The organism is Desulfovibrio sp. SGI.133, from assembly GCF_050313955.1.
GTDB lineage: Bacteria > Desulfobacterota > Desulfovibrionia > Desulfovibrionales > Desulfovibrionaceae > Desulfovibrio.
Genome location: NZ_JBNPMK010000004.1, coordinates 169,808 through 215,398, shown reverse-complemented (window position 1 = coordinate 215,398; position 45,591 = coordinate 169,808). Strand labels below are relative to the sequence as shown.

At 64.9% G+C, this 45,591-nt stretch carries 41 protein-coding genes (1 of these 41 running past the window's edge); 21 read left to right on the top strand and 20 right to left on the bottom strand.

The window, feature by feature from the left end; all coding sequences use genetic code 11:
• Positions 1-459 precede the first annotated feature (459 nt).
• Positions 460-1,089 (top strand): GNAT family N-acetyltransferase, encoded by a 630-nt coding sequence (locus ACQRBR_RS07800; protein ID WP_427812707.1) that lies wholly within the window; start codon positions 460-462, stop codon positions 1,087-1,089.
• 239 nt (positions 1,090-1,328) lie between these two features.
• On the opposite strand, the gene gltX is transcribed toward ACQRBR_RS07800, so the two are convergent.
• Entirely contained in the window at positions 1,329-2,726 is a 1,398-nt protein-coding gene (gene gltX / locus ACQRBR_RS07795) for a glutamate--tRNA ligase (protein ID WP_168936469.1), read from the bottom strand.
• A 235-nt stretch (positions 2,727-2,961) separates the two neighbouring features.
• On the opposite strand from gltX, the gene argB reads away from it, so the two are divergent.
• The 3 genes from argB (at position 2,962) to ACQRBR_RS07780 (ending at position 5,246) form a co-directional block, all read left to right on the top strand.
• Positions 2,962-3,741, top strand: coding sequence for an acetylglutamate kinase (gene argB, locus ACQRBR_RS07790; RefSeq protein WP_006008566.1), 780 nt, complete (start codon positions 2,962-2,964; stop codon positions 3,739-3,741).
• Positions 3,742-3,898: 157 nt separating this feature from the next.
• Positions 3,899-4,978 carry a hypothetical protein gene (locus ACQRBR_RS07785; RefSeq protein ID WP_239463959.1) on the top strand — a complete coding sequence of 360 codons (1,080 nt, stop codon included), beginning with the start codon at positions 3,899-3,901 and terminating at the stop codon, positions 4,976-4,978.
• Position 4,979: 1 nt separating this feature from the next.
• Complete coding sequence (locus tag ACQRBR_RS07780) at positions 4,980-5,246, top strand: hypothetical protein (protein ID WP_204626595.1); 267 nt, start codon at positions 4,980-4,982, stop codon at positions 5,244-5,246.
• A gap of 75 nt (positions 5,247-5,321) precedes the next feature.
• On the opposite strand, the gene ACQRBR_RS07775 is transcribed toward ACQRBR_RS07780, so the two are convergent.
• The 7 genes from ACQRBR_RS07775 to mutY all read right to left on the bottom strand — a co-directional run bounded on the left by ACQRBR_RS07775 (position 5,322) and on the right by mutY (position 14,714).
• A complete protein-coding gene (locus ACQRBR_RS07775; protein WP_427812706.1) occupies positions 5,322-6,338 on the bottom strand; it encodes a DHH family phosphoesterase in 1,017 nt (338 codons plus the stop codon).
• On the bottom strand, positions 6,322-6,615 hold the full coding sequence (locus tag ACQRBR_RS07770) for a DUF503 domain-containing protein (RefSeq protein ID WP_040370061.1): 294 nt from the start codon (positions 6,613-6,615) through the stop codon (positions 6,322-6,324). Before ACQRBR_RS07770 ends, ACQRBR_RS07775 begins: the two co-directional genes overlap by 17 nt.
• Before the next feature lie 738 nt (positions 6,616-7,353).
• Entirely contained in the window at positions 7,354-10,488 is a 3,135-nt protein-coding gene (infB, locus tag ACQRBR_RS07765) for a translation initiation factor IF-2 (protein ID WP_303740137.1), read from the bottom strand.
• The gene (locus tag ACQRBR_RS07760) at positions 10,488-10,679 is read right to left on the bottom strand and encodes a YlxR family protein (RefSeq protein ID WP_317313593.1); all 192 of its coding nucleotides are present in this window, start codon (positions 10,677-10,679) and stop codon (positions 10,488-10,490) included. The genes infB and ACQRBR_RS07760 overlap by 1 nt, the downstream gene beginning before the upstream one ends.
• 40 nt (positions 10,680-10,719) lie before the next feature.
• A complete protein-coding gene (gene nusA / locus ACQRBR_RS07755; RefSeq protein ID WP_303879631.1) occupies positions 10,720-12,039 on the bottom strand; it encodes a transcription termination factor NusA in 1,320 nt (439 codons plus the stop codon).
• A gap of 136 nt (positions 12,040-12,175) precedes the next feature.
• On the bottom strand, positions 12,176-12,910 hold the full coding sequence (locus ACQRBR_RS07750; RefSeq protein WP_168934721.1) for a ribosome maturation factor RimP: 735 nt from the start codon (positions 12,908-12,910) through the stop codon (positions 12,176-12,178).
• Positions 12,911-13,514: 604 nt separating this feature from the next.
• Complete coding sequence (gene mutY, locus ACQRBR_RS07745; RefSeq protein WP_427812705.1) at positions 13,515-14,714, bottom strand: A/G-specific adenine glycosylase; 1,200 nt, start codon at positions 14,712-14,714, stop codon at positions 13,515-13,517.
• Between the two features lie 142 nt (positions 14,715-14,856).
• Between mutY and ACQRBR_RS07740 the strand changes: the two genes are divergently transcribed.
• Positions 14,857-15,363, top strand: a complete 507-nt coding sequence (locus tag ACQRBR_RS07740) for a peptidylprolyl isomerase (protein WP_168934720.1) — start codon at positions 14,857-14,859, stop codon at positions 15,361-15,363.
• A gap of 78 nt (positions 15,364-15,441) precedes the next feature.
• A complete protein-coding gene (locus tag ACQRBR_RS07735) occupies positions 15,442-15,984 on the top strand; it encodes a hypothetical protein (protein WP_303879635.1) in 543 nt (180 codons plus the stop codon).
• Positions 15,985-16,212: 228 nt separating this feature from the next.
• On the opposite strand, the gene ACQRBR_RS07730 is transcribed toward ACQRBR_RS07735, so the two are convergent.
• The gene (locus ACQRBR_RS07730) at positions 16,213-16,665 is read right to left on the bottom strand and encodes an MbtF (protein WP_303879637.1); all 453 of its coding nucleotides are present in this window, start codon (positions 16,663-16,665) and stop codon (positions 16,213-16,215) included.
• Between the two features lie 138 nt (positions 16,666-16,803).
• On the opposite strand from ACQRBR_RS07730, the gene ACQRBR_RS07725 reads away from it, so the two are divergent.
• The 11 genes from ACQRBR_RS07725 to ACQRBR_RS07675 all read left to right on the top strand — a co-directional run bounded on the left by ACQRBR_RS07725 (position 16,804) and on the right by ACQRBR_RS07675 (position 28,058).
• Positions 16,804-18,000, top strand: a complete 1,197-nt coding sequence (locus tag ACQRBR_RS07725; RefSeq protein WP_278882530.1) for a pyridoxal phosphate-dependent aminotransferase — start codon at positions 16,804-16,806, stop codon at positions 17,998-18,000.
• Positions 18,001-18,068: 68 nt separating this feature from the next.
• Entirely contained in the window at positions 18,069-18,455 is a 387-nt protein-coding gene (locus ACQRBR_RS07720; protein ID WP_427812704.1) for a rhodanese-like domain-containing protein, read from the top strand.
• A 47-nt stretch (positions 18,456-18,502) separates the two neighbouring features.
• Positions 18,503-19,351, top strand: a complete 849-nt coding sequence (gene aroE / locus ACQRBR_RS07715; protein WP_427812703.1) for a shikimate dehydrogenase — start codon at positions 18,503-18,505, stop codon at positions 19,349-19,351.
• 15 nt (positions 19,352-19,366) lie between these two features.
• Positions 19,367-19,816, top strand: coding sequence for a type II 3-dehydroquinate dehydratase (gene aroQ / locus ACQRBR_RS07710; protein WP_427812702.1), 450 nt, complete (start codon positions 19,367-19,369; stop codon positions 19,814-19,816).
• A 151-nt stretch (positions 19,817-19,967) separates the two neighbouring features.
• Positions 19,968-20,552 (top strand): 4Fe-4S dicluster domain-containing protein, encoded by a 585-nt coding sequence (locus tag ACQRBR_RS07705; protein WP_006008589.1) that lies wholly within the window; start codon positions 19,968-19,970, stop codon positions 20,550-20,552.
• Positions 20,549-21,469 (top strand): CoB--CoM heterodisulfide reductase iron-sulfur subunit B family protein, encoded by a 921-nt coding sequence (locus ACQRBR_RS07700; protein ID WP_006008590.1) that lies wholly within the window; start codon positions 20,549-20,551, stop codon positions 21,467-21,469. The genes ACQRBR_RS07705 and ACQRBR_RS07700 overlap by 4 nt, the downstream gene beginning before the upstream one ends.
• Positions 21,466-23,427 (top strand): CoB--CoM heterodisulfide reductase iron-sulfur subunit A family protein, encoded by a 1,962-nt coding sequence (locus tag ACQRBR_RS07695; RefSeq protein ID WP_006008592.1) that lies wholly within the window; start codon positions 21,466-21,468, stop codon positions 23,425-23,427. The genes ACQRBR_RS07700 and ACQRBR_RS07695 overlap by 4 nt, the downstream gene beginning before the upstream one ends.
• Entirely contained in the window at positions 23,415-24,863 is a 1,449-nt protein-coding gene (locus ACQRBR_RS07690; protein WP_006008594.1) for a hydrogenase iron-sulfur subunit, read from the top strand. Before ACQRBR_RS07695 ends, ACQRBR_RS07690 begins: the two co-directional genes overlap by 13 nt.
• Positions 24,860-25,912: a 4Fe-4S dicluster domain-containing protein gene (locus tag ACQRBR_RS07685; protein ID WP_168934711.1), complete on the top strand. Its 1,053-nt coding sequence runs from the start codon at positions 24,860-24,862 to the stop codon at positions 25,910-25,912. The genes ACQRBR_RS07690 and ACQRBR_RS07685 overlap by 4 nt, the downstream gene beginning before the upstream one ends.
• Before the next feature lie 442 nt (positions 25,913-26,354).
• Positions 26,355-27,215: an FAD/NAD(P)-binding protein gene (locus ACQRBR_RS07680; protein WP_050760339.1), complete on the top strand. Its 861-nt coding sequence runs from the start codon at positions 26,355-26,357 to the stop codon at positions 27,213-27,215.
• 414 nt (positions 27,216-27,629) lie between these two features.
• Positions 27,630-28,058, top strand: a complete 429-nt coding sequence (locus tag ACQRBR_RS07675) for a TOBE domain-containing protein (RefSeq protein WP_303879644.1) — start codon at positions 27,630-27,632, stop codon at positions 28,056-28,058.
• 240 nt (positions 28,059-28,298) lie between these two features.
• Here ACQRBR_RS07675 and ACQRBR_RS07670 read toward each other — a convergent pair whose 3' ends face one another.
• The gene (locus ACQRBR_RS07670) at positions 28,299-28,757 is read right to left on the bottom strand and encodes a nuclear transport factor 2 family protein (RefSeq protein ID WP_168934710.1); all 459 of its coding nucleotides are present in this window, start codon (positions 28,755-28,757) and stop codon (positions 28,299-28,301) included.
• A 179-nt stretch (positions 28,758-28,936) separates the two neighbouring features.
• Here ACQRBR_RS07670 and cysK point away from each other — a divergent pair, with 179 nt between their 5' ends.
• A complete protein-coding gene (gene cysK, locus ACQRBR_RS07665; RefSeq protein WP_006008613.1) occupies positions 28,937-29,854 on the top strand; it encodes a cysteine synthase A in 918 nt (305 codons plus the stop codon).
• A 273-nt stretch (positions 29,855-30,127) separates the two neighbouring features.
• Here cysK and mgtE read toward each other — a convergent pair whose 3' ends face one another.
• From mgtE to ACQRBR_RS07630, 7 genes are all read right to left on the bottom strand, one after another.
• Positions 30,128-31,510 carry a magnesium transporter gene (mgtE, locus tag ACQRBR_RS07660; protein ID WP_427812701.1) on the bottom strand — a complete coding sequence of 461 codons (1,383 nt, stop codon included), beginning with the start codon at positions 31,508-31,510 and terminating at the stop codon, positions 30,128-30,130.
• A 546-nt stretch (positions 31,511-32,056) separates the two neighbouring features.
• Positions 32,057-32,209, bottom strand: a complete 153-nt coding sequence (locus ACQRBR_RS07655; RefSeq protein ID WP_427812700.1) for a hypothetical protein — start codon at positions 32,207-32,209, stop codon at positions 32,057-32,059.
• A 364-nt stretch (positions 32,210-32,573) separates the two neighbouring features.
• Positions 32,574-33,215 (bottom strand): type B chloramphenicol O-acetyltransferase, encoded by a 642-nt coding sequence (gene catB, locus ACQRBR_RS07650; protein ID WP_427812699.1) that lies wholly within the window; start codon positions 33,213-33,215, stop codon positions 32,574-32,576.
• A gap of 662 nt (positions 33,216-33,877) precedes the next feature.
• Positions 33,878-34,798 (bottom strand): agmatinase, encoded by a 921-nt coding sequence (speB, locus tag ACQRBR_RS07645; RefSeq protein WP_427812698.1) that lies wholly within the window; start codon positions 34,796-34,798, stop codon positions 33,878-33,880.
• Positions 34,799-35,482: 684 nt separating this feature from the next.
• Positions 35,483-37,117: an L-lactate permease gene (locus ACQRBR_RS07640; protein ID WP_303879696.1), complete on the bottom strand. Its 1,635-nt coding sequence runs from the start codon at positions 37,115-37,117 to the stop codon at positions 35,483-35,485.
• A 299-nt stretch (positions 37,118-37,416) separates the two neighbouring features.
• Entirely contained in the window at positions 37,417-38,166 is a 750-nt protein-coding gene (locus ACQRBR_RS07635; protein ID WP_427812697.1) for a class I SAM-dependent methyltransferase, read from the bottom strand.
• A gap of 2 nt (positions 38,167-38,168) precedes the next feature.
• The gene (locus ACQRBR_RS07630; protein ID WP_006008630.1) at positions 38,169-38,690 is read right to left on the bottom strand and encodes a hypothetical protein; all 522 of its coding nucleotides are present in this window, start codon (positions 38,688-38,690) and stop codon (positions 38,169-38,171) included.
• 224 nt (positions 38,691-38,914) lie between these two features.
• Between ACQRBR_RS07630 and ACQRBR_RS07625 the strand changes: the two genes are divergently transcribed.
• From ACQRBR_RS07625 to ACQRBR_RS07615, 3 genes are read left to right on the top strand one after another with little or no spacing between them, the layout of a single operon-like run.
• The gene (locus ACQRBR_RS07625) at positions 38,915-41,272 is read left to right on the top strand and encodes an ATP-dependent helicase (protein WP_427812696.1); all 2,358 of its coding nucleotides are present in this window, start codon (positions 38,915-38,917) and stop codon (positions 41,270-41,272) included.
• 1 nt (position 41,273) lies between these two features.
• Complete coding sequence (thiL, locus tag ACQRBR_RS07620) at positions 41,274-42,323, top strand: thiamine-phosphate kinase (RefSeq protein ID WP_303879720.1); 1,050 nt, start codon at positions 41,274-41,276, stop codon at positions 42,321-42,323.
• A 2-nt stretch (positions 42,324-42,325) separates the two neighbouring features.
• Entirely contained in the window at positions 42,326-42,973 is a 648-nt protein-coding gene (locus ACQRBR_RS07615) for a class II aldolase/adducin family protein (protein WP_427812695.1), read from the top strand.
• Between the two features lie 405 nt (positions 42,974-43,378).
• Here ACQRBR_RS07615 and thiF read toward each other — a convergent pair whose 3' ends face one another.
• From thiF to ACQRBR_RS07600, 3 genes are all read right to left on the bottom strand, one after another.
• Positions 43,379-43,990, bottom strand: coding sequence for a sulfur carrier protein ThiS adenylyltransferase ThiF (thiF, locus tag ACQRBR_RS07610; protein WP_427812694.1), 612 nt, complete (start codon positions 43,988-43,990; stop codon positions 43,379-43,381).
• Between the two features lie 266 nt (positions 43,991-44,256).
• The gene (gene thiH / locus ACQRBR_RS07605; protein ID WP_303879732.1) at positions 44,257-45,381 is read right to left on the bottom strand and encodes a 2-iminoacetate synthase ThiH; all 1,125 of its coding nucleotides are present in this window, start codon (positions 45,379-45,381) and stop codon (positions 44,257-44,259) included.
• A 13-nt stretch (positions 45,382-45,394) separates the two neighbouring features.
• Positions 45,395-45,591, bottom strand: partial view of a thiazole synthase gene (locus ACQRBR_RS07600; protein ID WP_427812693.1) — the 3' end only. The gene runs 589 nt beyond the window's last position; 197 of the gene's 786 nt are visible here — the last part of the coding sequence; the start codon falls outside the window, past its right edge; it ends in the stop codon at positions 45,395-45,397.

Genomic DNA, 45,591 nt, shown 5'->3' with positions numbered 1-45,591 from the left:
AGGGGGTCTTTTTTTATCCCCGCTCCATCGGGGATTTTTTTGTTTGGGGACGGCAGGCAGACGCCTGGAGATGTGAAGACGGGAAAAGCTTGGGGGGGGGGAAACCTTTTTGGAAAAAGGTTCTCCCTCCCCGCACCCCTCCCTTCCAAAAACTTTTGCCGGTGGGGCCTGTGCGAGGATGGGAGGCCCTGCGGTGAGGCCGGATGACCGGAATTTCGTAAGGCCATACGCAGGCAATAATGGCGCTGGCAGTGAGAGCGAGGCAGGCACGGGCTTGTGGGCCGTACCGGAGCGGGCAGGTGGTGCTGCAGGCTGCCGGAGTAATGTAACGATCTTTTTTCCTGGTCCCGTGGCCCCCTGTTGGAAGATTTTCTGAAATCCTATGGACAAGCGGACAAGAACAGGGCACTTTGCCCTCCGCAAGATATTACTGATGGAGCTGGATCGATGCTGGAGATCATGACGGAACGTTGTTGCCTGCGTCCCATGACGGATGCGGATTTCCCGGCCCTGTGCCGCTACCTGCAGGATCCCGGGGTGATGTACGCCTACGGGCATGCCTTCAGTGACAGGGAAGTCTGGGACTGGCTGCGGCGCCAGCAGGCCCGCTATGTGGTGCCGGGCTATGGAGCGCTGGCCGTGGAATTGCGGGAGACGGGAGAAATGATCGGGCAGTGCGGCATCACCATGCAGGACTGTGCGGGGGTGACGGTCTGTACCGCTGCGGCTGATAGCGAAGCGGACGAATCAGGTCCGGCCGGAGAAGAGGCGGGGACTTCCACGTTGCTCAGCGAGCGTATCGATGCCACGCCCCGGACCTTGCAGGTCCCGGAAGTGGGGTATCTGCTGGCAAAGAACTACTGGCACCACGGATATGCCACAGAATCGGCCCGTGCGTGCATGGAATTCGCTTTTGACGTACTGGGTGTACCGGAAGTCTTTTCGTGCATCAGAGACGATAATACACCTTCTCTTGAGGTGGCCCGGCGCAATGGTATGGAACTGTGCGGACGCTTCAGCAAGCATTATTACGGGCAGGACATGGAGCACCTGCTCTATGTGGCCCGCAAGGCAAGCTGGAACCTGTAGTACGGGAGAGAGACCGACCCATGGCGCAGGACGGGGGATTTTTTTATAGGAGATGTCTGAGCCTTCCCGGATCGTCCCGGACTCCAGTATGCCAGGGTTCGCAGACAGGCGAATAGGGCAGGACGGCAGATAACTGTTCTGACGGAGCGGCCCGATAGATGACAAAAAAGCTGCCTCACGATGACGTGAGGCAGCTTTTTTATTTTTCAGGGTGCCCGCAAGGGGCTGTCAGAAGAGGCTTACATGCCTGCGGCGCGGCGGATGCGGGCCAGGCTGGCGTCCTTGCCCAGGAAAGCCATGATCTCGGGCAGGTGGGGGCCGCCCATGAAGCCCATGAGAGCCGTGCGCAGGGCCGGGGCCACGTCCTTGAACTTGAGGCCGTTGCCTTCGATGTAGCCGTGCAGGGCGGCTTCGAGGCTGGGAGCATCGAAGGGATCGCAGGCGGCGAAGAGTTCGGCCACGGCATTGAGGTGGGCCTTGCTGGCATCGGTCAGGTTCTTGGCGCAGGCCTTTTCGTCATAGGCCAGCTCGTCGGCGCTGACCAGCAGGGGACGGAAGGATTCGGCCAGGGCCTTGAGGTCCCCGGCACGCTCGCGGAACATGTGGCACAGGGCGGCCAGCTTGTCGTCGGCGACATCGGCGGGCAGACCGGCTTTTTCCACGAAGGGACGCACCAGCTTGGCCAGTTCGTCCAGGGGCATCTCACGCATGAAGTGGGCGTTGATCCACTCCAGCTTGGCCGGGTCGAAGGCGGCGGCAGCGGGGTTGAGGCTGGTACCGTCGAAGAATTTGATGAGTTCTTCCTGGGTGAAGATCTCCTGGTCGCCGTGGGACCAGCCCAGACGCACCAGATAGTTGACCAGGGCCTGGGGCAGCAGGCCGTCGTTTTGGTACTCGATAACGGCACGGGCGCCGTGACGCTTGGAGAGCTTCTGGCGGTCGGGGCCCAGGATCATGGGCACATGACCGAAGGTGGGCACGGGCAGGCCCAGGGCTTCGTAGATGAGGATCTGGCGGGGGGTGTTGGACACGTGGTCGTCACCGCGGATGACGTGGGTGATGCCCATTTCGTAGTCGTCCACCACCACGGCCATGTTGTAGGTGGGCATGCCGTCGGCACGACGGATGACCATGTCGTCCAGCTCGCTCACGTCCACGGCGATGCGGCCCTTGACCATGTCATCGAACACGACCTTGCCGGCCTGAGGGGCCTTGAGGCGCACGCAGCGGCCTTCGCCGGGGCCCAGGTTGCGTTCACGGCAGCAGCCGTTGTAACGGGGCTTCAGGCCCTGGGCGCGGGCTTTTTCGCGCATGGCTTCCACTTCCTCGGGGGTGCAGGAGCACCAGTAGGCGTGGCCGGTCTCCAGCAGCTTGTCCACATAGCTGTTGTACAGCTCGGTGCGCTGGGTCTGGTAGTTGAGGGGGCCGTCCCAGTCCAGTCCCAGCCAGCGCATGGAAGCCAGGATGGAGTCGGTGTACTCCTGCTTGGAGCGCAGCAGGTCGGTGTCCTCGATGCGCAGGTGGAACTCGCCGCCGAAGTGGCGGGCCAGCAGCCAGCAGAAGATGGCGGTACGCGCGCCGCCGATGTGCAGATGGCCCGTGGGGCTGGGCGCGAAACGGGTAACGACTTTATTCATGGTACTGTCCTTCATCGACGGCAGGCCGTCGAGGTGATTTTGCTGTCGGTATGCAGGGGGCGCGGAGCCTTGCCCCTGCGGCTGTAAGGCAGAGCAGGATAACCCCAATACGCCTGCCTTGCAATGGCGGGCAGCACATGGGGATCGGCGGGCATCTTGCGCCTCCCCGGCCGGGGGTGCTACAGCGGTGAGGCGGTCTTACCGCATTTTCATGCCTGTGCCTCAAGGAGAAGATATGAGCACCCAGACTGTTGTCATCAAGTACGGCGGCCATGCCATGGACAAGGACGAACTGAATGCGGCCTTTGCCGACGACATGGCTTTTCTGCAGCAGAGCATGCGCCTGGTGGTGGTGCATGGCGGCGGGCCCCAGATCAACGCCCTGCTGAACCGCCTGGCCATCGAGAGCCGTTTTGAGAAGGGCCTGCGCGTGACCGATGCCGACACCATGCAGGCCGTGGAGATGGTGCTGTGCGGCCAGGTCAACAAGACCGTGGTCAGCCGCTTCTTGCAGCACGGCGCCCGTGCCGCGGGTCTTTCCGGGCGTGATGCGGGCCTGCTGCGGGCGCGGGTGAAGGACCCTGTGCTGGGCCTGGTGGGCGATGTGGAAAAGGTCGATGCCTCCGTGCTTTCCTGCCTGCTGGACGGCGGCTTCCTGCCCGTGGTGGCGCCGGTGGCCTCCGGTCCTGAAGGCCAGGCCCTGAACATCAATGCGGACACGGCGGCCGGTGCCGTGGCCGGGGCCCTGCATGCCGACTACTTCGTGCTGATCTCCGACGTGCCCGGCGTCCTGGATGCGGACAAAAAGCTGATCCCCTCCCTGGACCGCGCCCGCATCGCCGAGCTCATCGAGGCCGGTGTCATCAACGGCGGCATGATTCCCAAGGTGCAGTCCTGTCTGCATGCCCTGGACGAAGGCTGCTCCCGGGCCCTGATCCTGGATGGCCGCCAGCCGTCCAGCCTGCGCCGTTATCTGCTGGACGGCGAACCGCTGGGAACGGTGGTCACGGCCTAGTTTTTGCGGAAGAGAGGATGCCGGGAGGGCCGTCCCTTCCCGGCGCTGCCAGTCCTTGCCGGTACCGGGGCCGGTATCCCCTGGGCGGGGAAGGCCCGGTGCCGCCATGTGCACTGTAACTTACTGAGATCCCGGCAAGGGATCATTTGGAGGAGTCATGACACAATGTGCTGCTCCCAGTGCGGCTGCCGTGGCCGCCAGACGGGCCATGAAAAAAAGTTTCCAGACGCGGGGCATCCTGACGGCTGTCTCGTCCGGCATGGTCTACGGCATGTACACGGCCTTCATGACCTACGCCATGGCCATGGGCATCTGGGCCGTCTGGTACGGCGAGAATTCCGGCCTGTCGGAATTCGCGGTCCTCTTTCTGCTGAGCGCCCTGGGCGCCGGCCTCACTGACGGCTGTGCGGCCATCTGGGCGCTCATCATGGCGGCCCTGCGCGGCAAACTGGGCGACTTCGGGCGCAGCTTCAAGACGCGTCCCGGCATGATGATGCTGGTGGCGGCGCTGTTCGGCGGCCCCTTCGCCTCCACCTGTTATGTGGTGGGCCTGCAGATGGCCGGCTCCATCGTCGTGCCCATCAGCGCCCTGTGCCCGGCCATCGGCGCCATCCTGGCCCGCTTCCTGTTCCGGCAGCCCCTGACGCCCCGCATGATGCTGGGCATCCTGATCTGTCTTTCGGCCAGCGCCCTGATCGGCTTTTCCAGCATGGGCGGCATCGAGGCGCGTCCCCACATGATGCTGGGCCTGTTCTTCGGCTTCCTGGCGGCCCTGGGCTGGGGCATCGAAGGCTGCGTGTGCGGTTACGGGGTGTCCATCATCGACTCCGAAGTGGGCATCACCATCCGTGAAGTGACCATCGGCATCTCCAACCTCATCATCCTGGTGCCCATCCTGGGCTGGATCGGCCAGACGGACGGCTTTGCCATGCTGGGCAAGGCCCTTGCCGACGTGGATTCCATGAAGTGGTTCGTGGTGGCCGGTTTCCTGTGCTACTTCAACTTCATGTGCTGGTACCGGGGCAACGCCATGTGCGGTGCGGCCCTGGGCATGGCCTGTAACGGTGCCTATTCCTTCTGGGGGCCCTTCTTCTGCTGGCTCATCCTGGGCGTCGTCTTCGGTCTGGACGGCTGGAACATGGTGCCGGTGGCCTGGGTGGGCGCCGTTCTGATGGTCGTGGGCATCTTCACCATCGCCACCAATCCCCTGGCCCTCTTCCACAGAAAGGAGCAGTAGGATGAGACCCCTGAACTTTGCCATCCTCAAGTATCTGACCACGGTGGACGAAGCCTGCCCCGAAGACATCATCGAGGCCCTCAAGGGCACCTATGGTTCCTTCCGGGCCCTTAATAAAAAAGACATCCTTTCCGCGTTGATGACGGCCGAGGTCAACGGCCTTGTCCAGGAGTCCCGCTTCGAGCTGGACGACAAGGGCGAGCTGCGCATCTATTACCGCGCTCATGAAGAAGGCGCGGCCACCATCAACCGCTACATCCCCGACTAGCGGGAGACGCAGCCATATCCGCATAAAAAAAGGGACCGCATACGCGGTCCCTTTCCATTTTTACGGCTGGCCGGATCAGCCCCGCAACATGCGGCACAGGGCCGTACGGACGGCGTCGAAGGCCTCCTCGCCTTCCATGCGCAGCGTCCCGCCCGCGGCGTTGCGGTGCCCGCCGCCACCAAACTGCACGGCCACGGAACGCACGTCCGTAGTACCCGTGGAACGCAGGCTGAGCTTGTAGACGCCGGGCGCGTCCTCCCGCAGGATGCCGGAGGCCTCCACGCCGCGCAGGCGGCGGAACTGCTCCACCAGCCCTTCCAGATCTTCCTTGAGGGCCCCGCACTGGCGCAGGTCTTCCAGACGGGCCAGCGCCAGGGCCGCGCGGCCGTCACAGCTGATCTCCACACGCTGCATGAGCCGGGCCCAGAGCGCCATGCGGGCCGGGCTCCAGTTGTTGTCGAGCTTTTCGCGCAGCTTGTGGATGTCACAGCCGCTGTCGCTGAGCAGGGCCGCCAGGCGGAAGACGGCGGCCGTGGTGCTGCCGTGCAGGAAGCCGCCGGTATCGGTCACCAGGCCGAGGGCCAGGGATTCGCCCAGCGGGCCTTCCGGGCGCAGACCGGCCGCCAGGCAGACATAGGCCGCCAGCTGTGCCGTGGCCGCGGCGGCGGGCTCGATCCAGTTGTCGACCGTCCCCATGCCGTCGCTGCCCAGATGATGGTCGATATTGACGATGGCCGTCCCGGCAAAGCGGCCTTCCAGAGCCGCGGCCAGATCGTCGCCCAGGCGGTGGGGCTCGCCGCAGTCCAGCAGGACCAGGGCCTGGGGCTCGAAGGGCAGGCGCTCAAGGCTGGTGAGCAGCGTGCAAGGCAGGGGAAGGAAGGACAGATAGTCCGGTACGCCCGAGGGGCTGTAGAGGACGAATTCCTTGCCCATAGCTTTCAGCAGCCAGCCCAGGGCGCTCATGGAGCCCAGGGCGTCGCCGTCGGGGTTCACATGGGCGGCCATCAGCACCCGGTCCAGACCGCGCAGGCTCGTCACCATGCGCGCGGCGGGCTCGCGCCAGTTTTCAGGTATCTCAGTCATCAACGGCATAGATCTCTACCTCGCTGTCGGTCATTTCTTCGGTGCAGACGGCTTCCATCATCAGCGCGCACTTGTCCATGCGGCTGCGCAAATGGCTCTCGCTGTTGGAGATGGACGTCACGGCCAGCCGCAGGCGGGTCAGGCTGTTCTCGGTGCCTGCCTCGGCGATAGCCACGTTGAAGCGGTTGCGTACCTTTTGCTTCAGACTGTTGGCCACACGGCGCTTGGCCTTGAGGTTGTCGTTGCCGTCAAGGGCAAATTCCACAGTCAGGACTGCTACGAACATGGGCATGGTATCGGGCCTCGGGAGAGGCAAGGCCGGGGGAAGAGGGACGCTTTTGGAAAAGCGTCCCCCTTCCCCCGGACCCCCATCCCCCCGTAAAACTTTTGTTCGGGTCGGTATGTCAGGTCCCCGCCGTTGCCCGGCGGGCCTGCTATCGTGCCCCTCTTCGCGAAAAGGCAGGAAAGCAGGCGTATTTTGTAAAGGATAGTGCCGCATTTGAAAAGAGCATCCGTTTTGCGACATCCGGCAGGGACAGCTACAGGAAAGGCTGGAAGGGGAAGGAAGAACAGGATGCCGGCCCTCCTGTGGTTTTCCCCCATCGGGCCATCGTGTTCATCCTTTTCAGGATGTCGCCGGGGGACCAGAGGCAGCAGAGAGGCCTGTGCGTCATGACTGCCTGCCGCAGACCTGCATAAAAGTTTTTGGGAGGATGGGGGGAGTGTGAGGGGGGGAAGGAGACCTTTTTTCAAAAAGGTCCCCTTTCCCCCTCACCTGTCCTGACAGCATCAAAAAAGGCGGCCGGAAGACCGGCCGCCTTGGCGGGGAAAAGGGGGACATTCCCCGATGGGGGTATCCGTTGCCATGACCGGGGGCAGGCCCGGCCATGACACGGGTTGTCGTTGTTACAGGGTGGCAGCTTCCTCGACGGTCTCGAAGGTTTCGATGCGCCCATCGTTGCGACGCAGGAAGCTACGAGGGGCGACGGTCCGGCAGGGGACGGGCCGCCCGGGCCACCGCGGCTTACAGGGTGGCAGCTTCCTCGACGGTCTCGAAGGCTTCGATGATGTCGCCGATCTTGACGTCGTTGAAGTTTTCCAGGCCCACGCCGCATTCGTTGCCCTTGACCACTTCGCGGGCGTCGTCCTTGAAGCGCTTGAGGGAGCTGATCTTGCCGGTGTAGACCACCACGCCGTCGCGGAGCAGGCGCACGCCGGCGTTACGGGCGATCTTGCCGTCGGCCACATAGGAACCGGCGATGATGCCGACCTTGGGCACGCTGAAGGTGTTACGGACCTCAGCCTGGCCCAGGTAGACTTCGCGCTGCACGGGAGCCAGCAGACCGGCCATGGCGCTCTTGATGTCATCCACCAGCTTGTAGATGATATCGTAGAAGCGGATATCCACGTTCTCGCGTTCGGCGATGTCCTTGATGCGCGAGGTGGGACGCACGTTGAAGCCGATGATGATGGCCTGCGAGGCGGAAGCCAGCATGATGTCGGACTCGGAGATGGCGCCGGTGCCACCGTGCACCACGTTGATGCGCACCTTTTCCGTGCTCTGCTTGTTGAGGGCCTCGGTGATGGCTTCCAGGCTGCCCTGTACGTCGGCCTTGAGCACCAGGTTGAGGGTCAGGGTCTCCTGGTCGGAGGCGCGGCGCGACAGGAAGGTTTCCAGGGTGACCTTGGATTCGCTGGCCAGATCGCGTTCGCGCTGCTTGGTGGCGCGCATTTCGGCGATGCGGCGGGCCAGCTTTTCGTCGGCCACGGCGAAGAATTCTTCACCGGCTTCGGGCACGCCTTCAAAGCCCTGCACTTCCACAGGGATGGAGGGACCGGCTTCCTTGACCTTTTTGCCCTGGTCGTTCATCAGGGCGCGCACGCGGCCGGAGAACTGGCCGCACACGAAGTTGTCGCCCTGGTGCAGGGTGCCTTCCTGGATGAGCACGGTGGCCACGGGGCCGCGGCCCTTGTCCAGCTTGGCTTCCACGATGCGGCCGTGGGCGGGCTTGTTGGGGTTGGCCTTGAGGTCCATGATCTCGGACTGCAGGGCCACCAGTTCCAGCAGGTCGTCCAGGCCCTGGCGGGTCTTGGCGGAGACCTTGGCCACGATGGTATCGCCGCCCCAGTCTTCGGGCTGCAGGCCCATCTCGGACAGTTCGCGCAGCACGCGGTCGGGATCGGCGCCGGGCTTGTCCATCTTGTTGACGGCCACCATGATGGGCACACCGGCGGCGCGCGAGTGGTTCACGGCTTCGCGGGTCTGCTCCATGACGCCGTCGTCGGCGGCCACCACCAGGATGACCAGGTCGGTGACCTGGGCGCCGCGGGCGCGCATGGCGGTGAAGGCTTCGTGACCGGGGGTGTCGAGGAAGACGATCTCGCCGCGCTTGGTCTTCACATGGTAGGCACCGATGTGCTGGGTGATGCCGCCGGCTTCGCCGCTGGTGACGTTGGACTTGCGGATGGCGTCCAGCAGCGAGGTCTTGCCGTGGTCGACGTGGCCCATGATGGTGACGACCGGAGGACGGGGCTTGAGATCTTCGGGCTTATCCTCCTGCTGGGGCAGCAGGTAATCTTCTTCGGAGAAGCCGGCCTTTTCCACTTCGTAGTCGAATTCGGCGGCCACCAGGGTGGCGGTGTCGATATCCAGCGACTGGTTGATGGTGGCCATGACGCCCAGGCCGAAGAGCACCTTGATGATCTCGTTGGCCTTGAGGCCCATCTGGTGGGCCATGTCGGCCACGCGGATGGCTTCGGTCACGCGGATCTTGCGCTTGGCGGCCTTGAGCGGCTGGGTGGCCTGCACGGCGGCGGGCTTGCCGGGCTTGCGGCGGCCGCGGGTGCTGCGGTTCATGCGCGGCGCGTCATCATCGTCCTGATGGCGGCCAAAATCGCCCTGCTGGAAATCGACGGTGCGGCGGCCCTTGTTGCGCTTTTTCTTGCTCTGGCCGTCGCGGCTGTCCAGGGGAGCGGCAGGCGCGGGAGCGCTGTAGCCGCCACCGGCGGGACGGGGCGCACCGCCGCGGGGACGGTCACCAAAGCCGGAACGGTTGCCGCCGGGGCGGCCGGAACGGTTGTCACGACCGTCGCGGTCACGGCCATCACGGCCGCCGTCGCGGTCGCGTCCGCCGTCACGGCTGTCACGAGCGGGCGTGGCGCCGGGCTGGGGACGGGAGATGACGCGCACCTGGGGAGCCGGGGCCACCACGCGGGCGCGGGTGGGCGTGGCTTCGGCGGGACGGTCGTCACGGTTCTCGCGGGCCTCGCGCTGGGGCAGCGTGGGAGCGGAGGAGCCTTCGGGCATGGCCGAAGCGTCAGGACGGCCGGCGCGGGGCTTGGCGGCCTTTTCCGCGGCGCCGTTCTCGGCGGCTTCCTTGGCGTTGATGGCGGCCAGCACGGCGCTCTTGCGCACTTCGGGCTTGGCTTCGGGGGCCTTTTCGGGCTTGGGCTCGGCCTTGGCTTCCGTCTTGGTCACGGGAGCGGCGGCCTGGGCGGGCCGGATGATACGGGCCGTGGGCGTGGTATCGGGGCGGCTGATGACGCGGGCGCCGGCCGGAGCCACCACGCGGGCGGTCTGGGGCGTCGCCTTTTCCACGCGGGCTTCGCGCTTGGCTTCGGTCCTGGGTTCGGCTTTGGCTTCGTTCTTCACGGGTTCGGGCTTGGCTTCAGGAGCCTTTTCGGCCTCGGGGGCGGCCACCACGCGGGCGGCAGGCGTTTCCACCGGGGCGACGGGTTCGGGAGTCTTTTCGGCCTTGGGTTCGGCCTTCACAGGTTCGGGCTTGACCTCGGGAGCCTTTTCAGGCTCGGGGACGGAGATCACGCGGGCGGCGGGCGTCTCCACCGGGGCGGCCGGTTCGGGAGCCTTTTCGGGCGCGGCTTCGGCCTTGGTCTCGGCCACGGGCTGTTCTTCGGCCGGGGCTTCGTCCTTCACGCGGCGGCGGCGCACGATGACCGTGGGCTGATCGTCCTTGCGGTCGGCCTTGCGCTGGCGGTTCTCGGCCACACGGTCGCGAACCCCGCTCACTTCTTCCATGGGGATGGAGCCCTGGGCGCTCTTGACGTTGAAGCCCATGGACTGCAGCTCCTGCAGCAGTTCCTTGGCATCCATCTTGAGCTCAGTGGCAAGATCCTTGATTTTGATTTTACTGTCCGACATTACTTTTCCCCCTTGCGCCGTCTGGACGGTCTGAACTTGGCGAATCGTGCCGCGCAGGCCGGATCGTCACACAGGTACCAGCCCCTGCCCGGACTGGTCTGCGGCGCGTCGATAATCAAATTTCCGTGCGCGTCGCGCACGTGGCGCGTCAGTGCCGCCTTGGCGAAACGGCGGCGGCAGATGACGCACATTCTCACTGGCCCTTCGCAGCCCTCGGCGGGCGCGTCGGGGCTAGTCTTCATCACCATCCTGGGCTTTTTCACCGTTGCCGGCGTCGGTCGTTTCTTCCTCAGCGGCCCGGGGTTCGGGCTCGGCCACGGGGGCCAGGAAGTTGATGGCCGAACGCAGGTCGGCGATGCGGCTGTCCGAGATGGCCAGCTTGTCGGACAGTTCCTCGTCAGTGGCCTGGCGCAGCAGGTCCAGCGAGGTGTAGCCCGCTTCCAGCAGCTGGTTCATGGAGACTTCGGCCACGCTGGCCACCTGCTCCAGACCGTGGCCGATGGCATTGGCCTCGTTGTAGCGGGTCTCGGTGAAGATATCGACCTTCCAGCCCAGCAGGCGGGCAGCCAGCTTGACGTTCTGGCCCTTGCGGCCGATGGCGTTGGTCAGCTGGTCATCGGGCACGATGACTTCCAGCAGGTTTTCTTCTTCGTCCACCACGATGCGGGAGACCATGGCCGGGGCCAGGGCGTTGCGGGCGTAGGTGGCGATATCGGGGCTCCAGACCACGATGTCGATGCGTTCGCCGCGCAGTTCCTGCACGATGTTCTGGATGCGCGAACCGCGCACGCCCACGCAGGCGCCCACGGGATCCACGTCACGCTCGCGGGAGAGCACGGCCACCTTGGCGCGGGAGCCGGGGTCGCGGGCCACGCCCATGATCTGCACCACACCGTCGTCCACTTCGGGCACTTCGCGGCGGAACAGGGCGGCCATGTAGTCGCGGTGCGCGCGGGAGACGACCACCTGCGGGCCGCGGCCTTCCTTGCGCACGTCGATGATGATGGCCTGCACGCGGTCGTTGCGCTTGTAATGTTCGCGGGGGATCTGCTCCTCACGGGGCAGGATGGCTTCGGTGCGGCCCAGGTTGACCACCCAGCCGCCCTTGTCGCGACGCTGCACGATACCGGAGACGATCTCGCCCATGCGGTCCTTGTACTCGTCGTAGATGATCTCCTGCTCGGCGTCGCGCATGCGCTGGATAATGACCTGCTTGGCGGACTGGGCGGCGATGCGGCCCAGGTCTTCCACCTTCACGCGGAAACCGACTTCGTCGTCGATCTGCACGGAGGGATCATGGGTGCGGGCTTCGGTGATGCCGATGTGGGTGTCTTCGTTCTCGACCTCGCCGTCTTCCACCACGATCTTGAACTGGTAGACTTCGATGTCGCCGGTGTTGTCGTTGTACCGGACTTCCACATCCATATCTTCGCTGAAGCGGCGCTGCACCGAGGTGCGCACGGCATCTTCAAGCGTCTTGATGAGCATGTCGCGGTCAAGGCCCTTGTCTTTGCTGATCTGGTCAATGGCCTTTTTGAGTTCAAGGTTCATTGCTACCTCCGGCTGCCGCACAGGGCGGCATAAATTTCCTGGTGTACCGGCCGGGGCCGGAAACCGCCGTCACGGGCGGGTGATGACGAAGCGGCCTTGCGGCCGCGTGAGAGGACCGCAGGGCGTGCCCGTGCGGTTATATGTCTTCGGCCTCGTTGCGGCCGGGATGCTTGCTCTTGCCGCTCTTGCCCTTGCCCTTCTTGGGGGCGTCGCCCTGGGGCGCGGCCTTGGCGGCCTTGCGGGCGGGCTGCTTGCCGGGCTTCTGCGGCTGGCGGAAAATATGGATGCGGCTGGCGCGGCGCACCATGTCCCAGGGCACCAGGACCTCGTCCATGGCCTCGGGGCAGATGTCGCCCTCGGCCGAGACGCTGGCCGGGGCCACGCGCACGGCGCTGTCGGTGACTTCGCGCAGGACGCCGCGCCAGGCGCGACGGGCCGCGGGGGCGTTTTCGGGAGCGTAGGCGGAGACCATGCGCAGTTCCACCATGTCGCCCACATAGGAACGCATCTGGTCGAGAGAGAAGAACAGACGGCTGAAGCCGGGCGTGGAGACTTCCAGCACATAGGCCTGTTCGATGAGGTCTTCCACTTCGAGGGCCAGACCGAGCTGGCGCGAGATCTCCTCGCACTGGTCGATGCTGGCGGAGCGGGCCGTCATGATGTCGGCGCTGTCCTCAAGGTTGTCGGCGGGATCGCTGTCGGCGGACAGCGCGGCCTGGGCCTGTTTGACCTCCAGCGGCAGGTCGACGAACACACGCACCGTGGTGCGGCCTGCCTGGGCGATCTCCACACCCCAGATTTCAAGACCCTGAGCCTGGACCAGGGGCGTGGCCAGACGGGTGACGGTTTCCTTGAGGCTGTTTTCGCTCATGTCCCTTCCTGGGCGTCTGCCCGGTCGCAAGTACAAAAAAAAGGGGGCCTGTTGAGGCCACCCCGTTGTGAACGCATGTTCTGCATCAGGATGATGCGGCAGTGACTGCCGCGCCATTTCGGACAACCATATAAGGAGAGAATCAGGGGCCTGTCAAGCCTTTTTTCATGGTCCGGGGCGGAAAAATCCGCTTTTGGCGCGGATTTTTCGGGCAAGACTGCTGCGGGCAGGCCGGACATCCAGTGCGGCGCGGACCTGTGTGGCTTCACTTGGGAGAGGAGGACAGGGGGGCCGCCGTCCCGGACTCCTGCGAGCGCGGGTCATCCCGTTTCCGGTCCTGCGGTGGAGGGCGGGAAGGACGCGCTGTCTCCCCTGATAACGTGCGCTGGGGAGGGGGGAGTTTGAGGGGGGAACCCCTCTCGCGCCGGCAGCGACCGGATGGCGGCCCGCAGGGCCGTGCCCGTTGGCGACGCAGGAGCCCTACGGGCATCGACAGCAGAGATGCGACCGGATGGCGGCCCGCAGGGCCGTGCCCGTTGCGACGCAGGAAGCTATGGATCTCGGCAGCAGAGATGAGGGGGCCCCTTTCCCCCTCAAAAACAGCCTAAAAAATCTTCAGCAGCGGTCCTTTCGGCGCCGTGAGGCTGTCGGCCAGCTTGCGGTGGGCGGCGGGCATGGCCAGGCTCTCCAGCTCTCCGCGCTCCAGCCAGCGGCAGGCCGTGGCCGCCGTGAGCACGGGGGGCTCGGGCGGTCGGGGCGTATCCTCCGTGACCAGCTCCAGGGCGAAGCAGTGCAGGCGCACCCGGTAGGTGGTGTAGCCGTGGCGGATGATGCCCAGCGGGGCCGTCACCCGGACGATGAAGCCCGTTTCTTCGGCGAACTCGCGCACCACGGCCTGTTCCGGCGTCTCGCCGGGCTCCACGCGGCCGCCGGGGAATTCCCACAGACCACCCCAGGCCCCCTGGGGCAGGCGCTTTTGGACGAAGACGCGGTCGTGGCTGGAAAGAACGCCGGTCACCACCTCGATGGGAGTGATCTCCGCCTTTTTGCCCGGCACGGGGCGTTCATGCACGATGCCCAGGTGCAGGGCCGTGCAGAAACGGGCCAGAGGGCACTGGCCGCAGCGGGGCTTTTTGCCGCAGACCAGGGCGCCCAGCTCCATCATGGCCTGGTTGTGGCGGCGGGCCTCGCCTTCGGGCAGGATGCGGCGGGCCAGCTCCGCGATGCGTACGGCGGCCGGGCCGGACTTGACCGGGCTGTCCACATCGAAGACGCGGGCGATGACCCGTTCCACGTTGGCGTCGATGCAGGCCACGGGCAGGTTGAAGGCGATGCTGGCGATGGCGGCCGTGGTGTAGGGGCCGATACCGGGCAGGGCGCGGATGGCTTCGGGATCGGAAGGGAAGACGCCGCCGTGTTCCTGCATGACCAGACGGGCGGCGGCCAGCAGGTTGCGGGCACGGGAATAGTAGCCCAGGCCCTCCCAGGCGTGCAGCACCTCTTCCTCGGAGGCGGCGGCCAGGGCGGGCAGATCGGGAAAGCGCTCCATCCAGCGCAAAAAGTAGCTGACACCGCGTTCCATCTGGGTCTGCTGGAGCATGATCTCCGAGATCCAGACCTCGTAGGGCGTGTAACGGCGCCGCCAGGGCAGGGGCCGGGCATTGGCGTCGAACCAGGCGAGCAGGGCCTGCTGCAGCTCGGGGAGGTGGTCTTCGGGCGGACGGTGGCCGGGCGGCGGCACGGCACCGGTGACGGGGACAAGGGACGGCAGCGTATGCTGGCCGGTGGTCTGGCGGGATCTCATGGCCGCAGTGTAGCCGCGCGGGCCCTTCCTGTCACCCCGCCGGGGCGGAGAGGGGCGCATTGTCTTTGCCGGCCGCTTGTCGTATAGAGACGGATGGCCGCCGTGTTGCACGGCCGCCGCAAATTTCCCTCAAGGAGTTACCATGTCCAATCCCACCGTGCTGCTGGAAACGACCTCGGGCGACATCCTGATCGAGCTCTTCCCCGACAAGGCTCCCGACACCGTCGCCAACTTCCTGCAATATGTGGATGACGGCTTTTATGCCAACACCATTTTCCATCGCGTGATCCCCGGCTTCATGATCCAGGGCGGCGGCCTTGGCCCCCGCATGGACGAGAAGGCCACCCGCGCCCCCATCAAGAACGAAGCCGACAACGGTCTTTCCAATGACCGCGGCACCATCGCCATGGCCCGCACCATGGATCCTCACAGCGCCACCGCCCAGTTCTTCATCAACCTGGTGGACAACGACTTCCTGAACTACAGCGCTCCCGTGCCCAGCGGCTGGGGCTACTGCGTGTTCGGCAAGGTCGTGGAAGGCATGGACGTGGTGGACAAGATCGCCAAGGTCAAGACCAAGAGCGTGGGCTTCCACGAGAACGTGCCCACCGACATGGTGCTCATCACCGGCGCCAGCCGCTTCGAATAGGCCGCGGCCTGTTCCTCACCGATTCTGAACTGTCAGCCCCACGCCTGCCGTGGGGCTGCCGGATTTTCAGGAGGAAACATGAAAAAATGGCTTTTGTGCTGCTGCCTGCTGCTGGCCCTGCCCCTGGCTGCCCAGGCGGAAGACGAAAAGATTGACCCCGCCAACTACATCTGCGCTGAATTCGTGGCGCAGGGCGCCGTCAGTCAGGATCCGCCCGTCTTCCAGGCCCTGCAGATCGACGGCTTCGTGAGCTCCAACATCGGCTACACCGTGGCTGACCCGCAGGCCATCAACGTGCTGGTGCCCCAGGCCTACCTTATGTGCCAGGAGCAGCCCACCGCGGTGGTGGCCGAGATCTGGGAGCCCCTCAAGAAAAAGCTGCCCCGCCCCATCAGCGGCGAATGGGAAGCCGACGTGACCAAGTGCCGCGCCTATAACGAACATCCCGAGAACGGCAGCGGCTTTGTCATCTGGCTGGATGCCTACAACCGTCAGTACAATGTGACGGAAAAGTCCATCCTGACCAAGCAGGAGACCCTGGACAAGTTCCTGGCCGCCTGCGCCAAGAATCCCGATGCCTTCATGATCGACGTGCTCCAGGAGACCCTGGGCAACAAGTAACACGTCGGGATCTCTTCCGTAAGGAAAACGACAGGACCGCCGTCCCCGTAGTGCCTTTGGGCTGGGGGACGGCGGTCCTGCTGTTTTTTCAGGGATGCCGCTGCGGATTCACCATAGCGGCGGATGTTCGTAAGGGCAGCCCCCCGGACATAGAGGGCGAAGGGCCGGCGGTCAGGCCATGCCCGTCATGGCAGCGCTCCGCAGGGGAGGCTCCCGAAAGTTCCCAGCCTATTCCTGGACGAAGGGATAGACCCGGACGCTCAGGGGCTGCTTGCTCTTGTGGGACATGGCGGAGATCACATAGGTGTACTGGCGGCTCTGGCCTTCCGGCGGGCAGGGGCCGGTATAGACCCGCGTCAGGGCGCCTTCGGGGATGATGCCGGTGCCGTCGTTCTCCCAGTTGCCGCCGCCCAGCAGGCGTTCCTGCGGCTCGTTTTCCAGCAGGCGGACATCGAAGTAATCCGTGCCCTTGGGCACGTTGGTGACCACCATTTCGGGCGAGATACGCGAGCAGCGGTGCAGGGCGCGCAGCTTCACGTCCACCTGCATGTCAGGGGGCGTTTCCGGCTGGGCGGGGGGCTCGTTGCTGTCCTGCCACAGGCCGCAGGCCGAGAGCATCAGGGTCGCGCCCAGCAGAAGCGGAGCACGGTACAGGTTTTTTCCAGAAAAACGCTTGCGCATGAGGGGCCTCCGGGTATTTGCTATTTCCAGCCTTCGCAAGCTATACTGGATAGTCACCAGAATGACAATAGGATCAGCAGTCTGACGAGCCCTGTGCGCTCCGCCAGGATTGCGTGGACAACAACTCAGGAGAAACCCATGTCCCTTCTTGCAGAAAGCGTTTCCGGCTATCTGGAAAATGCCTCCTGGATCCGCCGCATGTTCGAGGCCGGCGGCCAGTTGAAAGCCCGCTACGGTGCGGAGAACGTCTATGACTTCAGCCTGGGCAATCCCGACCTGCCCGCCCCCGCCGCTGTGGGCGAGGGCCTGCGCCGTTTTGCCGAACATGCCGGTGAACCTTTCGCTTTCGGCTACATGCCCAATGCCGGTTTCCCCTGGGCGCGCGAACAGCTGGCCGCCCACCTGAGCAAGGAGCAGGGCGTGGCCCTGGAGGCCAATGACGTGCTGCTCACCTGCGGTGCCGCCGGCGGCCTCAATGCCTTCCTGCGCGCCGTCATCAATCCCGGCGAGAAGATGCTGACCTTTGCCCCGTATTTTGTGGAATACGGCTTTTATGTGGCCAACCACGGCGGCAGCCTCCAGGCCATCATGAGCAAGCCCGGTACCTTTGAGCCCGACCTGGACGCCCTGGAAGAAGCCATCGACGAGAAGACCCGCGTGGTGCTCATCAACTCGCCCCACAACCCCACGGGCGTGGTCTACAGCCGCAAGGCCGTCACCTCCCTGTGCCGCCTGCTGGAGAACAAGAGCGAGCAGTACGGCCATCCCATCTGGCTCATCGCCGACGAGCCCTACCGCTTCCTGACCTACGACGGCGTGGAAGTGCCCTCGGTGCTGCCCCTGTACCAGTACGCCGTGGTCATCAGCTCCTTCTCCAAGAACCTGTCCCTGCCCGGCGAACGCGTGGGCTATGTGGCCGTTTCGCCCAAGCTGGCCGACCGTGCCAAGCTCATGGCCGCGCTGACCCTGACCAACCGCATCCTCGGCTTCGTCAACCCGCCCGTGGTGGGCCAGCACATCATGGCCGCCGCCCTGGGCAGCCAGGTGGACGTGGAGATCTACGCCCGCCGCCGTCAGGCCATGGCCGAGGTGCTGACCAATGCCGGCTACAGCTTCCAGATGCCCGCCGGTGCCTTCTATTTCTTCCCGCAGGCCCCCGGCGGTGACGACGTGGCCTTCGTCAACCGTCTGGTGGAAGAACGCGTGCTGGCCGTGCCCGGTTCCGGCTTCGGCTGCCCCGGCTATTTCCGCCTGGCCTTCTGCGTGGACGAGACCGTCATCCGCAATGCCGCCGAAGGCTTCGCCCGCGCCTACGCCGCGGTGGCCGGCAAGTAACGTCTTTTGGGGGCGGGAGGGCGTGCGCCTTCCCGCCCTTTTTGTCTCCTGCGTCTTCCGGAGGTATCGTGTCCCGTCTCCTGTCCCTTTTTGTCCTGCTGTGCTGTCTCCTGCTGCCTGCCGCGGGCGTCTGGGCCCGCGACATCGGCCCGGATGAGGCCCGTCAGGTGCTGGCCCGGCCGCCTGCCGGTCTGGTGGTGCTGGACATCCGTACCCCGGAAGAGTTCCGGGACGGGCATCTGCCCGGCGCCCGCAACCTGGATTTCTTCGCCCCGGATTTCCGGCAGCAGCTGGAAGCCCTGGCGCGCGAGGACGTGCCCATCCTGCTCTATTGCCGTTCGGGCAACCGCTCCGGGCAGGCCATGCGCCTGTTGCGGCAGTGGGGCCGGGACGACGTGCTGCACCTTGCCGACGGCTTCCGCTCCTGGCGGTCCGCCGGGCTGCCCGAAGAATAATGTCCCGCACGGCCCGGCCGTGCCTTCTCCTTTATGGAAATTGCCTTATGTCCGCTTTCATCCCCTCTTCTCTCTATGGCGTCATCGGCTGGCCCCTGGCCCAGAGCCTGAGCCCGCTGTTGCACAACACCGCTTTCCAGGCCCTGGGCATCCCCGCGGCCTACATGCTCTGGGAGCTGCCTCCGGAAAAACTGCCGCAATTCGTGAGCAGCATGCGCCTGCTGGGCATCCGCGGCTGCTCCGTCACCCTGCCGCACAAGGTGGAGATCCTGCCCCTGCTGGATCACCGCAGCGAGCGCGTGGAGCTCATGGGCGCCGCCAACACCCTGTATTGGCAGGACGACCGGCTTTGCGGCGAGAACACCGACGTGACCGGCTTCATGCATCCCCTGCTGGAACGCGGCCTCGACCCGGCCACCCCCGTCCTGGTGCTGGGCGCCGGAGGGGCCGCCCGCGCCGTGGTCTGCGGCCTGTGGCTGCACGGCTGCCGTCGCATCTTCGTGACCACGCCTTCCGACCGTTCCCATGCGCCGCTGGTGGAGCGTTTCGGCGTCACGGCCGTGCCCTGGGCCGAGCGCCATGACGTGGCGGCCTCATTGCTGGTCAACACCACGCCCCTGGGCATGCACGGCAAGGCCGAGGACCAGAGCCCCTATGATTTCGATCGGGCCCCGGCTCCGGCGGACGGTTGCGTGCCCGTGGCCTACGACATCGTCTACAACCCGCTGCGTACCCTGTTCCTGCGCGAGGCACAGGCCCGCGGCTGGGCCACCATCAGCGGCCTGGAAATGTTTTTCCGTCAGGGCGAGGCCCAGTTCCGCCTCTGGACCGGGCAGGATATGCCGCAGGCCGCCCGCCTGGCCCTGGAACATCAGCTGGGCGCCGCGCGCGCCTGAGTCAGGAGGGATACCATGCGCAAGATCCTCGTCCTCCACGGCGTCAATCTCGACATGTTCGGTAAACGTGACCCCCGTCATTACGGCCATGCCACCCTGGCCGACATCGACGCGGCCCTGCGCGGGCTGGCCGGTGAACTGGGCGTGGCGCTGGAGACCTTCCAGACAAATCACGAGGGCGCGATGGTGGAACGCATCCACGCGGCCCTCACGGACGGCACGGACGCCATCGTCATCAATGCCGGGGCCTGGACCCATTACAGCTACGCCATCATGGATGCCCTGGGCATACTGTCCATCCCGGTAGTGGAAGTGCATATGTCCAACGTCCATGCCCGTGAGGAGTTCCGTCACCATTCGGTGCTGTCCACGGTCAGCGCGGGCAGCATCGCGGGCTTCGGTGTGGACAGCTATCTGCTGGGCCTGCGCGCGGCCTGTTCGCTGCTGGAACGCAAGGATGCCTGACGTGGCGGAAAATGCCCGCCAGCCAAGACTTTGCGAACTGTGCGGATCGTAAAAAACATGTGCGCTTTGGCTGGATTTTTTCATGCAGACGCGCTAGTCTGCTGCAAATTGGTATGTCTTTGTCCTTCAGACTCTAACCTTGAGAGTTTCCATGAACGACGCCATTGATCTGACCCGAAAGCGTGACCGCGACTTTACCGCCGCGGTGGAAGCGCAGAGCGGGCAAAACGTCTCCACCTGCTACCAGTGCGGCAACTGCTCGGCTGGCTGTCCTGCGGGCTTCGTCTATGACCTGCAGGCCAACCAGATCATGCGTGGCGTGCAACTGGGTCTGAAAGACCAGGTGCTGAACTCCCGCTCCATCTGGATGTGTCTGTCCTGTTCCACCTGCAGCCTCCGCTGCCCCAACAACATCGATGTGGCCGAGGTCATGGAGACCCTGCGTCACATGGCCCGCAAGGAAGGGCGCGTGGCCGTGCCCAAGGTGGAAAAATTCTGGTTTTCCTTCCTCGATACCGTGCGCAAGTTCGGGCGGACCTACGAGATCGGCACCATGGTCCTGTACATGTTGCGCTCCCTGCGCGTCTTCACGGACGTGGACCTGGCTCCCCAGGCCCTGGCCAAGCAGAAGCTGGGCTTCAAGCCCCATTCCATTCCCAACGGCGGCGCCGAGGCTGTGGGCCGCATCATGACCCGCTACAAGGAACGCGCCAAGCGTGAGGGGGTGCGCCCATGAGACTTGCCTACTATCCCGGCTGTTCGGCCAAGGGTTCTTCGGCCGATTACGAAATGTCCACCCAGGCCGTGTGCGGTGCCCTGGGCATGCGTCTGGAAGAGCTGCCCGACTGGAACTGCTGTGGTTCCACGCCCGCCCATGCGGTGGATACCGAACTTTCCGCGGCCCTGTGCGTGCGCAACCTGGACATCGCCGCCCGCACCCAGGCCGACATGGTGGTGACGCCCTGTCCGAGCTGCCTCTCCAACCTGCGCCATGCGGCCAAACGCATGGAAAAGCCGGAGTTCCGCGCCCGCGTCAACGAGCTGCTGGACAACCCCGCGGCCGAGAGCTTCCCGCCCGTGACCTCCGTCATGCAGGGCATCGCCCAGATGTACGACGCCAAGGCCATCGCCAGCCATGTGAAGCGCAGCCTGCGCGGCCTCAAGCTGGTGGCCTATTACGGCTGTCTCATGAGCCGTCCGGCGGAACTCATGCAGTTCGGGGATCCCGAGAACCCCACCCTCATGGAAGAACTGCTGGCCGCCTGCGGTGCCGAGATGCTGGACTTCCCGCTCAAGACCGAATGCTGTGGTGCCTCCTTCGGTATCCCGGAACGTCCCATGACGGCGCAGCTGTCGGGCCGCATCCTCGAAGTGGCCACCAACATGGGCGCCGACGCCATCGTGGTGGCCTGCCCCCTGTGCCAGATGAACCTGGACCTGCGCCAGAAACAGGCCATGAAGGGCGTGGACCGCTATTTCAATATGCCGGTGCTCTACTACACCCAGATGATGGGCCTTGCCTTCGGCATGCTGCCCAGCGAACTGGGCCTCGACAAGCTGGTGGTCAGCGCCAACGCCCTGGTGGAGCGCATCCTCGACACCCAGCGCGAAGACGCCCAGAAGGCCCAGGCCCCCGAAGGAGATAAAGCATGAGAATAGGCGTTTTCATCTGTCACTGCGGCAGCAATATCGGCGGCACCGTTGATTGCGCCAAGGTCGCCGAGACGGCCCGAGCCTATCCCGATGTGGTCTACGCCGTGGACCTCATGTACTCCTGTGCCGAGCCCGGTCAGGCCGCCATCGAAGCGGCCATCCACGAGCACAAGCTGGACGGCGTGGTGGTGGCCTCCTGCAGCCCGCGCATGCACGAGCCCACGTTCCGCCGCACCGTGGAACGCGCCGGCCTGAACCGCTACATGTTCGAAATGGCCAACATCCGCGAGCACGTCTCCTGGATCGGCAAGGACAAGGTGGCCAACACCAACAAGGCCGCCGAACTGGTGGAGATGGCCGTTGCCAAGCTGCGCAACAACAAGCCGCTGTTCTCCAAGTCCTTCGACATCAACAAGCGCGTGCTGATCATCGGCGGCGGTGTGGCCGGTATCCAGGCCGCCCTGGACTGCGCCGACGGCGGCGTGCCCGTGGTGCTGGTGGAACGCCAGCCCACTATCGGCGGCAAGATGGCCAAGCTGGACAAGACCTTCCCCACCGTGGACTGCTCGGCCTGTATCCTGGGCCCCAAGATGGTGGACGTGGCCCAGCATCCCAACATCACCCTGTACGCCATGTCGGAAGTGGAAGACATCTCCGGCTACGTGGGCAACTTCACCGTCAAGATCCGCAAGCGCGCCACCTATGTGGACTGGAGCCTGTGCACCGGCTGCGGCGCCTGTACGGAAAAATGCCCCAGCAAGAAGACGCCTGACGCCTTCAACGAATTCACCGGTCCCACCACGGCCATCAACATCGCCTTCCCGCAGGCCATTCCCAAGAAGGCGGTCATCAATCCTGAATATTGCCGTCAGATGACCAAGGGCAAATGCGGCGTGTGCGCCAAGGTCTGCCCCACCGGCGCCATCAAGTACGACATGCAGGACGAGGTCATCACCGAGGAAGTGGGCTGCATCGTGGCCGCCACCGGTTACGACCTCATGGACTGGACCATCTACGAGCAGTACGGCGGCGGCAAGTACCCCGACGTCATCACCTCCCTGCAGTACGAACGCCTGCTGTCCGCCTCCGGCCCCACCGAAGGCCACATCAAGCGTCCTTCCGACGGCAAGGAGCCCCAGAGCGTGGTCTTCATCCAGTGCGTGGGCTCGCGCGACAAGTCCATCGGCCGTCCCTACTGTTCGGGCTTCTGCTGCATGTACACCGCCAAGCAGGCCGTGCTGACCAAGGACCACATCCCCACTTCGCAGTCCTACGTCTTCTACATGGACATCCGTGCCCCATCCAAGCTCTATGATGAGTTCACCCGCCGTGCCATCGAGGAATACGGCACGGAATACATCCGCGGCCGCGTGTCCAAGATCTACCCCGACGGCAATGGCCAGTACATCGTCAAGGGCGTGGACACCCTGCTGGGTCAGCCCGTGGAGATCCGCGCCGACCTGGTGGTCCTGGCCGTGGGCATCGAAGCCAGCAAGGGGTCCCCGCAGCTGGCCGAGAAGCTGCGCATCTCCTACGACAGCTACGGCTTCTTCATGGAGAGCCATCCCAAGTTGAAGCCCGTGGAGACCAACACCGCCGGCGTGTTCCTGGCCGGTGTTTGCCAGGGCACCAAGGACATCCCCTCGTCGGTGTCCCAGGGCTCGGCCGCCGCGGCCAAGGTGCTGGCGCTCTTTGCCCGCGACAAACTTGAAAATGACCCGCAGATCGCGCAGGTGGACAACAAGCGCTGTGTGGCCTGCGGCAAGTGCATCCGTTGCTGCCCCTTCGGCGCCATCACGGAAGTGGAATTCCGCGGCGAGAAGAAGGCGCAGGTTATCGAAACCGTATGTCAGGGTTGCGGTGTGTGTACCTCCACCTGTCCGCAGGGGGCCATCCAGCTTTCGCACGCTACTGACAATCAGATCCTTGCGGAGGTGAATGCCTTATGCCAGTGCTGAATGGCAAAGAACTGCGGATCGTAGGCTTTCTTTGCAACTGGTGTTCCTACGGCGGTGCCGACACCGCCGGGGTCGCCCGTGCCACCCAGCCCACCGACCTGCGTATCATCCGTGTCCCTTGTTCGGGCCGCATCGACCCGCTGTTCATCGTGCGCGCCCTGCTCAACGGTGCGGACGGTGTGCTGGTGTCGGGCTGCCACCCGCGTGACTGCCACTATTCCGCCGGCAACTACTATGCCCGCCGCCGTCTGGAAGTGCTCAAGCAGTTCCTGCCCGTGCTGGGCATCGACGAACGCCGCTTCGAGTACACCTGGGTCTCGGCTTCCGAAGGCCAGCGCTGGCAGCATGTGGTGACCACCTTCACCGACCGCATCCACAAGCTGGGCCCCGCGCCCCGCTTCGAGGATCCCGAGCCGCTGCTCAAGGTGGTGGACATGGCCCTCACGTCCCTGCGTCCGCTGGGCACCGGCCAGAACGCCAAACTGGACGAGCTCAAGGCCGCCATCAAGGCCAAGCTGCCCGAACTGGACTGCGTCATCGGCTGGCAGCAGGGCTACGACGCCGTGCATACGGTGCCGCTGTTCATGCGCACGCCCGAAGACGTGGACAAGCTGGTCTGGGGCCCCTTCAACGTCAACAACCCCGCCACCTACCTGCCCAGCTTCAAGGGCAAGAAGGTGGGCATCGTGGTCAAGGGCTGCGACTCCCGCTCCGTGGTGGAACTGTTGCAGGAAAACCTCATCAACCGCGACGACGTGACCATCTTCGCCATGCCCTGCGAAGGCACCCTGGACATGGCCCGCGTGGACAAGGAACTGGGCCGCTACAACAAGATCGACAGCGTGGTCTATGACGAGGCCGGTGTGACCGTCACCGCCGACGGCAAGGAACACCGCTTCTGCATGACCGAATGCGCCCAGGGCAAATGCTACGGCTGCACCATGCCCACGGCCAAGCTGGCCGACACCCTGGCCGGTGCGCCCACCACGGTGGAAGGCACCCCCGGCACGCCGCCCGAGCTGGCCCTGCTGGATTCCATGACCCTGCCCGAACGCATGGCCTTCTGGCGCGGCCAGATGGAACGCTGCCTGCGCTGCTACGCCTGCCGCAACGCCTGTCCCATGTGCGTGTGCCGCGACTACTGCGTGGCCGAGAGCCGTGATCCCCACTGGATGACCCAGGAAGACAGCGTGCGCGAAAAACTGTACTTCCAGACCATCCACGCCCTGCACCTGGCCGGCCGCTGCACCGGTTGCGGCGAATGCCAGCGGGCCTGCCCCGTGGGCATCCCGATCCTGGCCCTGCGCCAGCAGATCGGTCGTGCCGTGAGCCAGCTCTTCGACGGCTACAAGGCCGGTATGGACCCCGAAGCCGTGCCGCCGCTGCTGGGCTATGAGCTGGAAGAAAAGAACATCCATGAGAGGGAGTGGAAATGAGCATAACCCGTTTCGTCACCGCTGACGGCCTGCCCGCCTTTCTGGCTCACCTCTCCAAGAGCGCCCGCGTGCTGGCCCCGGTAGAAAAGCCGGGCAACAAGACCGCGGTCGTGTTCGAGCCCTGGAAGGAAGGCAAGCCCTTCACCCTGGCCAAGGCCACCGTGCCCGCCAAGGAAGCCGTGCTGCCCCAGTGTGAAGTGCTGGTGCGCTACAGCAAGACCAAGGATCCCAATGATCCGGGCAAATGCACCATGACCCTGGACGATACGCCGCAGGCCGAGCCCACCGTGGTCTTCGGCAGCCGTCCCTGTGACGCCCGCGGCTATGTGACCCTGGACCGGCCCTACCTGCACGGCCCCTTCGCGGACCCGTACTACAAGGCCCGTCGTGACCAGCTCACCGTCATCACCCTGACCTGCCCCAGCGGTTGCAGCACCTGCTTCTGCCACTGGGTGGGCGGCGGTCCCACCTCGCCGGAAGGTTCCGACGTGCTGATGACCGAAGTGGAAGGCGGCTATGTGCTGCAGGCCATGACCGACAAGGGCGCGGCCCTGCTGGAAGGCAGCAGCCTGGCCGACGGTGCCGACCGCTTTGCCGATGCCGAGGCCGCCCGCAAGGCCGCCTGGGCCAGCCTGGAAAAGGCGCCCAGCCTGGCCGAAGCTCCGGCCAAGGTGGCCGCCCGCTTCGAGGATGTGGAGTTCTGGCAGCAGGAGACCGACCGTTGTCTGTCCTGCGGGGCCTGTACCTACTTCTGCCCCACCTGCTACTGCTTCAACATCACCGACGAAGGCGACGGCCTCAACGGCCGTGAGGGCCGCCGTCTGCGTACCTGGGACAACTGCATGTCGCCCCTGTTCACGCGTGAAGCCAGCGGGCACAATCCCCGCACGGCCAAGGCCCTGCGCATGCGCAACCGCGTGTCGCACAAGTTTGCCACCTATCCCGAGAACTGGGGTGCCTTCTCCTGCAACGGCTGCGGCCGCTGCGTGAGCAACTGCCCCGTGCATCTGGATATCCGCGCCATCGTGCTCGACGCCATCAACAAGTAGGAGTTCGTTCATGGCTACCAAGAAAACTACCACCCGGAGCAAAAGCACGAAGGCTGCCGCCAAGCCTGCTGCCAAGCCCGCAGCCAAGACCAAGAAGGCTGCCGCTGCGGCTGCCCCGGCAGAAGCCGCGGAAGTGGCCGTGCGCGGCACGGACAGCCCCGTGCTGAAGGAAAGCCATGCGCCCGTGGTCAAGGAAAGCCCGGTGCCGGCCGAAGCCGTGAAGGCCGAAGCCCCCGCCGTGGCCGAACCCGCCCAGGCTCCCGCCGTGGCTGAAGAAAAACCCGCCCGTCCCCGCAAGAGCAAGGCCGCTGCCAAGCCCGCCGAAGCTCCTGCGGAAGAAGCCCCCAAGGCTGAAGAAAAGCCCGCCGAAGCTCCCGCCCCCGCGGCGGAAGCCAAGCCGGCCGCCAAGCCTGCCGTCCTCAAGCCCCGTGCCGACGGCGGCATGCTGCGCGAGATCACGCCCCGTCCCCAGCAGGCGGGCAACCCCTACAAGCCCATGCTGGCCACGGTGGTGGAGACCATCCAGGAAACCGGCAACATCAAGACCCTGCGCGTGGTCCTGGACGATCCCGAGCAGATGGCCAACTTCACCTATGAGCCCGGCCAGGTGGGCCAGCTCTCGGTGTTCGGCGCCGGTGAATCCACCTTCGTCATCAACACCCCGCCTTCGCAGAAGGAGTACCTGCAGTTCTCCGTCATGCAGGCCGGTGAAGTGACCTCCGCCATCCATCGCCTGAGCCCCGGCGACAAGGTGGGCGTGCGCGCCCCCCTGGGCAACTTCTTCCCTTACAATGACTGGAAGGGGAAGAACATCTTCTTCGTGGGCGGCGGTATCGGCATGGCCCCCATCCGTACCATCATGCTGCACGTGCTGGAGCACAAGGCCGACTACGGCAAGGTGAGCCTGCTCTACGGCGCCCGTTCGCCGCGCGACATGGCCTTCAGCTACGAGCTGGACGGCTGGCTGGCCAACCCCGACCTGGATTGCACGCTCTGCATCGACAATCCCTACGAAGGCTGGCCGCACAAGGTGGGTCTGATCCCCAACGTGCTGACCGAGCTGAACCCCAGCCCGGACAACTGCGTGGCCGTGCTCTGCGGCCCGCCGATCATGATCAAGTTCACCCTGCAGGCCCTGGAAAAACTGGGCTTCCAGCCCGAGAACATCGTGACCACGCTGGAAAAGCGCATGAAGTGCGGCATCGGCATCTGTGGCCGCTGCAACATCGGCAGCCACTATGTCTGCGTGGACGGCCCGGTGTTCACCATGGCCCAGCTCAAGGAACTGCCGCCCGAACTGTAGGCCGGCATCTCCGCTGCGTTTGAAGGAAGGGGTCTTCGGACCCCTTCTTTTTTTGTGCCCTGACCGGGGAGCGTCCCGGTGCGACGGCGGCAAAAAGGTCTGGCCGGGAGAGGTGTCCGTCCCCCCCTGTCAGGCGCGAGGAAGAAATGCCGTGATTCCGCCGGGCAAGATGCACTATATCACGATTTAATGACGTAAAAGTCACTATTTTGTTGAAATCAATCGTGATTGTCTTTTTTAAACATGATGAAATAATTTATTTTTTCTTAACTGGTAAATTTTCCTGAAAATTAGCTGCTCAAAAGCGTGAATTTTCATTCGGGGACGTTTCCGTGCCCTTTACAGGCCCTTTCCTTGTGCGTATATCCCCCTTGCGTAAGTACTCAACCTCCCACCGACATAAGGAGAAAAAATATGGAAACCAGCGCTCGCAATACTTTCTGGGGCACCATCAGCTCCGTGCGTCCCGGCGCCGTCAATGACGAGATCGAACTGACCATGCCTTCCGGCACCAAACTGGTGGCCTCCATCACCAAGGCCAGCACCGAACGTCTGGGCCTGGTCGAAGGCAAGGAAGCCTGCGCCCTGGTCAAGGCCAGCATGGTCATCCTGATGAACGATGCCGACCAGTACATCCTCTCCACCCGCAACCAGTTCTGCGGTACCGTGAAGAGCGTGACCCCCGGCGCCGTCAACGGCGAAGTGGTGGTGGACCTGGGTGCTGACGGCGAAATGACCTCCATCATCACCATGGGCAGCATCAACAAGCTGGGCCTGGCCGAAGGCAGCAAGGTGACCGCCATCGTCAAGGCCACCAACGTGATCATGGCCGTCAAGAAGTAACGTCCTGTCGCTACGCGATATTCAAGGGCCGTCTCCGCAGGAGGCGGCCCTTTTTTCATGCCTGCGGCCTCAGCGGCACTGCTTGCAGGGAAAAAGGGCGACGCTCCCCGGGCCTTGCCCCGGCCGGGAAAGATCGTGGAGGCCCGCAGGCAAGGCGCCTGGGCAGGGCGGTACCGCTGCCCCTGGGCATAAAAAAAGGCTGCCTGCAGGCAGCCTTGAAACGTCGAATTCGGGAAAGGATCAGCGGATGGCGCAGTTGCCGTCGCGGCAATCCTGCGAGGGGACCACGGGCGTGGCCTGGAAGAGGACGATCTTGGTCTCCTTGCCGACCTTGTTCAGGACCATGGTATAGCGCATCAGGCCCTGGGGCAGGGGGGGCGTGGCCGAGCCCTTGAGCTCGCCGTTGGCCGTGACCAGGGTCACGTCACCCATGACGGTGCTGCGCATGTTGCTGAGGCGGATACGGTCGATGACCAGCTTCCTTTCCTTAAGGCTCGCCAGGAAGTGTTCCTTGTCCTGGATATGGCCGTTGGCGCTGACATGCCAGTAATTGGGGGCCAGGAGCTTGTCCAGGGACTCCACATCACCGGTCATGAGGGCCTCTGCATACAGTTCGGTCACATCAGCCTTGGCCAGGGCCGCACCGGCAAAGATCAGGCTCAGGGCCAGCGATACAAGGAACATACGGAACAGCTTCATGATGTATCCTCCTTTGGAGCTAGGGATGGACGGTACCTGTTATAAAAAACGGTACGGGGCATCATGAAAGCTGTCAAGCTGCGTCCCTTGTCAGGCCTGGTGCCGATTTGCAAAACCGGCCCGGCTGGCATATACTGATGTTCTTCTTTTTATTCCCTGACTTTTAGCAAGGATACAGCATGCTCACCAATATTCTGCAAAGCATCGGCAGAACACCTTTGCTGCGTCTGAACGCTCTCGGCGCAGATCTGCCGGGTACGGTCTGGCTCAAGCTCGAAAACCGCAATCCCGGGGGATCCATCAAGGATCGCGTGGCCTTCCATGTGATCGACAAGACCATGGAGTGGGGCGATATCGAAGCCGGCGGTACCATTGTGGAAGCCACCAGCGGCAACCTGGGCATCGGCATCGCCCTGGTGGCCGCCGTGCGGGGCCTGCACTGCGTGCTGACCATGCCCGATTCCATGAGCGTGGAGCGCCGCAACCTGCTGCATGCCCTGGGCGCGGAACTGGTGCTGACCCCGGCCGCCGAAGGCATGAAGGGGGCCATCAAGGTCGCGGAAAAACTGGCGGAAGAGCGCAACGGCCTGCTGTTCGGGCAGTTCTCCAACCCGCTGGCCGTGGAGGCCCATTACCTCACCACCGGCCCCGAAATCCTTGCCGACAGCGTGGGCCATATGGACGTGCTGGTGGCCGGTGTGGGGTCCGGTTCGTCCATCACGGGTACGGGCCGCTTCCTCAAGGAGAACATCCCCGGCTTCAAGGTCATGGCCGTGGAACCGGCGGAATCCCCCGTCCTTTCCGGCGGACAGGCCGGACAGCACGGCATCCAGGGCATCGGGGCCAATTTCGTGCCCTCCATCCTGGACCGTAGCCTGCTGGACGAGATCATCCAGGTGCCCACGGCGGAGGCCATGGCCACGGCACGCCGCCTGATGCGTCTGCAGGGCGTGTGCGCGGGCATCTCCACCGGCGCCAACGTGCTGGCCGCCCTCAGCGTGGCCGCCCGTCCCGAGATGCAGGGCAAGAACATCGTGACTTTCGCCTGCGATACCGGTGAACGTTACATGTCCACGCCTCTGTTCCGTCAGGACTAGTTTTTGCGGGAGGCCCCGGGGCCTCCTGATGACGAGCTGTAAAAAAGCCCCCTCCAATGAGGGGGCTTTTTTTGTGGCCTCGGTGGCGGCCATGCATGGCCGGATACAATGCACCGGGGGAGTCTGGAAGGGCCCTTGTCCCAGGGCCGTCGCCGGGCAGTCCGCAAGGGTATCTGGAGGGAGACGAGGACGCTTGCGGCATCTGCGGCAACGCCGGGAGATCAACAGAGCACAGCCGAGGCCTGCTCCCCGTTGGGCGTCACCGGATCCTTCTTAGCCCGCCTGCTGCAGCAGATCGCCCAGGAAGGCGTAGGCGAAGGCGAAGTAGATGAATACGCCCACCAGATCCATGATGGAGGTGATGAGGGGTGAGGACAGGGTGGCCGGGTCCGTACCGATGCGCCGGGCCACGAAGGGCAGGAGCACCCCGATGATGCCGCCCAGCACGGTGCAGACCAGCATGCTCAGGCCCACCACCAGCAGCACGTCCAGGTCGATGCCTTTGGAGAACCAGGCAAGCACGGTCTCCATACCGGCCACCACCAGGCCCAGGGCGGCGGCTACGGGCAGTTCGCGCCGGACGACGCGCCAGACGTCCTGCCAGCGCAGGCTCACATCGCCCAGCGCCATGGCCCGGATGACGAGGGTGGCCGACTGGCTGCCCGCATTGCCGCCCATGTCCACGATGGGCGCGATGAAGGCCGCCAGCACGATGACCTGTGACAGGATCTCTTCCTGCGCGGCCACGAAGGTGCTGGTGACGACGCCGAACAGGGTCAGCAGCACCAGCCAGAACACGCGCACGCTGAACATCTTGCGGAAGGGAGATTCCAGGATGTCCAGGTCGGTGCCGTCGGTGGTCACCGTACCGCCAAAGCGGGCCAGCTGGGTGGCGTCTTCCTGCTTTTCGATGTCCATGGCGTCGTCCACGGTGACGATGCCGACCATCTTTTCCCCGCCGTTGATGACGGGCAGGGCCAGCAGGTCATAGCGGCCGATGAGCTCGGAGGCCTTGCTCCGGGGCCACTGGGCTCGTGCGAACACGGGATCGCGGCGCATGATGTTCCTGATGGTCAGGGAGTCATCGGCCAGCAGCAGCTCGCGCAGGGAAAGGGTGCCGCACAGATGCCCTTCCTTATCCTGCACATAGATGACGTAGATGGTCTCCTTGTCGGCGGCGGTGGCCCGCACATGGGCCAGGGCCTGGGCCACGCTCATGTCCGGCAGCACGGACACATAATCCGAGGTGGTCACCGAACCCACGCTGCCTTCGGCGTAGGAGGCCAGGCGCAGGATGTCTTCACGTTCGCCGTGGGCCAGGGCGGGCAGCAGGCGCTGGCGGGCGGCCTCGTCCAGATCGTGGAACAGGTCCACGCGCTCGTCGGCGGCCATGCCTTCGAACAGGGCCACCACGGTCTCGCGGGGCAGTTCCTGCAGCAGGCGGCTCTGGCGCTCTTCGGAAAAATACACGAATACTTCGGCCAGCGTCCCGGCCTTCAGGCAGGGCAGCAGGCGGGCCACGTCACGGCTCTTCAGGGTCTCCAGGGCCTCGGCCATGTCGGAGGGGTGGACGCTCTCCACCAGTTCGGCAAAGGCTTTGGTGTCGTGGCGGGCGGACAGGTCGCGCACGGTGCGCAGCAGATCTTCACGGATCATGGTCTTTCTCCTTTTTTTCTTCAGCGTGCGGGATGGGGACGGCAGCAGGAGGACGGCAGAGGCCGCCCGAAGGCCGCCTGCGATCCGGGGTCATGCGGCCGGGCACGGAAGAGGAGAAAGCCGTTATGCGTCCGGGGGACGGAATGGATCAGGTTCAGGTCATGGACGGTGACGCCAGAGGCGACCCGGCGGGCCTGCTGTGGTTTTTTGAGGATCATGACAGACCTCCCCAAGGTTGGAATGCTGGGGGCAGGCGCGTGCGAAGGCAGGCGCGATCACGGACGACGGGAGGGGGGCAGGGTGACTGTCCATACGTCGGCTCCTTTGGTTGGGGGTATTCGTGATAAAGCCTTCCTGCGGACGTCAGGGCAGACGCGCGGCATGACGGCAGGTCGTGCCGTTGCGTACCGGTACAGGACGTGTGCAGGCCGTGCCGCAGGCTGGTTGCCTGCAGGCCTGACGCCGCAGGCAAAGATGAACGATGACGGAAGGCCATCCCGCAGGGCAGGGCCCGGCAGGATACGGCAAAGGGGACGTGGTGGCCTGTCAGCAGACAGGGCGCATCACGGACGTCCGACCCATGACGGGGATGGACGAGCGGGAAGGATGCAGGACATGACGGCGTGTCCGGAAGATGATCCGGTCACGGACGGGGCCGTGCTGGAAGACAGACGGCAGAAAAATACGGGAACGGGACATGAAGACCTCCTCGCAGGGCTGGTGCTGCCTGCGGGAAGGTGGACGCAAGGCAGGCGATCAGCGTGACGGGACAGATACCTGGATACTGGGAGGGAGGGGACTGTCAGATGACATGGGAACTCCTTGCGTGACATGACCGTCAGTTCGACGGCCCGTTTCCTATGGCACAGATAGGAATAGAAGTCCAGCAAAAAAGCCGGGATAGCGATGACGTCACAAAAATGTCATCAAGGCGCAGGGCTGCAGGGGGCTTCCCGTCGCATCTGTGCTCTCCGGCCGGAAGCCAGGGCCTGCGGCGTCTGCCCGGACAAGGAGAAGACTGTTTGTCCGGGCAGGCATCCTGCAAGAGCGGCAGGCGGCAGCCTTAGTCCTGTTCCCTCTCCCGACTGTTGCGCCAGAACTCGTGGAGCCGTTCCACCTGGCCGGAGCAGAGCAGGGGCATGGCCGCGTTGATACGTTCCAGCGGCCAGTCCCACCAGCGCATCTCCAGCAGCATGGCGATCCGTTCCGGGCTGAAGCGTCGGCGCAGCTCACGGGCGGGCATGCCGGCCACCACGGTATAGGGTTCCACGTCCGCGGTCACTACGGCGCGCGCGGCGATGACAGCGCCGTCACCAATGTGCACACCGGGCATGATCATGGCTTCCGTACCGATCCAGACGTCGTTGCCCACCACGGTGTCTCCGGCGCGGACGAAGCCGTCCACGGCATCCCGGAAGCCCGCCTCTTCCGGCATATAGAAAAAGGGGAAGGTGGCGATCCAGTCCATGCGATGGCCCTGATTGCCCGCCATGATGAAGCTGGCGCCGCTGCCGATGGAACAGAAGGAACCGATGATGAGCTTGTCCACGTCGTCGCGTTCCGGGCTCAGATAGCGGGCGCAGTCGTCGAAGCTGTGGCCGTGGTAATAGCCGGAGTAATAGCTGTAACGGCCCGCACGGATGTTGGGATTGCGGATCTGCTGGTCCAGAGGGATGCCCTTGAAGGGGCTTTCAAAGAAATTCATGGCGTTTCCTTGCGGGAGGGCAGGCGGGGGAAAGAGCTTGCTGAACCCCTTGTCCCTTTTTTCGGAGTATCGCCGTTCCTGATGGCTGCGGTCCTGCGGACCAGCATCCGGCCAGCTCCATCCCTCCCAGACACGTTTATCTGGTTGCTTGTGACAGGCTCCGTTTTTGGGGCAACGGGCCTGTGGTGTGCCCTGTCGCCGGACGGGCCGGGAGACAGGGCATGGTAGCCGGGGCCTGAGGGGGATGCAATGGTTGTGTCCGGACGGGCCACAAGAAGGCGCGGGCATGCACGCAGAACGTGCCGCAGGGCGAGGCAGCCTGCCGTATCGGAACAGGGCCGCAGCGAATAGGACCTCAGAAACAGCTCGCCTGTGCGAGGATGGACGAAGCAAAAAAAGCCTGTGCCCCGTTTCGGGACACAGGCAGGAAAAGCAGGCTGGTGAAGGGGAGTTTGAGGGGAAAGCCCTCTCGCACCGGCAGCGACCGGATGGCAGCCGCAGGCCGTGCCCGTTGCGACACAGGAAGCTACGGGCATCGACAACGGAATCGCCGGAACGATGAGGGGCCCTAAAAATCAGCGCCGTTGGCGATAGGGACCCGACGGACATCGCGGCAGGATGCGGGATAGCCTTTCTTCCTCCAAAGCAGGAGGCCCCGGCCGTTATGCCTTGCGGGGCAGCCCGGCGCGCTGGGCAAAGCCCATGAGGGCGTGGGTGAGTTTGGCGGCGGTGAAGTCCGCATGGTGCAGGCCCGGCAGGGGAGCCAGCTCCACCACGTCCATGCCGACCATGCTGCGGCCCTGCAGGCAGCGCTCGATGAGCAGCAGGGCCTGATGCCAGAACAGGCCGCCGGGCGAAGGCGTGCCCGTGGCGGGCATCAGCGAGGCATCCAGACCGTCCACGTCGAAGGTGATGTAGAGGCGGCGGGGAAAGTCCGCGGGCAGAGGCTGTTCCGGCAGGCCCTGGCGGAAGAGGACGTCGGCATCATAGTGCAAGACATTGTACTGGCGGCGCACCTCCACTTCTTCGCGGCAGAAGTCGCGCATGGCGAACTGGGCCAGCGGCAGGCCAAGGTCGGCCACGGCCCGGTGCATGACGCTGGCGTGGGAATAGATGGAGCCTTCATACTGGGAACGCAGGTCCGCATGGGCATCGAACTGCACCACGCCAAAGGGTTCGCCCGTACGCGCGGCCTCGGCGGCCAGGGCACGCAGGGCGCCCAGGCTCACGGTATGCTCGCCGCCCAGGATGACGGGCAGGGCCTTGCAGCGCAGGGCGTGGACCGTGGCGGCCTCGATGCGGTCCAGCACGGTCTCGATGGGGGCATCACAGTCCACGGCAGGGGCGGTGTACAGGCCCGCTTCTCCCGGGGCGCTGATGCCGTCCCAGGCCTCCAGCTGCTGCGAGGCGGAAAGGATGGCGGCCGGGCCGTGGGCGGTGCCGCCCCCGTAGGAGACGCTTTGCTCCAGCGGGACGGGGATGATGTGGAAGGCGGCCTGTTCCGGCTGGGCCGGTTCGTATTCCGAGGCCAGGAAATGGCTTTCGTCGAATTCCTGATGACAGACGGTGACGGGGCTGGACATGCTCGTGTCTCCAGACAGAAAAACGGCCTGCTGGGGGGGCAGGCCGTTTAGGTTGAACTGTCAGTAAGAAAGGAAGGTACTTAGCTTACTGCATAAGGCGTGCCAAAATTTTCAGCGAGGAATATTTTTCTATCTTACTGTTTTTATTGTTTTTATAATTCTTTATGGGCAAAAAGGCCGTTTAATTTTTTTTACATAAGCCCTGCCGGAGCCATACGGGGGGACAAAAATATTGCACACCCCCCTTTCCAGGGGGTGGCCGGTCAGGGCAGCGGCGGTCCGGTATGGCCGCCGGCTGCGGTGCTTTCCAGGCGTTTTTTTGCCCTTTCCGGGCAGGTCGGACCCTGGGGGCACGCCGTCCTGCCTCCCATACTATGGGGAGCGGGGCCGCTGCAAGAAAAAAGCGGGAGCGGTCAAAAAAGCTGGCTTCGGGCGCGGCAGCACCGCCTTGCCGGTTCAGGGATTTTGTTCCTGCATCGGCCGTGTTTTGGGAGAGGCGTGCGGGCGGGAAAGGCGCTTGCGGAAGCGGTCTGGGCCGCTGTCCGGGCAGAGCTGCCATAGCCGCCGAACGGCAGCAGGGAGCTCATCGCGGCAGAAGGCGGCCAGACACAGGAAAAGGGCCCCGGAAGACCGGGGCCCTTGCCGACGTTGTTTTGTCAGGCCCTCAGGCCTGCGCTGTACCTGTTAGGGCAGCATCCAGGAAAGGGGACCAGCCTGCAGGTAGGCCAGCACGCAGAGCACCAGGGTCATGCCGATGCTGTGACCGATGGTGAAGCGGAAGAGCTTGCCTTCCTGACCGGCATTGTTGGTGGCGGCGGTAGCCACGGACAGGGACTGGGGCGAGATCATCTTGGCGGTCACACCACCAGAGGCGTTGGAGGCCACGGCCAGTTCGGGGCGCATGCCCACGGCCAGGGCGGTGTCCTTCTGCATGCCGCCGAACAGGGCGCAGGAGGACGTGTCGGAACCGGTCAGGAACACGCCCAGCCAGCCCAGCAGGGGAGAGAAGAAGGGGAACAGCCAGCCGGTGTGGGTGAAGGCCAGACCCAGGGTGGAGCTCATGCCGGAGTAGTTCATCAGGTAAGCCAGGCCCAGGATCATGGCGATGGTCAGGATGGGGAAGGTCAGCTGCTTCAGGGTGCGCATGAAGCAGGCGATGGCCTTGCCGTAACCGTACTTGGGCATGAAGGGCACGGACACCAGACCGGACAGCAGGATGGCGGTACCGCCAGCGGACAGCCAGTTGAAGGTGAACTTGGCGCCGTACACGGCGTCAGCCTGCACGATGGGGGCGGTCTTCATGACTTCGCCATCCAGGCCGGGCCAGGAGATGTTGAACACGGTGCCGGGCAGGCCGTTGAGGATGGCCTTGAAGGAGCCCAGGCCCCAGAAGAACACGAACACGGCCAGCACCAGGTACGGGGCCCAGGCGCGCAGCACGACGGACAGGGGGTAACCCTGGCCTTCCAGGTTGGAGGGAGCTTCGCCTTCGAAGCGGAAGATGCTCTTGGGCTGCCAGACCTTGAGCAGCAGCATCAGGGCCACGATGGTGGCGATGGCGGAGCCGATGTCGGGCAGGGTCGGGCCGTGGAAGTTGGCCAGCAGGAACTGGGCGCCACCAAAGGCCACACCGGCCACGATGATGGCGGGCAGCACTTCCATGGAACGCTTGAAGCCGCACATGACCACGCAGACCCACAGGGGCACGATCAGGGACAGCAGGGGCAGCTGACGACCGGCAATGGCGGAGACGGTCATCTGGTCAAGGCCGGACACCTGGGCGGCCACGATCAGCGGCACACCGATGGCGCCGAAGGCCACGGGGGCGGTGTTGGCGATCAGGGCGATACCGGCGCCCCACAGCGGGGTGAAGCCCAGGCCCACCAGCATGGCGGCGGCGATGGCCACGGGGGTACCGAAACCGGCGGTGCCTTCGATGAAGCAGGAGAAGGCGAAGGCGATGAACAGGGCCTGCAGACGACGGTCGTCCGTCAGGCGGGCCAGGGAGTCTTTGATGATCTCGAACTCACCGGATTCCACGGTCATGTTGTAGACCCACACGGCCGTGATGACGATCCAGACGATGGGGAACAGGCCGAAGCAGGCCCCCAGTGCCACGGAGTTGACTGCCAGGCCTACCGGCATTTTCCAGACCAGGATGGCCACCAGCAGGGCGCCCACCAGACCGGCCACGGCGGCGATATGACCTTTCGCCTGCCGGAAAGCCAGCATGTAGAACAGAATGATCAGCGGTACGGATGCCGCCAGTGCCGACAGGCCGATGCCTCCCAGAGGTTCGTAAACCTGAGTCCAAGCCATCTTTCTCTCCCTTCTACTAGAAAAGCGTGCCGTCGGTCCGTCCGGCCCCTGCCCGAGGACAGGCGACACAAATACATCCTTAACGCTAAGATTATGCTGGCAATGATGAAAATGCAATAGGTTAGAGATAAAAAGGGGGCTATTTTCGCTTTTTTTCGGTAAAGAAAATTTCTTTTAATTTATTGAATTTAATAACTATTTTTATGTTATGAAATAGTTCATGAAATATTTTTTCAAACTTTTTCTGACAGGAAAATCCTGTAAAAAAAGCCCCTTCCGGGCCTCTTCCTGTCTGCGGATCAGCGCTGCCGCACCGGCAGGCGTTCGGCCAGCAAAATACTTTCGCCGTGGGTCTCCCGGTTGGCGTCCCGGCAGTGCAGCACACGCCAGCGCCGCGGCTCCAGACGGGCCAGTCTTTGGGCAAGGGCGGCCTCTTCGGCGGCGCCGCCTTCATGGCCGGTATAGCAGTGCAGGCTCAGGCAGCCCTGCGGGGCCAGCCGCTCCAGCAGGGCATCCACGGCCGTCAGACTGCCCGACGCCGTGGTGGTGCAGCGCTTGTCCGTGCCCGGCAGGTAGCCGAAATTGAAGATGCCCGCCAGCAGGGGGCGTTGCCTGTCCGCTTCGGACAGGGCGTCCAGCAGCTCCGGCAGGGCCGCATGGGAATGGAGGACGAGACGGATGTCCGCCGTCTCGGAAGGGAGGGGGGACAGGGCGCAGGCCGCCGCTGCCGAGGGACAGCAGCGCGTCGCCAGGCCTGCCTGCTCCAGTCGTGCCCGGCTGGCCTGCAGGGCGGCCTCCTGGATGTCCAGGGCCAGCAGCAGGCTGCCCGCCGGGGCCTGACGGGCCAGGAAGAGGCAGTCGTGGCCGTTGCCGGCCGTACCGTCCAGCAGCAGGGGGGGCTGCCCGCCGCCGTTGTCGCGCCAGGCCGCCAGGGCCCGGAGCACGGCGCTGTGCGCCACGGCGTCCAGAAGCGAAGGCCGGGGCGGTCGCAGGACCGTCCCGGCGCGAAAGAGGCTTGCCGCCCCGGAGGCGGCCGCAGGATCTGCCATGACTAGTGGGTGGTGCCGTTACCTTCGGTGCGCGGCGCGGCCATGCGGGTGGCCAGTTCCTTCACCTGGTCCGTGGAACACCACTGGGCGAACAGTTCACGCCAGCTGCCGAACTCCATAAAGTTCTGGTCCAGCTGGTTCTCGTGCATCTGCACCCAGGCGTTGAACAGCTGCATGCGGGTCTGGAAGGTGGTGCTGTCGAACACGGTCTCGGCCATGCGCTGGGGCATGACCTTGCCGTCCAGGTGTTCCATGACGAAGGAACAGACGGCCTGCTGCGACAGGGCAAAGCTGATCTCCTTGCCGTTCAGGCTCTCGGCCAGGGGCAGCAGATCGGGGTACAGCTCCTTGATGCGCTGCATGCCCTGCTCGGGGATGGCCACGAACAGGGGCTTTTCCGCGCCTTCTTCCACAGGCGCATCCAGCTTTTCAGTGAGGAAATAGAAACGGATCCAGTTCTCGAACATCACGGTTTCCAGGATGCGCAGGACGGCATTCTGGAATTCTTCTTGAGGCGTAGGCATGGAAAATCCTTTGTGCAAAAAATTTCAAGCTACTTTACGATTCCCGTCCGGCGGCGTCAACTGGTGGAGGGATTTTCCTTTTTTTACTGAAAGGGAGACCGGATAGGGGAAGGATGCGCGAGGGCCGGAGCCTGTGGAGGGATGGCCCACAGCGGTCCCCTCCGGGCGGGATGGCCCTGTGGGCTCCTCTGGCCTGCCCAGCGCCTTTATGCTAATCTGTAACGATGATTGATTACGCGCACGCGCTCAACAGCGCCCAATACGAGGCCGCCACCTGCGGCGACGGGCCGGTCCTGGTAGTGGCCGGCGCCGGTTCCGGCAAGACCCGCACCATCACCTACCGCCTGTCCTGGCTGGCGGATCACGGCATCCCGCCGGAATCCATGCTGCTGCTCACCTTCACCCGCAAGGCGGCGCAGGAGATGTTGCAGCGGGCCGCGGCCCTGTCCGACCATGCCCTGAGCCTGGTGCAGGGCGGCACCTTCCACTCCTTCGCTTTCGGCGTGCTGCGCCGTTACCGTCCCGACTGGCTGGAGGACCGCCCCTTCACGGTCATGGACAGCGCGGACATCAACGCGGCGGTCAAGGCCTGCAAGGACGACCTCCGGCTGGGCAAGGGCGACCGCTCCTTCCCGCGCACCCAGGCCATCGTGGGCTTTTTGAGCAAGGCCCGGAACAAGGAGATGCGTCTGGACGAGGTCCTGCAGCGCGAGGCCTTCCACCTGCTGCCTTATGCCGAGCCGCTGATGCAGCTGGGCGAGGCCTACGATGCCTACCGCAAGGAAAAGGGCCTGCTGGACTACGACGACCTGCTGTTCGAGCTGGAGCATCTGCTGCGCACCAACGAGCGCGCGGCCGAGAACCTGCGCCGCCGCTACACGCACATTTTGGTGGACGAATATCAGGACACCAACCTGGTACAGGCCCGCATCGTGCGTCTGCTGGCCGGGCCGGAGGGCGAAGGCATGCCGCCGGGCAACGTCATGGCCGTGGGCGACGAGGCCCAGTCCATCTATGCCTTCCGTGGCGCCAACGTGCGCAATATCCTCGATTTTCCCAAGCTTTTCCCCGGGGCGCGTATCATCCGGCTGGAGGAGAACTACCGCTCCACCAAGCCCATCCTGGACGTGGCCAACAACCTGCTGGAAAACGCCACGGAATCCTTCCGCAAAAAACTGTTTACCCGCAAGGAGGGCGGCGCGCCGGTGCGCCTGGTGACGCCCCTCAGCGACATGAGCCAGGCCAAGCTGGTGGTGCGCCGCATCGAGGATCTGCTGACCCGGCACCTGCCGCACGAGATCGCCGTGCTCTTCCGGGCGGGGTTCCATTCCTACCATCTGGAAATGGCCCTCAACCAGGCGGGCATCGCCTTCCGCAAGTACGGCGGCCTGCGCTATACCGAGGCGGCCCACGTCAAGGACGTCATGGCCTACGCCCGCCTGCTGCTCAACCCGCTGGACATGCCCGCCTTCTCGCGCGTGGCCGAGCTGCACGAGGGCATCGGCCCCAAGACCGTGCTCAAGCTCTACAACGTGGCCCAGAGCGCCGACGGCCCGGCCCTGGACAAGGCCTGTGCCCGCTTCCCCTCCTTCCGCGAGGACCTGCGCTTCATCGCCGAGATGCGCGCCCGTCCGCTGCATCCGGTGACGGCGCTGGAGCTCATCGTGGACCATTACCGCCCCGTGCTGGAGAGCCGCTATCCCGAAGACTGGCCCCGCCGCCAGCAGGGACTGGAAGAGATTCTGCAGATGGCCTCGGGCTACAATGATCTGGACCTGTTCCTGGCCGATCTGGCCCTGGATTCCCCCGACGAGGAAGACGAGGACAACGAGGGCCGCATCACCCTCTCCACGGTGCACTCGGCCAAGGGCCTGGAGTGGAACGCCGTGCTGATCATCGACCTGGTGGAGGACCGCTTCCCCTCGCGCCATGCTCTGGCGCGGCCCGAAGATTTCGAAGAAGAACGCCGCCTGATGTACGTGGCCTGCACCCGCGCCCGGCAGGAGCTGGACCTGTATTCGCCGGCCACCATCTACAGCAAGGCCGAGCAGGGCACACAGCATGTGGCCCAGAGCCCCTTCGTGCGCGAGCTGCCCGCCGGGCTGACCGAGGAGTGGGTGGAAAGTTACGGCGGCGGCCTGAGCAAACGGGCGCGCGGCGGCATGTTCGCCGATCCCTTCGGCGGCCGTCCGGCCCCGTCCGGCCCCGGCGCGGGCTTTGGCCGCGGCCGTCATACGGGCCTTGCCGCCCCTGCCGGGCTCAGCCCGGCCCAGCGTCTGGCCGCCACCCGCTCCCTGCAGGATGCCGATGACTGCCAGCTGCCCCCGGACGAACGGCCGGGAGGCACTGCGGGGGGGCGTCCGTCTGCTGCGCCTGCCGCTTCCGCCGGGGACGCTGCCGGAGGTTCGGTGCTGGCGGCCGCCGGGGCCGTGGCCGCGGGCAAACGTCCCTGCTTCTGTCGCCACAAGATCTTCGGCCGGGGCAAGATCCTCGGCCTCATGCCCCCGAACAAAGTACAGGTGAGTTTTGCCGGTTTCGGGATCAAGGTCATCCTGGCCGACTATCTGCAACTGGAGGACTGATATGTCCCAGCCTTCGCGCGCTTCTGAAGACAGCATCCTTGCCTGTCTGGCCCGGCATTTCCCGGCCACGCATCCTTCCCTGCTGCTGGGCAGGGGCGATGACTGCGCCGTGCTCAAGGCCGGCACGCCCCTGTGCGTGAGCAGCGACCTTTTTCTGGAGGATGTCCACTTCCGGCGCTCCTATTTCACGCCCGAGGAGATCGGCCACAAGGCCCTGGCCGTCAATGTGAGCGATATTGCCGCCTGCGGTGGCCGTCCGCTGGCCTTTACCCTGGCCCTGGGCCTGCCCGATGACGTGGATGCGCTGTGGCTCGACCGCTTTTTCTCCGGCATGGCCGCTCTGGCGCAGGAACAGCGTTTGGCCCTGGCGGGCGGTGACTTGTCCCGCAGCCCCTTCCTGCATGTGAGCATCACCATCTGGGGCGAGTCCTACACGGGCGGGGACTTCCTCGTGCGGGGCGGCTCCATGCCCGGGGACAGCCTGTTCGTGGTGGGCCGTCCGGGCCTGGCCCGCGTGGGCCTGCAGGTGCTGGAAAAGGAAGGCCGGGCCGCGCTGGATCACTGGCCCGCTGCCTGCGCCGCGCATCTTTTGCCCGTGCCGCAGGTGGATGCCGGGCTCATGCTGGCCCGCGCGGGCGCCAATGCCCGGCCCCCGGCACTGATGGATCTTTCCGACGGCATCATGCGCGATCTGCCCCGCCTGCTGGGCCGCACCGGCGAGAGCCGGGCCCGGCGCGAAGGCGACACGGGCACCGCCACGGACAGCGGCCTGGGCGCGGCCATCCTGCTGCCGCAGGGCATGCTCCATCCCGAAGTGGTGCGCCATGCCCGCGAGAACGGGCTCAATCCCGTGCACGAGGCCCTGCTGGGCGGCGAGGATTACGCCCTGCTGGGTTCCTGCGCCCCGGACATGCTGCCCATCCTGCATGCGGCCATCCCCGGCTTCATGAGCATCGGCACCGTCACCGATGACGGGGAACTGACCTGCAACAACGAGCCGCTGGACGCACTCCAGGGCTTTGACCATTTTGCCGTATCTGCGGAGGCCTAGCCATGCCCTTTCCTTGTTTCCACCAGCGTCAGGGCCGGGACATCGCCCTGGCCGAGCTGCCGTCGTCCATCGTCCGGGAGCTGGCCGAAGTCTGCCGCGAAGCCTGGCACGGCGGCATGCTGGCCGGCTGCAACGGTAACGCCAGCTGCCGCTGGCAGAGCCCCGAAGGCGAACGCATCGTCATTACCCGCAGCGGCGCGGCCAAGGGGCGCCTGACGCTTCAGGACCTGTGCGTGCTGGATGCCCGGAGCGGCGCCACCCTGTACGGCGGGCCTTCGTCCAGCGAGGGCCTCATGCATCTGGAAGTTTACGCGGCCCGGCCCCAGTGCGGGGCTATCCTGCACACGCATCCCCGGCAGCTGCTGGCCCTGGCCCTGAAACTGGAGAGCCGGGCAGACTGGCAGGAACGCTTTTTGAAACTGCCGGTCTTCGAGTCCGGCGTCTGGCGGGCCCGGCTGGGCTACGCCCCGGCCTTCGAGCCCGGCACCCGCGAGCTGGCCGAGGCCGTGGGACAGGCCGCCCGCGATTTCGAGGCCGTGTGGATGATCCGCCACGGCCTGTGTGCTTCGGCCCCCTGTCTGGGCCAGGCCCTTACCCTCAGCGAAGAACTGGAACATCTGGCCGCCATCCAGCTGCTGGCCGGGATGTAGTTTTATTGAGGGGAGGGGGGCCCCCTCATCTCTGCTGTCGATGCCCGTAACGCTCCTTCGTCGCTAACGGGCACGGCCCTGCGGGCCGTATTTTGAGGGGAGGAGGGACCCCTCTGCTGGCGCGAGAGGAGGTCCCCCCTCCCCTCAAGCTCCCCACCCCCTCCCCAGCGCGCTTTATCAGAACGTACGGCCCCGGACTGTCATACAGTCCGGGGCCGTACGTTCGTCATAGCTCTGGGCAGGTGCCGACAAGGGGCATCCTGGCGTTATGGAGGACATAGAGAAAAGGGGCGGGCCATTCCTTTGTTCGTAGCGGCGGAAGGCAGCTGTGGGCATGGGCACGTCTTCCTTGCCGGGCAGCGTCAGGCGCAAGGCATCAAGGGGGAGGCGCCTCTCAGAAAAGTTCTATTCCACGCCGGTGAGGATGAATTCCAGCATGGCGTCGGCCAGCAGGGCCGCGGCCTCGGTCACGCGCGGGGCCAGGGGCGGATATTCAAGGATGTCGGTCTCGAAGTCGCCCACCAGCACCAGATTGCCCAGCACGCGTTTTTGCATGGGCTTGCCGCCAAAGCCGCCCATGCCCGATGCACTGGCGATGCGGCGGCCCGAGAGCATGACCTTTTCCACCAGCAGGCGCTTGTCCGCCGCGCCGTCCAGGGCCTCCAGCCACAGGGGGCAGCGGGCCACCAGTTCGTCCACGTTGGCGGCGTCGATACGCAGGCGGCAGGTCTCCACCTGGGCGTCGGGGTTCAGCTCCCGCACCAGTTCGGCCAGGGCTTCCACCTTGGGGCGGCCCAGATGCCGGGGCCAGAATTGCTGCCGGTTGAGGTTGGACGCGTCCACCACGTCATCGTCGATGAGCAGGAAATGCTCCACACCGCTGCGGGCCAGCATCAGGACGGCATTGGACCCCAGACCGCCCGCACCGGCCACACCCACCCGGGCGGCCCGCAGGGCCTCCAGCCGGGCCGGGTAAAGATAGCGCGTCAGGCCCTGACGCAACACGTTCTCACTCATGGCAGACTCCCTGAAAAACGGTTTACGGATGGATGCGTCCAAACTTCATCCTGAAACAGCCCTTTCCGGGCCGCATCCACGGAATGGACAGGGACCCGGCCACAACGGGCGAACCCGGCCCCTCATGAAAAGGTGGACTGTCCCGCCCCCGTATGAAAAGGAGGGACGTCTTTCCGCCGGAAAGACGTCCCTCCCGAATAAAGCGCGCTGGGGAGAGGGAGGGGAGTTTGAGGGGAGGGGCCCCCCTCCCCTCAACAACACTCAGTCTAGGCGTGGGTCAGGGTGGGGTCTTCCCAGTCCTTGATGACGGCCTGATAGCCGTTCCTGGTCAGGTCGGCGATCATCTGTTCCACGCTGCGGTGGTCGGTGATGTCGAACTGGCCGCTGTTGTCGGCATGGGTCTTGCGGCCGCCCACGGCGGTGGACACACCGGCCGAGACGCGGGTCACGCCCAGCGGGATCAGGTGGTCACGCATGAAGGCGCTCTCGCGGCTGGAGCAGGTGATGGACGAGCGCGGCAGGAAGCAGCGCAGGGCCGTCACATACTGCACGAAGCGGCGGTCATCGAGGGCGTGCGGGATGTCGAAGCTGCCCTCGTGCGAGCAGATGCGGGGGATGGACAGGCCCACGTCCACGCCGGGATAATGGCGCAGCAGCCACCAGGCGTGCAGGCCGGTGGCGAAGGCGTCCTGTTCGAATTCGTCCAGGCCCAGCAGGGCGCCCAGGCCCAGGGAGCGCATGCCCGCGCGGGCGGCGCGTTCGGGGGCGTTGAGGCGGAAGGCGTAGTCCTTCTTGGGGCCCACCGGATGCAGCCAGTCGTAGAGCTCGGGATTGTAGGTCTCCTGGAACATGGTCATGCTGTCCACGCCGCTTTCCACCATGAGGCGGTATTCGTCCTCGGTCATGGAGTAGACTTCGATGCCCACGCTGGCGAACAGGGGCTTGATGCGGCGGGCGACCTCCGCGATGTACTCGGGCGAGGAGAGCTTGCGGGCATCGCCGGTGAGCAGCAGGATGTGCTGCAGGCCCATGTCCGCGATGGCCTTGGCTTCGTCGTAGGCCTCTTCGGGGCTCAGGTGGCGGCGCGGCTGCTTGTTGTTGGCGTTGAAGCCGCAGTAACGGCACTGGTTGGTGCAGTAGTCCGACACGTAGAGCGGCGTGAACAGGTTCACGGCCCGGCCGAAGTAGCGCAGGGTCAGCTCATGGGCGCGCTGGGCCATCTGCTCCAGCAGGGGCGCGGCCGCGGGCGAGAGCAGGGTCAGGAAGTCGGCGGGCTGCAGGTAGTCCTTGCGCAGCACGGCGCGCACCTGGTCTTCGGTGGCGCCGGCGGCTATCTGGCTGCGGCGTTCGCGCGGCCAGTTGTTTTCCAGATATTGCTGAAAGTTTTCCATATCCGCCCCCGACCTAGCGCAGGAAGCCCGTCAGCGGAGAGGAGGCCTGGGCGCCTTCGCCGCAGGCACGCACGGCACCGGGACCGGCCAGCCAGGCGGCACGACCGGCTTCCACAGCCTGACGGAAGGCACGGCCCATGAGCACCGGATCGGTGGACGAGGCGATGCCGGTGTTCACCAGGCAGGCGGCGGCGCCCATCTCCATGGCCT

Bases quoted from the DNA above. Each gene is read 5' to 3' on its own strand.
- ACQRBR_RS07800 (WP_427812707.1), top strand. From the start codon at position 460: ATGACGGAACGTTGTTGCCTGCGTCCCATGACGGATGCGGATTTCCCG.
- gltX (WP_168936469.1), bottom strand. From the start codon at position 2,726: ATGAATAAAGTCGTTACCCGTTTCGCGCCCAGCCCCACGGGCCATCTG.
- argB (WP_006008566.1), top strand. From the start codon at position 2,962: ATGAGCACCCAGACTGTTGTCATCAAGTACGGCGGCCATGCCATGGAC.
- ACQRBR_RS07785 (WP_239463959.1), top strand. From the start codon at position 3,899: ATGACACAATGTGCTGCTCCCAGTGCGGCTGCCGTGGCCGCCAGACGG.
- ACQRBR_RS07780 (WP_204626595.1), top strand. From the start codon at position 4,980: ATGAGACCCCTGAACTTTGCCATCCTCAAGTATCTGACCACGGTGGAC.
- ACQRBR_RS07775 (WP_427812706.1), bottom strand. From the start codon at position 6,338: ATGCCGTTGATGACTGAGATACCTGAAAACTGGCGCGAGCCCGCCGCG.
- ACQRBR_RS07770 (WP_040370061.1), bottom strand. From the start codon at position 6,615: ATGTTCGTAGCAGTCCTGACTGTGGAATTTGCCCTTGACGGCAACGAC.
- infB (WP_303740137.1), bottom strand. From the start codon at position 10,488: ATGTCGGACAGTAAAATCAAAATCAAGGATCTTGCCACTGAGCTCAAG.
- ACQRBR_RS07760 (WP_317313593.1), bottom strand. From the start codon at position 10,679: ATGTGCGTCATCTGCCGCCGCCGTTTCGCCAAGGCGGCACTGACGCGC.
- nusA (WP_303879631.1), bottom strand. From the start codon at position 12,039: ATGAACCTTGAACTCAAAAAGGCCATTGACCAGATCAGCAAAGACAAG.
- ACQRBR_RS07750 (WP_168934721.1), bottom strand. From the start codon at position 12,910: ATGAGCGAAAACAGCCTCAAGGAAACCGTCACCCGTCTGGCCACGCCC.
- mutY (WP_427812705.1), bottom strand. From the start codon at position 14,714: ATGAGATCCCGCCAGACCACCGGCCAGCATACGCTGCCGTCCCTTGTC.
- ACQRBR_RS07740 (WP_168934720.1), top strand. From the start codon at position 14,857: ATGTCCAATCCCACCGTGCTGCTGGAAACGACCTCGGGCGACATCCTG.
- ACQRBR_RS07735 (WP_303879635.1), top strand. From the start codon at position 15,442: ATGAAAAAATGGCTTTTGTGCTGCTGCCTGCTGCTGGCCCTGCCCCTG.
- ACQRBR_RS07730 (WP_303879637.1), bottom strand. From the start codon at position 16,665: ATGCGCAAGCGTTTTTCTGGAAAAAACCTGTACCGTGCTCCGCTTCTG.
- ACQRBR_RS07725 (WP_278882530.1), top strand. From the start codon at position 16,804: ATGTCCCTTCTTGCAGAAAGCGTTTCCGGCTATCTGGAAAATGCCTCC.
- aroE (WP_427812703.1), top strand. From the start codon at position 18,503: ATGTCCGCTTTCATCCCCTCTTCTCTCTATGGCGTCATCGGCTGGCCC.
- aroQ (WP_427812702.1), top strand. From the start codon at position 19,367: ATGCGCAAGATCCTCGTCCTCCACGGCGTCAATCTCGACATGTTCGGT.
- ACQRBR_RS07705 (WP_006008589.1), top strand. From the start codon at position 19,968: ATGAACGACGCCATTGATCTGACCCGAAAGCGTGACCGCGACTTTACC.
- ACQRBR_RS07700 (WP_006008590.1), top strand. From the start codon at position 20,549: ATGAGACTTGCCTACTATCCCGGCTGTTCGGCCAAGGGTTCTTCGGCC.
- ACQRBR_RS07695 (WP_006008592.1), top strand. From the start codon at position 21,466: ATGAGAATAGGCGTTTTCATCTGTCACTGCGGCAGCAATATCGGCGGC.
- ACQRBR_RS07690 (WP_006008594.1), top strand. From the start codon at position 23,415: ATGCCAGTGCTGAATGGCAAAGAACTGCGGATCGTAGGCTTTCTTTGC.
- ACQRBR_RS07685 (WP_168934711.1), top strand. From the start codon at position 24,860: ATGAGCATAACCCGTTTCGTCACCGCTGACGGCCTGCCCGCCTTTCTG.
- ACQRBR_RS07680 (WP_050760339.1), top strand. From the start codon at position 26,355: ATGCTGCGCGAGATCACGCCCCGTCCCCAGCAGGCGGGCAACCCCTAC.
- ACQRBR_RS07675 (WP_303879644.1), top strand. From the start codon at position 27,630: ATGGAAACCAGCGCTCGCAATACTTTCTGGGGCACCATCAGCTCCGTG.
- ACQRBR_RS07670 (WP_168934710.1), bottom strand. From the start codon at position 28,757: ATGAAGCTGTTCCGTATGTTCCTTGTATCGCTGGCCCTGAGCCTGATC.
- cysK (WP_006008613.1), top strand. From the start codon at position 28,937: ATGCTCACCAATATTCTGCAAAGCATCGGCAGAACACCTTTGCTGCGT.
- mgtE (WP_427812701.1), bottom strand. From the start codon at position 31,510: ATGATCCGTGAAGATCTGCTGCGCACCGTGCGCGACCTGTCCGCCCGC.
- ACQRBR_RS07655 (WP_427812700.1), bottom strand. From the start codon at position 32,209: ATGTCCCGTTCCCGTATTTTTCTGCCGTCTGTCTTCCAGCACGGCCCC.
- catB (WP_427812699.1), bottom strand. From the start codon at position 33,215: ATGAATTTCTTTGAAAGCCCCTTCAAGGGCATCCCTCTGGACCAGCAG.
- speB (WP_427812698.1), bottom strand. From the start codon at position 34,798: ATGTCCAGCCCCGTCACCGTCTGTCATCAGGAATTCGACGAAAGCCAT.
- ACQRBR_RS07640 (WP_303879696.1), bottom strand. From the start codon at position 37,117: ATGGCTTGGACTCAGGTTTACGAACCTCTGGGAGGCATCGGCCTGTCG.
- ACQRBR_RS07635 (WP_427812697.1), bottom strand. From the start codon at position 38,166: ATGGCAGATCCTGCGGCCGCCTCCGGGGCGGCAAGCCTCTTTCGCGCC.
- ACQRBR_RS07630 (WP_006008630.1), bottom strand. From the start codon at position 38,690: ATGCCTACGCCTCAAGAAGAATTCCAGAATGCCGTCCTGCGCATCCTG.
- ACQRBR_RS07625 (WP_427812696.1), top strand. From the start codon at position 38,915: ATGATTGATTACGCGCACGCGCTCAACAGCGCCCAATACGAGGCCGCC.
- thiL (WP_303879720.1), top strand. From the start codon at position 41,274: ATGTCCCAGCCTTCGCGCGCTTCTGAAGACAGCATCCTTGCCTGTCTG.
- ACQRBR_RS07615 (WP_427812695.1), top strand. From the start codon at position 42,326: ATGCCCTTTCCTTGTTTCCACCAGCGTCAGGGCCGGGACATCGCCCTG.
- thiF (WP_427812694.1), bottom strand. From the start codon at position 43,990: ATGAGTGAGAACGTGTTGCGTCAGGGCCTGACGCGCTATCTTTACCCG.
- thiH (WP_303879732.1), bottom strand. From the start codon at position 45,381: ATGGAAAACTTTCAGCAATATCTGGAAAACAACTGGCCGCGCGAACGC.